This is a genomic window from Alteromonas antoniana (assembly GCF_019249295.1).
GTDB lineage: Bacteria > Pseudomonadota > Gammaproteobacteria > Enterobacterales > Alteromonadaceae > Alteromonas > Alteromonas antoniana.
Window position 1 is genome coordinate 1 of record NZ_JAESDH010000021.1, and the last position, 56,587, is coordinate 56,587.

55 protein-coding genes and 5 tRNA genes (1 of these 60 cut by a window edge) are annotated in these 56,587 nt (G+C 50.6%); 26 read left to right on the forward strand and 34 right to left on the reverse strand.

The window, feature by feature from the left end; genetic code table 11:
• Position 1: 1 nt before the first annotated feature.
• A tRNA-Val gene (locus JKP77_RS16395) sits at positions 2-77 on the reverse strand.
• 56 nt (positions 78-133) lie between these two features.
• On the opposite strand from JKP77_RS16395, the gene JKP77_RS16400 reads away from it, so the two are divergent.
• The gene (locus JKP77_RS16400) at positions 134-355 is read left to right on the forward strand and encodes a hypothetical protein (protein WP_218312247.1); all 222 of its coding nucleotides are present in this window, start codon (positions 134-136) and stop codon (positions 353-355) included.
• On the opposite strand, the gene JKP77_RS16405 is transcribed toward JKP77_RS16400, so the two are convergent.
• Positions 334-409: transfer RNA gene (locus JKP77_RS16405), tRNA-Val, on the reverse strand. The two genes, JKP77_RS16400 and JKP77_RS16405, sit on opposite strands and share 22 nt — an antisense overlap.
• 268 nt (positions 410-677) lie before the next feature.
• Between JKP77_RS16405 and gltX the strand changes: the two genes are divergently transcribed.
• From gltX to JKP77_RS16425, 4 genes are all read left to right on the forward strand, one after another.
• Positions 678-2,087, forward strand: a complete 1,410-nt coding sequence (gene gltX / locus JKP77_RS16410) for a glutamate--tRNA ligase (RefSeq protein ID WP_218312248.1) — start codon at positions 678-680, stop codon at positions 2,085-2,087.
• Between the two features lie 85 nt (positions 2,088-2,172).
• Positions 2,173-2,248 (forward strand) — tRNA-Ala (locus JKP77_RS16415).
• 168 nt (positions 2,249-2,416) lie between these two features.
• Positions 2,417-2,492, forward strand: a tRNA-Glu gene (locus JKP77_RS16420).
• A 156-nt stretch (positions 2,493-2,648) separates the two neighbouring features.
• A tRNA-Glu gene (locus JKP77_RS16425) sits at positions 2,649-2,724 on the forward strand.
• Positions 2,725-2,879: 155 nt separating this feature from the next.
• On the opposite strand, the gene JKP77_RS16430 is transcribed toward JKP77_RS16425, so the two are convergent.
• Positions 2,880-3,647, reverse strand: coding sequence for a polysaccharide deacetylase family protein (locus JKP77_RS16430; protein ID WP_218312249.1), 768 nt, complete (start codon positions 3,645-3,647; stop codon positions 2,880-2,882).
• A 183-nt stretch (positions 3,648-3,830) separates the two neighbouring features.
• Here JKP77_RS16430 and JKP77_RS16435 point away from each other — a divergent pair, with 183 nt between their 5' ends.
• From JKP77_RS16435 to JKP77_RS16460, 6 genes are all read left to right on the forward strand, one after another.
• On the forward strand, positions 3,831-4,742 hold the full coding sequence (locus JKP77_RS16435) for a M14 family metallopeptidase (protein WP_218312250.1): 912 nt from the start codon (positions 3,831-3,833) through the stop codon (positions 4,740-4,742).
• Positions 4,743-4,839: 97 nt separating this feature from the next.
• Complete coding sequence (locus JKP77_RS16440) at positions 4,840-5,046, forward strand: hypothetical protein (protein WP_218312251.1); 207 nt, start codon at positions 4,840-4,842, stop codon at positions 5,044-5,046.
• The gene (locus JKP77_RS16445; protein WP_218312252.1) at positions 5,033-5,248 is read left to right on the forward strand and encodes a DUF1289 domain-containing protein; all 216 of its coding nucleotides are present in this window, start codon (positions 5,033-5,035) and stop codon (positions 5,246-5,248) included. Before JKP77_RS16440 ends, JKP77_RS16445 begins: the two co-directional genes overlap by 14 nt.
• A gap of 72 nt (positions 5,249-5,320) precedes the next feature.
• Positions 5,321-6,274: a tRNA dihydrouridine(16) synthase DusC gene (dusC, locus tag JKP77_RS16450; RefSeq protein WP_246601243.1), complete on the forward strand. Its 954-nt coding sequence runs from the start codon at positions 5,321-5,323 to the stop codon at positions 6,272-6,274.
• A 121-nt stretch (positions 6,275-6,395) separates the two neighbouring features.
• The gene (locus tag JKP77_RS16455) at positions 6,396-7,814 is read left to right on the forward strand and encodes an amidohydrolase (RefSeq protein ID WP_218312253.1); all 1,419 of its coding nucleotides are present in this window, start codon (positions 6,396-6,398) and stop codon (positions 7,812-7,814) included.
• Entirely contained in the window at positions 7,811-9,088 is a 1,278-nt protein-coding gene (locus JKP77_RS16460; protein ID WP_218312254.1) for an amidohydrolase family protein, read from the forward strand. The genes JKP77_RS16455 and JKP77_RS16460 overlap by 4 nt, the downstream gene beginning before the upstream one ends.
• Positions 9,089-9,411: 323 nt before the next feature.
• On the opposite strand, the gene JKP77_RS16465 is transcribed toward JKP77_RS16460, so the two are convergent.
• Positions 9,412-9,615 carry a hypothetical protein gene (locus tag JKP77_RS16465; protein ID WP_218312255.1) on the reverse strand — a complete coding sequence of 68 codons (204 nt, stop codon included), beginning with the start codon at positions 9,613-9,615 and terminating at the stop codon, positions 9,412-9,414.
• A 40-nt stretch (positions 9,616-9,655) separates the two neighbouring features.
• Positions 9,656-10,342, reverse strand: a complete 687-nt coding sequence (locus tag JKP77_RS16470) for an arylesterase (RefSeq protein WP_218312256.1) — start codon at positions 10,340-10,342, stop codon at positions 9,656-9,658.
• Between the two features lie 18 nt (positions 10,343-10,360).
• On the opposite strand from JKP77_RS16470, the gene JKP77_RS16475 reads away from it, so the two are divergent.
• Positions 10,361-11,059, forward strand: a complete 699-nt coding sequence (locus JKP77_RS16475; protein ID WP_218312335.1) for an ABC transporter ATP-binding protein — start codon at positions 10,361-10,363, stop codon at positions 11,057-11,059.
• Complete coding sequence (locus JKP77_RS16480) at positions 11,059-13,584, forward strand: ABC transporter permease (protein ID WP_218312257.1); 2,526 nt, start codon at positions 11,059-11,061, stop codon at positions 13,582-13,584. The genes JKP77_RS16475 and JKP77_RS16480 overlap by 1 nt, the downstream gene beginning before the upstream one ends.
• Before the next feature lie 219 nt (positions 13,585-13,803).
• Here the strand turns inward: JKP77_RS16480 and JKP77_RS16485 are convergent, their stop codons facing one another.
• The 3 genes from JKP77_RS16485 to JKP77_RS16495 all read right to left on the reverse strand — a co-directional run bounded on the left by JKP77_RS16485 (position 13,804) and on the right by JKP77_RS16495 (position 17,545).
• Positions 13,804-14,727, reverse strand: a complete 924-nt coding sequence (locus tag JKP77_RS16485; protein WP_218312258.1) for an AraC family transcriptional regulator — start codon at positions 14,725-14,727, stop codon at positions 13,804-13,806.
• 342 nt (positions 14,728-15,069) lie between these two features.
• Positions 15,070-16,122, reverse strand: a complete 1,053-nt coding sequence (locus JKP77_RS16490) for an NAD(P)-dependent alcohol dehydrogenase (RefSeq protein ID WP_218312259.1) — start codon at positions 16,120-16,122, stop codon at positions 15,070-15,072.
• Positions 16,123-16,780: 658 nt separating this feature from the next.
• Positions 16,781-17,545 (reverse strand): hypothetical protein, encoded by a 765-nt coding sequence (locus JKP77_RS16495; RefSeq protein ID WP_218312260.1) that lies wholly within the window; start codon positions 17,543-17,545, stop codon positions 16,781-16,783.
• 157 nt (positions 17,546-17,702) lie between these two features.
• Here JKP77_RS16495 and JKP77_RS16500 point away from each other — a divergent pair, with 157 nt between their 5' ends.
• Positions 17,703-18,845 (forward strand): sensor histidine kinase, encoded by a 1,143-nt coding sequence (locus JKP77_RS16500; RefSeq protein WP_218312261.1) that lies wholly within the window; start codon positions 17,703-17,705, stop codon positions 18,843-18,845.
• Between the two features lie 267 nt (positions 18,846-19,112).
• The gene (locus tag JKP77_RS16505) at positions 19,113-19,757 is read left to right on the forward strand and encodes a response regulator (RefSeq protein ID WP_218312262.1); all 645 of its coding nucleotides are present in this window, start codon (positions 19,113-19,115) and stop codon (positions 19,755-19,757) included.
• A gap of 240 nt (positions 19,758-19,997) precedes the next feature.
• Here JKP77_RS16505 and JKP77_RS16510 read toward each other — a convergent pair whose 3' ends face one another.
• Positions 19,998-20,894, reverse strand: coding sequence for a TIGR01777 family oxidoreductase (locus JKP77_RS16510; protein WP_218312263.1), 897 nt, complete (start codon positions 20,892-20,894; stop codon positions 19,998-20,000).
• A gap of 13 nt (positions 20,895-20,907) precedes the next feature.
• Positions 20,908-21,270 carry a dihydroneopterin triphosphate 2'-epimerase gene (gene folX, locus JKP77_RS16515; protein ID WP_218312264.1) on the reverse strand — a complete coding sequence of 121 codons (363 nt, stop codon included), beginning with the start codon at positions 21,268-21,270 and terminating at the stop codon, positions 20,908-20,910.
• Between the two features lie 81 nt (positions 21,271-21,351).
• Between folX and JKP77_RS16520 the strand changes: the two genes are divergently transcribed.
• Positions 21,352-22,398 carry an AI-2E family transporter gene (locus JKP77_RS16520; RefSeq protein ID WP_218312336.1) on the forward strand — a complete coding sequence of 349 codons (1,047 nt, stop codon included), beginning with the start codon at positions 21,352-21,354 and terminating at the stop codon, positions 22,396-22,398.
• 83 nt (positions 22,399-22,481) lie between these two features.
• Here JKP77_RS16520 and JKP77_RS16525 read toward each other — a convergent pair whose 3' ends face one another.
• The 3 genes from JKP77_RS16525 to JKP77_RS16535 are packed head-to-tail and all read right to left on the reverse strand — an operon-like array spanning position 22,482 to position 24,762.
• On the reverse strand, positions 22,482-23,807 hold the full coding sequence (locus JKP77_RS16525; RefSeq protein WP_218312265.1) for an ATP-binding protein: 1,326 nt from the start codon (positions 23,805-23,807) through the stop codon (positions 22,482-22,484).
• A complete protein-coding gene (locus JKP77_RS16530; protein WP_218312266.1) occupies positions 23,804-24,478 on the reverse strand; it encodes a response regulator transcription factor in 675 nt (224 codons plus the stop codon). Before JKP77_RS16530 ends, JKP77_RS16525 begins: the two co-directional genes overlap by 4 nt.
• Positions 24,478-24,762, reverse strand: coding sequence for a PepSY domain-containing protein (locus JKP77_RS16535; RefSeq protein ID WP_420840074.1), 285 nt, complete (start codon positions 24,760-24,762; stop codon positions 24,478-24,480). Before JKP77_RS16535 ends, JKP77_RS16530 begins: the two co-directional genes overlap by 1 nt.
• A 444-nt stretch (positions 24,763-25,206) precedes the next feature.
• Here JKP77_RS16535 and JKP77_RS16540 point away from each other — a divergent pair, with 444 nt between their 5' ends.
• Entirely contained in the window at positions 25,207-25,671 is a 465-nt protein-coding gene (locus JKP77_RS16540) for a pyridoxamine 5'-phosphate oxidase family protein (RefSeq protein WP_218312267.1), read from the forward strand.
• 206 nt (positions 25,672-25,877) lie between these two features.
• Here the strand turns inward: JKP77_RS16540 and JKP77_RS16545 are convergent, their stop codons facing one another.
• From JKP77_RS16545 to JKP77_RS16575, 7 genes are read right to left on the reverse strand one after another with little or no spacing between them, the layout of a single operon-like run.
• A complete protein-coding gene (locus JKP77_RS16545) occupies positions 25,878-26,177 on the reverse strand; it encodes a YciI family protein (RefSeq protein WP_218312268.1) in 300 nt (99 codons plus the stop codon).
• Between the two features lie 3 nt (positions 26,178-26,180).
• Positions 26,181-26,990: a tryptophan synthase subunit alpha gene (gene trpA / locus JKP77_RS16550; protein ID WP_218312269.1), complete on the reverse strand. Its 810-nt coding sequence runs from the start codon at positions 26,988-26,990 to the stop codon at positions 26,181-26,183.
• Positions 26,983-28,170 carry a tryptophan synthase subunit beta gene (gene trpB, locus JKP77_RS16555; RefSeq protein WP_218312270.1) on the reverse strand — a complete coding sequence of 396 codons (1,188 nt, stop codon included), beginning with the start codon at positions 28,168-28,170 and terminating at the stop codon, positions 26,983-26,985. Before trpB ends, trpA begins: the two co-directional genes overlap by 8 nt.
• A gap of 20 nt (positions 28,171-28,190) precedes the next feature.
• Positions 28,191-29,588: a bifunctional indole-3-glycerol-phosphate synthase TrpC/phosphoribosylanthranilate isomerase TrpF gene (gene trpCF / locus JKP77_RS16560; protein ID WP_218312271.1), complete on the reverse strand. Its 1,398-nt coding sequence runs from the start codon at positions 29,586-29,588 to the stop codon at positions 28,191-28,193.
• Positions 29,581-30,615, reverse strand: a complete 1,035-nt coding sequence (trpD, locus tag JKP77_RS16565; protein ID WP_218312272.1) for an anthranilate phosphoribosyltransferase — start codon at positions 30,613-30,615, stop codon at positions 29,581-29,583. The genes trpCF and trpD overlap by 8 nt, the downstream gene beginning before the upstream one ends.
• Positions 30,608-31,222 carry an aminodeoxychorismate/anthranilate synthase component II gene (locus JKP77_RS16570; protein ID WP_218312273.1) on the reverse strand — a complete coding sequence of 205 codons (615 nt, stop codon included), beginning with the start codon at positions 31,220-31,222 and terminating at the stop codon, positions 30,608-30,610. The genes trpD and JKP77_RS16570 overlap by 8 nt, the downstream gene beginning before the upstream one ends.
• Before the next feature lie 2 nt (positions 31,223-31,224).
• The gene (locus JKP77_RS16575) at positions 31,225-32,817 is read right to left on the reverse strand and encodes an anthranilate synthase component 1 (RefSeq protein WP_218312274.1); all 1,593 of its coding nucleotides are present in this window, start codon (positions 32,815-32,817) and stop codon (positions 31,225-31,227) included.
• A 290-nt stretch (positions 32,818-33,107) separates the two neighbouring features.
• On the opposite strand from JKP77_RS16575, the gene JKP77_RS16580 reads away from it, so the two are divergent.
• The 6 genes from JKP77_RS16580 (at position 33,108) to dkgB (ending at position 38,198) form a co-directional block, all read left to right on the forward strand.
• Complete coding sequence (locus JKP77_RS16580; RefSeq protein ID WP_218312275.1) at positions 33,108-33,971, forward strand: PHP domain-containing protein; 864 nt, start codon at positions 33,108-33,110, stop codon at positions 33,969-33,971.
• On the forward strand, positions 33,968-34,588 hold the full coding sequence (locus JKP77_RS16585; RefSeq protein WP_218312276.1) for an L-threonylcarbamoyladenylate synthase: 621 nt from the start codon (positions 33,968-33,970) through the stop codon (positions 34,586-34,588). Before JKP77_RS16580 ends, JKP77_RS16585 begins: the two co-directional genes overlap by 4 nt.
• Positions 34,585-35,454 carry a segregation and condensation protein A gene (locus JKP77_RS16590; RefSeq protein WP_218312277.1) on the forward strand — a complete coding sequence of 290 codons (870 nt, stop codon included), beginning with the start codon at positions 34,585-34,587 and terminating at the stop codon, positions 35,452-35,454. The genes JKP77_RS16585 and JKP77_RS16590 overlap by 4 nt, the downstream gene beginning before the upstream one ends.
• A complete protein-coding gene (gene scpB, locus JKP77_RS16595) occupies positions 35,426-36,073 on the forward strand; it encodes an SMC-Scp complex subunit ScpB (RefSeq protein ID WP_218312278.1) in 648 nt (215 codons plus the stop codon). Before JKP77_RS16590 ends, scpB begins: the two co-directional genes overlap by 29 nt.
• Positions 36,066-36,932 carry a 23S rRNA pseudouridine(2605) synthase RluB gene (rluB, locus tag JKP77_RS16600; protein WP_218312279.1) on the forward strand — a complete coding sequence of 289 codons (867 nt, stop codon included), beginning with the start codon at positions 36,066-36,068 and terminating at the stop codon, positions 36,930-36,932. Before scpB ends, rluB begins: the two co-directional genes overlap by 8 nt.
• Positions 36,933-37,394: 462 nt before the next feature.
• Positions 37,395-38,198 (forward strand): 2,5-didehydrogluconate reductase DkgB, encoded by an 804-nt coding sequence (gene dkgB, locus JKP77_RS16605; RefSeq protein ID WP_218312280.1) that lies wholly within the window; start codon positions 37,395-37,397, stop codon positions 38,196-38,198.
• Positions 38,199-38,307: 109 nt separating this feature from the next.
• Here the strand turns inward: dkgB and JKP77_RS16610 are convergent, their stop codons facing one another.
• The 3 genes from JKP77_RS16610 to JKP77_RS16620 all read right to left on the reverse strand — a co-directional run bounded on the left by JKP77_RS16610 (position 38,308) and on the right by JKP77_RS16620 (position 42,189).
• Positions 38,308-38,841, reverse strand: a complete 534-nt coding sequence (locus tag JKP77_RS16610; protein WP_338024883.1) for a DUF1569 domain-containing protein — start codon at positions 38,839-38,841, stop codon at positions 38,308-38,310.
• On the reverse strand, positions 38,838-39,695 hold the full coding sequence (locus tag JKP77_RS16615; RefSeq protein WP_218312281.1) for a S1 family peptidase: 858 nt from the start codon (positions 39,693-39,695) through the stop codon (positions 38,838-38,840). Before JKP77_RS16615 ends, JKP77_RS16610 begins: the two co-directional genes overlap by 4 nt.
• A gap of 415 nt (positions 39,696-40,110) precedes the next feature.
• A complete protein-coding gene (locus tag JKP77_RS16620; RefSeq protein ID WP_218312282.1) occupies positions 40,111-42,189 on the reverse strand; it encodes a YncE family protein in 2,079 nt (692 codons plus the stop codon).
• 184 nt (positions 42,190-42,373) lie between these two features.
• Here JKP77_RS16620 and JKP77_RS16625 point away from each other — a divergent pair, with 184 nt between their 5' ends.
• Positions 42,374-43,663 (forward strand): DUF445 domain-containing protein, encoded by a 1,290-nt coding sequence (locus JKP77_RS16625; RefSeq protein WP_218312283.1) that lies wholly within the window; start codon positions 42,374-42,376, stop codon positions 43,661-43,663.
• Positions 43,664-43,788: 125 nt separating this feature from the next.
• Here the strand turns inward: JKP77_RS16625 and tmpT are convergent, their stop codons facing one another.
• The 6 genes from tmpT to recN all read right to left on the reverse strand — a co-directional run bounded on the left by tmpT (position 43,789) and on the right by recN (position 48,967).
• Positions 43,789-44,427 carry a thiopurine S-methyltransferase gene (gene tmpT, locus JKP77_RS16630; protein ID WP_218312284.1) on the reverse strand — a complete coding sequence of 213 codons (639 nt, stop codon included), beginning with the start codon at positions 44,425-44,427 and terminating at the stop codon, positions 43,789-43,791.
• A gap of 77 nt (positions 44,428-44,504) precedes the next feature.
• Positions 44,505-44,696, reverse strand: a complete 192-nt coding sequence (locus JKP77_RS16635; RefSeq protein ID WP_218312285.1) for a hypothetical protein — start codon at positions 44,694-44,696, stop codon at positions 44,505-44,507.
• A gap of 220 nt (positions 44,697-44,916) precedes the next feature.
• Positions 44,917-45,633: an aminoglycoside 6-adenylyltransferase gene (locus JKP77_RS16640; RefSeq protein ID WP_218312286.1), complete on the reverse strand. Its 717-nt coding sequence runs from the start codon at positions 45,631-45,633 to the stop codon at positions 44,917-44,919.
• Positions 45,634-45,937: 304 nt separating this feature from the next.
• Positions 45,938-46,606 (reverse strand): DUF4097 family beta strand repeat-containing protein, encoded by a 669-nt coding sequence (locus JKP77_RS16645; RefSeq protein WP_218312287.1) that lies wholly within the window; start codon positions 46,604-46,606, stop codon positions 45,938-45,940.
• Between the two features lie 177 nt (positions 46,607-46,783).
• Complete coding sequence (locus JKP77_RS16650) at positions 46,784-47,140, reverse strand: outer membrane protein assembly factor BamE (RefSeq protein ID WP_218312288.1); 357 nt, start codon at positions 47,138-47,140, stop codon at positions 46,784-46,786.
• A gap of 144 nt (positions 47,141-47,284) precedes the next feature.
• The gene (gene recN / locus JKP77_RS16655) at positions 47,285-48,967 is read right to left on the reverse strand and encodes a DNA repair protein RecN (RefSeq protein ID WP_218312289.1); all 1,683 of its coding nucleotides are present in this window, start codon (positions 48,965-48,967) and stop codon (positions 47,285-47,287) included.
• Between the two features lie 456 nt (positions 48,968-49,423).
• Here recN and JKP77_RS16660 point away from each other — a divergent pair, with 456 nt between their 5' ends.
• A complete protein-coding gene (locus tag JKP77_RS16660) occupies positions 49,424-50,611 on the forward strand; it encodes an AI-2E family transporter (RefSeq protein ID WP_218312290.1) in 1,188 nt (395 codons plus the stop codon).
• A 251-nt stretch (positions 50,612-50,862) separates the two neighbouring features.
• Here the strand turns inward: JKP77_RS16660 and nadK are convergent, their stop codons facing one another.
• The 5 genes from nadK to JKP77_RS16685 form a co-directional block, all read right to left on the reverse strand.
• A complete protein-coding gene (gene nadK / locus JKP77_RS16665; RefSeq protein ID WP_218312291.1) occupies positions 50,863-51,738 on the reverse strand; it encodes an NAD(+) kinase in 876 nt (291 codons plus the stop codon).
• 68 nt (positions 51,739-51,806) lie between these two features.
• Complete coding sequence (locus tag JKP77_RS16670) at positions 51,807-52,574, reverse strand: 3-hydroxybutyrate dehydrogenase (protein WP_218312292.1); 768 nt, start codon at positions 52,572-52,574, stop codon at positions 51,807-51,809.
• Positions 52,574-53,644, reverse strand: a complete 1,071-nt coding sequence (locus tag JKP77_RS16675; protein WP_218312293.1) for an extracellular catalytic domain type 2 short-chain-length polyhydroxyalkanoate depolymerase — start codon at positions 53,642-53,644, stop codon at positions 52,574-52,576. Before JKP77_RS16675 ends, JKP77_RS16670 begins: the two co-directional genes overlap by 1 nt.
• Before the next feature lie 26 nt (positions 53,645-53,670).
• Positions 53,671-54,882 carry an E22 family MetX-like putative esterase gene (locus tag JKP77_RS16680; RefSeq protein WP_218312294.1) on the reverse strand — a complete coding sequence of 404 codons (1,212 nt, stop codon included), beginning with the start codon at positions 54,880-54,882 and terminating at the stop codon, positions 53,671-53,673.
• A gap of 11 nt (positions 54,883-54,893) precedes the next feature.
• Complete coding sequence (locus JKP77_RS16685) at positions 54,894-56,189, reverse strand: GntP family permease (protein WP_218312295.1); 1,296 nt, start codon at positions 56,187-56,189, stop codon at positions 54,894-54,896.
• A 188-nt stretch (positions 56,190-56,377) separates the two neighbouring features.
• On the opposite strand from JKP77_RS16685, the gene JKP77_RS16690 reads away from it, so the two are divergent.
• Positions 56,378-56,587: the 5' portion of a TonB-dependent receptor gene (locus tag JKP77_RS16690; RefSeq protein WP_218312296.1), read on the forward strand. 2,091 nt of this gene lie beyond the right edge of the window; only the first 210 of its 2,301 coding nucleotides appear in the window; its start codon is at positions 56,378-56,380; its stop codon lies beyond the right edge, outside the window.

Here is a 56,587-nt window from a genome sequence, read left to right on the forward strand (position 1 = left end):
GTGGTGGACGCTACTGGGCTTGAACCAGTGACCCTCGCCTTGTAAGGGCGATGCTCTCCCAACTGAGCTAAGCGTCCATATATTCATGCTACACAAGATTTAGCTATCTTTTTAAAAGTGGTGGACGTCTGCTGTGGCTCGCAACGAAGTTGTTGAACCAGTGACCCTCGCCACCTCACTCAAAAAAGAGTTGTGGACGTCTGCTGTGGCTCGCAACGAAGTTATTGAACCAGTGACCCTCGCCACCTCACTCAAAAAAGAGTTGTGGACGTCTGCTGTGGCTCGTAACGAAGTTATTGAACCAGTGACCCTCGCCACCTCACTCAAAAAGAGTGGTGGACGCTACTGGGCTTGAACCAGTGACCCTCGCCTTGTAAGGGCGATGCTCTCCCAACTGAGCTAAGCGTCCATCTTGTGTTACTTGCTAGCTGTGCTTTGCAAGTGGGGCGGTATTATAGAGTCGCCGCCGTCACTGTCAACTACAAAATTTGAGAAAATGTGTCGTTTGCATGAAAAGCAGCCACCGGCCTGCTTTTTGTTCATTTACCCGACTTGCCACACTATATTGTGCGAGATTGTACGAGTCGCACGCTGGAAAGATGAACGCGCTTTTTTGCCGGGCGATACACTGGTAGAATGCGCGCAATTTTTCGAATCATTAATAACAGAGAGTTATCATGTCGGTTGTTACCAGATTTGCGCCAAGCCCTACCGGTTATCTACACGTAGGTGGAGCACGTACCGCACTTTATTCATGGCTGCTTGCAAAACGTCAGGGCGGTCAGTTTGTTCTTCGCATCGAAGATACAGATATAGAACGTTCTACCGAGGAAGCCAAGCAGGCTATCTTGGACGGTATGCAATGGTTGGGACTTAACTGGGATACCGGCCCGATTTATCAAACCGATCGGTTCGACAGATATAAAGAGCTGATTCAGCAACTTCTGGATAATGGTCAGGCCTACAAGTGCTTCATGTCGTCAGAAGAGCTGGATGCCATCCGTGAAGAACAAAAAGCGAAGGGAGAAAAACCTCGTTACCCAGGAACCTGGCGTGACAGAACCGATCACCCTGAAGGTCAGCCTTTTGTTATCCGGTTTAAAAACCCACAGGAAGGCAAGGTGGTGTTTGAGGATCACGTTCGCGGAAAAATTGAAATCAGCAATAGCGAAATGGACGACTTGGTAATTCAACGTACAGACGGTACGCCGACGTACAATTTCTGTGTGGTCGTAGATGACTGGGATATGGGCATTACGCATGTGGTGCGTGGTGAAGACCATATTAATAATACCCCACGTCAAATTAACATCTTAAAAGCCCTTGGCGCGCCTATCCCGGAATATGCGCATGTGTCGATGATTCTGGGTGATGACGGCAAGAAGTTGTCCAAACGTCATGGCGCAGTCAGCGTGATGCAGTACCGTGATGACGGCTTCCTGCCACAGGCACTGATTAATTATCTGGTTCGTTTAGGTTGGTCTCATGGCGATCAGGAAATCTTCTCGGTTGACGAAATGATTTCCTTGTTCAGCGTAGATGCTATTGGACAGTCAGCATCAGCGTTTAATACCGAAAAGCTCATCTGGTTGAATCAGCACTATATTAAGACGCTGCCTGCCAGTGAAGTTGCACTACATGCTAAATGGCATTTTGAACACCAGGACGTGTCGCTGACATCAGGGCCGGATCTTGAGTCTGTTATCGCGATTCAGGCTGACAGAGTGAAAACGTTAAAAGAGCTGGCTGAAATTAGCACCTACTTTTATCAGGATTTTGAAGAGTTCGACGAGAAAGCCGCGAAAAAGCATCTTCGACCCGTGGCGAAAGCGCCACTTGAGAACGTAAAAGAGAAGTTGATGGGGCTGGAAACCTGGGAGCCAGAATCTATTCAGGCAGCTATTAATGCAACAGCTGAAGAACTTGAAATAGGAATGGGGAAAGTAGGCATGCCGCTGCGTGTAGCGGCAACGGGAAGCGGTAACTCACCCTCACTGGATGTGACCCTGAATTTACTGTCAAAAGACAAAGTCGGCGAGAGAATAGACAAAGCGCTTACTTTTATAGCAAACAGAGAAAATTCATAAAAAAACCGTTGACATGAAAACGCCCCCTGCCTAGAATGCGCCCCGCTGTCACGGAACAGTCACATTAAATGTGAAACGTGACCACGGGGCCATAGCTCAGCTGGGAGAGCGCTTGCATGGCATGCAAGAGGTCGGCGGTTCGATCCCGCCTGGCTCCACCAAGATTTCTTCTCATAGTTTTGGCTGTGAGATAGGCCCGAAGCAAAGGCATCTTATCGTTGCTTGCTTCAGGACTTGAAAAATCAGTAAGAAACAGGTTGCTCACGTTGAGGAGCTCAGTTCGCCTTACTGAAAACTTCGAAAGCGTAGCTTTCGAAGGAAAATTTTCAGTCCCCTTCGTCTAGAGGCCTAGGACACCGCCCTTTCACGGCGGTAACAGGGGTTCGAATCCCCTAGGGGACGCCATACATATCGCGTCACAGTCGGTTAATACTGTGAAATAGGCTGGAGGTTGAAATACCTTCGGACAGAAGTTTCTGGCAGGATAAGGTCGCTCGGTTCGCCGGCTCACCTCGCCTTACAGAAATTTAGCGAAGCAACGCTTCGCTAATCAAAATTTCTGTCCCCTTCGTCTAGAGGCCTAGGACACCGCCCTTTCACGGCGGTAACAGGGGTTCGAATCCCCTAGGGGACGCCAAAAACAAAGACCAGCTTTTGCTGGTCTTTTTTTTGCCCCGCCGGGATGAGAAGCCCTTTATTCAGACCTCATAACTTACTTTTACACTGCGCTTACTCATGACGGGGTCGACTGTCTGGCGGGGAGCCAGACAGAACGTGCTTTAGCACGGCCCGTTAGTAGGACGCTACCGCATCGCTGGTGTTAAGCGCTTCAACAATATTCTTATATGTGTCGACAACGTAATCCTCACGGTTAGCAGCAAGAAATTCCAGTAGTGCGACATGTGCTTTGTTACTGACTGCAAGGTAGTCTCCACCGACGCCATGAAATATAACGTTTATGATTCTCACGTCATCCGGCTGTTGTGTTATCAGCGAAATTAACGCTTCTGCGCTTACTTCTGAGGGGGCGACTATCACCTCCTCTTCAGAAGATAGTGTGCGTCCTTTGATAGCAAGCACGTGGTCGCGAATAAGAGGCAAATAGTCTTCCCCGGCTGCCAGAATATCGCCGCAGGGGATGGTGTAGGTCCGGTTTTTCTGACCATCTAGCCCGGTTAGCGCTGCATTAGTCTGCATGATCTGCTGTTTCATTGCCTCTGCGGAAATCGAATCAAGATCATTGTCTTTGTCTACCCAGCTTCGTCCGGGCAGGCTACTCCGGCATGGGTGCGTATAGCTGTGATTTCCGAGCTCATGGCCGTTGGCGGCAACAGTTGCCCATTCTTTCTCGTAGTTCAGGTAGCCAGGGTTAGTGGGAACCAGATAAAACGACGCGTTGAATCCAAAACTGTCTAACGCTGGAACCGCATGGGTAAGCTGGCTGGGCAGGGCGTCATCATAGGACAGACTGACGTAGGTAACATCTGATGCGAGAGCCGCTGGCGGCATCAAACAGGCAGTGAATAAGCCAATTGCTAATGTGATGTTGTGAGGCGCCATAACGATAGCCATAGGTGAAACAGGAATTTACCATAGCACGGACTTTTCACTCCGGCTTTCATTTTTGTCACCCGACGTGTCAGCTCTGCTGTACGCCTTATTGCGCGGGCGGGTTGATTACCCATGTTTCTATACATGGTAGACTTACGCCTTTACCTATAATCATTTTTTAGGAGGGCACAAATGTCAGAATATGCGATTGGAACGCCGGGAACGCCCTGGGGCGAAGAGGAAAAAGCGCAGTGGAAAGCCCAGCAGAGTATAGTCCGCAGCTACAAAGAGGAAGTGCTTGCAAAGCTGCTCAATGTCCCTTCTGGTTATTCACTGCAGCAATATGGCGCACTGCCCTATAACGAATCACGCTATCCTTTGAATGCGGTTGTTCCGGATACGATGCTGGACAATGTGCCCAATGTACTGGTTACCGGAGGCGTACATGGCTACGAAACCAGTGGGGTCCAGGGTGCACTGAAATTTATCAATGAGACGTTATCAGCGTACGAAGATAAGGCCAATGTGATTGTTGTGCCGTGCGTGAGTCCATGGGGGTATGAAACGATCAATCGCTGGAATCCTATGGCTATGGATCCGAACCGTTCGTTTCATGAAGATTCAGAAGCTCCGGAGTCTGCACTGCTGATGGCATTCGTCGCATCACTGGGGGTGACATTCGACATGCATATCGATCTTCACGAAACCACAGACACCGACAATTCCGAATTCCGTCCTGCGCTAGCTGCCAGAGACGGTGTTACTCATGACAACTGGAACATTCCTGATGGGTTTTATCTGGTCGCGGATACGCCTAAACCCGCCATGGCATTTCAGAAAGCGATTATTGATAAAGTGAAAGAAATAACACATATCGCGCCACCCGATGAAAATGGGAAAATAATTGGTGCGGATGTGCAAAGTGAAGGCGTGATTTGCTATGACAAGTCGTCTCTTCATCTTTGCGGTGGCATGACCGGTGCCGCTTATGTGTCGACTACGGAAGTGTATCCTGACAGTGAAAATGCAACGCCAGAGAACTGTAATGATGCTCAGGTCGCTGCGGTCACTGCGGCAATTGATTATGTGTGTGCACATTTCTAAACACCGTTAGTCGCAAAAAAATGACCCGTGGCGGTTTAGACGTTTGAAAGTATAGACGTCTAAATGTATATTGGAGCCTTCTTAAAAGGAGGCCCCTATGTTTGACGTGAATGCGTTAATCTATAATGGAAACGCGCAACAATTTGTGACCTATCGCTGCGCGTCAGAAAGCGAGTTTTTTCAGTGGTTGGCTTCAACTTACGGCGTGTACGTCTGTTTATGGTGGGAAATGAAAACGGTAATGTCTTCTCCAATTTTGGCCGACGCCTCGCTGCATTCATCAGGGCAACATGAGCGCAGCTAATGACTCTCCGTGCATCAGGCAGTGCTGCCTGAATCAGGATGATGTCTGCATGGGTTGTTTCCGAACGCTGGATAACATTCTCAAATGGACCGCGTATTCTGCAGCAATGCGCCAGCAGGTATTAGCAGAATGTGCCGCGAGAAAAGCCGGCCAGCCGCGTGTTATCCTCAATCGCAGTGGTACAGATCACGACCTGAAATAGTTGGTGCGAGGCGTCGATTTTGCTAAACTTGCGCGCCTTTTTCGGCACACCTGACTTCGGATATACACTCTCATGAGCAATATAATGCTGGCACCTATGGAAGGTGTCGTTGATCACCTGATGCGCGACATGCTTACTCGCGTAGGCGGGTTTGATCGTTGCGTTACTGAGTTTGTGCGGGTGGTTGAGCAGAAGCTGCCAAAGAAAACCTTTTACCGCTTGTGCCCTGAGCTTCACAATGGTGGTAATACGCCGGCCGGGGTTCCCGTGCGTGTGCAGTTATTGGGGCAACACCCACAGTGGCTTGCAGAAAATGCGGTCACGGCTGTGGAATTGGGTTCACCGGGAATTGATCTTAATTTTGGTTGCCCGGCAAAAACGGTAAATAAAAGTAAGGGCGGCGCGGTATTGCTGAAAGAAACCGACACCCTTTATGCGATTGTCAAAGCCGTGCGAGAGGCCGTTCCGGACGATATTCCGGTCAGTGCCAAAATTCGTCTTGGGTTTGAGGATAAAACCAAAGCGGTGGAAAATGCCTGCGCCATTGCTGATGCCGGCGCTTCTGAACTGGTTGTGCATGCGCGTACTAAAACCGAAGGCTATCGGCCTCCTGCTTACTGGGAATACATTGCCAAAATCCGCGAGCATACCGTGATTCCGGTGATCGCCAATGGTGAGATCTGGAGTGAAGACGATGCACAGCGCTGCAAGACACAATCAGCCTGCCAGGATTTGATGATTGGCCGTGGTGCACTGGCGCTGCCAAATCTGGCCCGCTGTATTCGTTACGGCGAGCCGCCGATGCCGTGGTCAGAGGTAGCAGACTTGCTGATACAGTATTCCGGCTATGAAATATACGGCGATAAAGGCCGCTATTATCCGAATCGCATCAAACAATGGTGTGGCTATCTGCGTAAGCAGTACCCGGAGGCCGCACTGCTGTTTAACGATATACGACGACTGACCGGCGCACAGGAAATTGTCGACGTGCTAGCCCGCCAATCCTCGCAGAACCATGTTGCTTAACCTCACATAAACTTGTGAGGTGAAGAGTTTTTCGCTACGTTGGATGAAGAAAAGATACAAAGACTTTTCGCCTGACCGATATCCTCGGTTTTATAATTATAACTAACGTAACGGTAAATCCATGAAACACTCAACTTCGCGTTTATCGCTGGCGTTGGCGTGTCTGTTCTCTGTCGCTTTAACTGGTTGTGGTACCAGTAAGGAAGAAAAGCAGGAACAGGATGCTAAGGTCTCAATCGATCCCAACCCTTATCCAAGCACTTACACCCCCATACCGGGTGAATCAACGTTTATCACCAACGTCACGGTACTTGACGGGGTTGGTAACGAAATCAAAAACGGCATGGTCCATTTCGCTGACGGCAAAATCGTGGCTGTCGGTGAAAGCCTGGACGTGCCTGAAGGTGCCACTGTTATAGATGGCGCCGGTAAGTGGGTAACGCCCGGAATCATAGATAACCACAGCCACTTAGGTGTGTATCCTTCGCCATCCACGCATTCACACAGCGATGGCAACGAAATTACCAATCCGGTTACCGCTGAAGTCTGGGCGGAGCATTCGGTCTGGCCTCAGGATCCGGGCTTTGGACGTGCTCTGGCAGGCGGTGTCACCACGCTACAAGTGCTGCCGGGCTCTGCCAACTTGTTTGGTGGCCGCTCTGTTGTGCTGAAAAACGTACCAGACCGTACCATGCAAGACATGAAGATGCCAGATGCCCCTTATGGTCTGAAAATGGCCTGTGGTGAAAACCCGAAGCGGGTTTATGGTGAAAAGGGCGGTCCGTCTACCCGCATGGGTAACGTTGCAGGCTATCGTCAGGCATGGTCTGATGCTCAGGATTATATGCGTAAATGGGAACGCTACGAGAAAGAGTACGAAGCCGGAGATAATCCGAAAGCACCTAAGCGCGATCTTCAGATGGAGACGCTGGCAGGCGTATTGAGCGGCGATATTCGCGTTCACATGCACTGTTACCGCGCGGACGAAATGACCGTGATGATGGACGTGATGAAAGAGTTCGATTATCAGATAGGGACTTTCCATCACGCAGTTGAGTCTTACAAGATTGCTGACAAGCTAAAAGAAAATAACGTGTGTTCGGCTATGTGGGCAGACTGGTGGGGCTTTAAAATGGAAGCTTATGACGGTATACGCGAAAACATTCCGGCCGTTCACAATGCCGGGGCCTGTGCTATCGTGCATTCCGACAGTGACTTAGGGATCCAACGCCTCAATCAGGAAGCCGCAAAAGCCTGGTCAGACGGGAAGCGCGCAGGAATTGATATTTCTATGGCCGACGCCTGGCAGTGGCTGTCAGCCAATCCGGCGAAGTCGCTGGGCGTGTTTGATAAAACCGGTTCGCTGGAAGCTGGCAAGCAAGCCGATCTGGTTTTATGGAACGGCAATCCTTTCTCTACCTACACCAAAGCGGAACGGGTCTACATAGACGGTGGACTGGCTTATTCGCTGGAAGACAAATCCAGCTGGCCGGTCAGTGATTTTGAGTTAGGTCAGGTAGGTGAAGGAGACGCGAAATGAAAAAGTTAGCATGTCTTATTGCAGCCAGCCTGCTGTCGTCTTCAGCACTGGCAGAAAAAGTGGCTATTGTAGGCGGAAAAGTGTTTACGATGGCAGAGCAGGGGACTTTGGAGGAAGGCACGGTACTGATGACAGACGGTAAAGTTGACCGTGTTATCAAGGGTGCCAGTGCCCCTGAAGGATATACTGTTGTTGATGCGAAAGGGAAAGTAGTCACGCCCGGATTGGTAGGCTCTATGACTTCACTGGGTCTGGTGGAAGTTTCCTCTTCTGCCGGCGTGGTCGACGCGTCCACAGAAGCATCCCCCATCACCCGTACCGGTGCGGCATTAGATGTGTCGTATGCTGTGAATCCGGACTCTTCCCTGATGGGCATTACCCGCATTGAGGGCATGACCTCAGCGGCGACATCAATTACCTATACTGACAATCTGTTTCACGGACAGGGTGCGGTGATCACGCTCGATGGTGATGCGCCGTTATTAAAGCCACGTGCGTTTATGGTGGTTAATGTGGGTGCTGACGGTGCGCACGAAGCCGGCGGGACTCGCGCTGCATTATGGGTAATGCTGGAGAATGTTCTTGAAGAAGCCGCGTCGGTTTCTGGCAAGGTTTCACCATCGCAGGAATGGCACGGCCTGAATACGCCTGCGGATGTGAACGCATTAAAGGCAGTGTTAAATGGTGATATGCCATTATTGATGGAAGCTGATCGCGCGTCTGACATCCGCCAGATAATCGCGTTTAAAAAGCGTCACAGCAATATTGATGTGGTTCTGATGCACGGTGTTGAAGCCTGGCGCGTAGCCGACGAGCTGGCGGCGGCAGATATTCCGGTTATTCTTGACCCGGAATATAACCTGCCTGGCGGCTTTGATCAGATGGGCGCAACCCTGGCAAACGCAGCTCGTCTGGAAGCGGCAGGTGTGACCGTGGCGGTTGGCATGGACACCCACAATATCCGGCTTGCTACCCAGCATGCCGGTAATGCGGTTGCAAACGGCCTTAGCTACGAGGGCGGTTTAGCCAGTCTGACCCGTGCCCCTGCAGCTATCCTGGGAGTGGATGACATGCTTGGTTCACTGGCCTCAGGGAAGCGTGCCGACGTGGTGATCTGGAGTGGGGATCCACTGGAAGTTACGCAGGTCGCTGAACAGGTCTTCGTGAACGGTGAAGCTATCGAGATGGAGTCGCGTCAGACCCGACTTCGTGATCGCTATCTGGCTGTGCAGGAAGATGAGGGTAAGACACCTACCCACTTTGTGCGCCCGTAAGCGATTGACTCTGATTTAAAACGCCACGCATTCTGCGTGGCGTTTTTATTTTCAGCGCTTTGCTAAGCAATCCTGAGCCATCCAAAGCTATTCCACACCATCCGACGCTACCTCATGACATGCCGGACGCCATCGTCAAAAAATGGCTGTTATACAAGCCGCAACGGCGAGTTAATAGAAGGTAAGCGCAGGCTAAAGAGCGCAGGGAGCAACCCGGTACCGTTAGCGATGACGTTGCCAGGCGCAAGACGTTGGTTTTACTTACTCTCATAAATAAGAAAGCCGGCTGATTGCCGGCTTTCTATTCACTCTGTTTTATTGGGTTACGCATAGGTATCTACGCGTCCACCCACACGTGCGTTTGGATCCGGTGCCTGCGTGGAAGAAGATACCGAAGATGTCGCCGAGTTTTCAGACGGCGAACTCAGCGTTGCTGATTGTTGTGTGGCGCGCGGTTCAGAGCGTGTCTCTGCCACGGCCTGCTGCGTTGCCGCCGCCGGCAACGGATTACTGCCAGATACGTCCATAATGCTCCTCCAGAAAACGGTCTGTTAAGTGTAGGAAAGCTTACTCAGAAATCAACGGTTCTGTTGAAATAATCAGCGGTCGCAGACGTTCATTCATGAGTTCAGCAATTTGAGGCTGCGCCTCGGCGTTCGGGTGAATGCCATCGCGCTGCATCAGTTCCGCTTTCAGCGCAATCTTTTCCAGGAAAAAGGGTAATAGCGGAACATCATGTTGTTCAGCAACATTTTCAAAAGCGTCAGTGAACATTTGCGTGTAACGTTTGCCGTAATTGGTGGGAATTTGCATATCCTGTAGTAATACCGTTGCACCCGCATTTTCAGCCATGGTTATCATCTTCGACAGATTCGCTTTCATCTTGCCCACAGGGTGTCCTTGTAAGCCGTCATTACCACCCAGTTCAATCAATACATGACTGGGGTTGTGTTGCTCGAGTAGCCGCGGAAGACGCGCCAGCGCGCCATCAGTCGTCTCTCCGCTTATCGCAGCATTTATCACGTCAATCGGAACGTTGTCGCTGCGCCACGTATTTTGTAACAAACTGACCCAGCCCTGATGTTGCTTTAACCCATAAGCAGCGCTTAGGCTGTCACCTACAATCAATAAACGGTATGTTACTAATTCTTCATCTGAAGACGTTGCTGCGGGCTGATCTGAATAGGATGCCCAAGGTATTAATAGGAAAATAAAAGCAGCAAGGATGTAGCGATGACGTTGGAAAACAAACACGAGAGTATCGACTCCTTTATGATTACAACTAAACAAATAACCAAAACCGTAACTACGAGTGAAGGCCAGTTGCAGATCCTTCAGCCAATTTCTTTTGAAGTCAAGGACGGTGAGTCTATTGCTATTGTGGGTGCGTCGGGCTCCGGAAAGTCGACGCTGTTAAGTTTACTGGCCGGCCTGGATCAGGTCACCGATGGTGAAATCTATCTGGACAACGAGCCGCTGCATTCCATGGACGAAGAAGACCGCGCACAGCTTCGGGGTGCTAAGGTCGGTTTTATATTTCAAAGCTTTATGCTGGTGCAAAGCCTGACAGCGTTGGAAAATATCATGTTACCTGCAGAAATTGCCGGAATGAAAGATGCCAAAAAGCGTGCGCTTAAAATTATTGATGATGTGGGGCTGGCCCATCGTGCGCATCACTATCCGAATCAGTTATCAGGCGGTGAGCAGCAGCGTGTGGCCATTGCCCGGGCGTTCATCGGCGAGCCTAAAATCCTGTTTGCTGATGAGCCAACCGGAAATCTGGATGAAGCCAACAGCCATAAAATTGAAGATTTATTATTTGCGCTAAACAAGAACGTGGGAACGACACTGGTACTGGTAACGCACGACAATGAGTTAGCGAAAAAATGTCAGCGTCAGTTAGTGATGCAGGGTGGCGCGCTGTCAGAGCCAGCCGCTGACGCCTCATCACTGGAACGGGAGGCGGGTTGATGTCGACCGTATTCAGTCTGGCATGGCGTCTTTTCCGGCATGAGGCGAGACGTGGTGAGCTCACCATTATCCTGCTCGCCATTGTTCTCTCGGTGGGGGCGGTGTTATCGCTGTCGCTGTTCAGTGAACGGCTCCAAGGAGCGCTTCAGGAACGATCTGCCAGTTTCCTTGCTGCTGATTCTCAGTTCCGGTCACGAAATCCGGTAGACGAGAGCTGGATAAACGAAGCGCAAAATTACAATTTGCAGACAGCGACGCGGGTAAGTACCCGTTCGATGGCGTTTGGTGAAGAGCAGATGTCGCTGGTAGATTTGCGCGCCGTAGATGCCAGCTACCCATTGAAAGGTGAAATTACCATTGCCGATGCGCCTTTCGGCAATGAGTCCGTGACAGAGGCACTGCCACAGCCCGGAGAAGCCTGGCTGGATTCCAGGCTGTTTCAGACACTCAACGTCGAGGTGGGCGATAGTGTGTACATCGGCGATGCTACCTTAACCATTTCCGGTGTGTTGTCCGAAATTCCTGATGCCGGATTCAGTATTTTTAACACCGATCCCATCGTACTGATGCGAATGGAAGACCTGGCATCCACCAACGTCACTGGCCCCGGCAGCCGGGTGAACTATGTCAGTTATTTCACTGGAAATGAATCGGATCTAGCCGCTTATTACGACTGGCTTCGCCCGAAAATGGACGATGAAATTCACAGCTGGCGTGCTATATCGGACGATGATTCGCCGGTAGGGCGGTCTGTCGCCAGTGCTGAGCGCTATTTTCTGCTAGCCAGTTTGCTCGCGATTATTCTTGCGGCAGTGTCTATCGCCGTCGCTGCACAACGTTATTCTCAGCGTCATTTTGACCCTGTCGCTATTATGAAAACGCTGGGGGCGTCAGGCCCCATGATCCGCAAAATTTATGTTCTGCAGATCCTGTTTATCGCGGTTCTGGGCATTGTACTGGGTATCATCATGGGGCTGATTATACAGCAGGTGGTGGTATGGGCGCTGGCTGATCAGGTTGACGTCACGCTGTCAGTCTGGCACTGGCGGCCTGTGATTATCGCGGTGTTTACCGGCGCTATTTGTGCGTTGCTGTTTTCGTTATATCCGTTACTGCGCCTGTTTTCAGTTCCGCCACTGCGGGTACTGCGCCGTGATATCGATTCCAATATGAGCAGCCGCACCCTGCAATTTGGCGCAGCCGGAAGTGCGATATTCCTGTTGATGTGGGCGTACAGTCAGGATTTAAAAATCAGCGCCATTTTGTTTGCGTCCGGTATTGCTCTGGTAGCGGGCCTTCTGGTAATGACCTATGGCCTGATCCTTTTGGGTAGAAAGCTCGGAAGCGGCAGTATGGGAGCATGGCAACTGGCGTGGGCACGTATTCGTCGTCGCGCGATGGATAACAGTGTGCAGCTAATTAGTTTCTCGGTTACGATTATGTTGCTTCTCGTCGTATTGGTCATGCGAAACGATATGGTGGCACAGTGGCGGGCGCAGCTTCCCGAAGGTACGCCAAACTACTTCCTGATTAATATTACTCAGGCGCAGAAAGACGCGCTGTCTTCACATTTCGAAGATAACAATGTGGAGGTCGATGAGTTTTATCCCGTGGTTCGTGGACGCTTCGTAGCGGTAAACGAGGAACGTGTTAATACGGAAGTGACCAAAGAGGATGAGGACGCCCCTCGCGAAGGACGGGACGGGCTGGGCCGTGAAGCCAATCTGACCTGGAGTAATACGCTACAAAATGAAAACCGAATTGTGGCAGGACAATGGCATGGTGATACCACGGTAAGCTTGCCTGAAGGGGTTTTCCCGGTGTCCGTAGAGTCGGAAGTCGCGGATCGGCTGGAGATTGAGCTGGGCGATATCCTGACTTTCAATATTGGCAGCGAGGTGGTGAATACGCAGGTAACCAGTTTACGGGAAGTCAACTGGCAAACCATGCAGCCAAACTTTTTCTTCGTCATTGACCCGGCGGCAATGCAGGCCTTTATGCCCACTTACATCACTAGTTTTTACCTGGACACCGAGCGTAAGTCTGAGTTGACCATGTTATTGCAACCGTTTTCGTCGGTCACATTGTTTGACGTCGACGCGCGGATCAATCAATTGCGAGACATTGTGGACCAGGTATCGCTGGCTGTGGAATTCATTTTGATTCTGGTGCTGGCAGCAGGCTCTCTGGTGTTAATCGCACAGGTACAGGCAAGCATGGACGAGCGGCAGGAAGAGTTAGCCATTCTTCGAACGCTTGGGGCGAAAGGCAGCCTGATACGGATGAGTGTGGTGCTGGAGTTTCTCATTATTGGTGTGGTAGCGGGCTTTATGGCGGCGCTCGCTAATGAATTCAGTTTATTCATGTTACAAACCCAGGTTTTCCAGATGGAGGCCAGTCTGCACGTTGAATACTGGATCATTGCACCTGTGGTGGGAGCAGCGGTCGTCGGGCTTCTTGGCGCTATCGGATGCTGGCGTTTATTGTCGCTGAATACCACCGCGCTGTTGAGAAAAATGGTGTGAGTTTGCATGCGAACAACGCAACAGCCAGCCGGATAAGTTAATCCCTTGTTCTGGCTTTTCCAACCTGAACCACCTATCCAGATAGGTGGTTTTTTTATCCTCATGCGACGCGTTGTGTTCCACATCAGTAATAGGTGCAACGGGTATGCATACGGGCGGGTATCTGGCTGTTTAACCTGAATACGTGGTTGTTATTCCTGCAAATGCGTTGCCGTTGCTTCAGGCTGAGTCTTTGGAAGGCGGCACCCCGAACTCTCTTGTGTACTCACGACTAAACTGTGAGGCGCTGGCGTAGCCCACCTGAAATGCCACACTGGTAACATCGAGAAGATTACCGCGCAGTAATTCTCTGGCTTCCTGTAATCGCAGGATTTTCTGAAATTGTAGCGGACTACGCTGCGTCACTTCTTTGAAGTGAGTGTGAAAAGATGAGGTGCTCATGCCGGCACGCTTCGCCAGTTCGTCTACTTTTATCGTCTCGGCAAAATGTGCTTTTATCCAGCTTATCGCGTTAGCGATTTTTTCAATCTTTGAGTCCGCAATGCCAATTTGTGCAACAGCGGGGCCTACCGGACTACGTAACAGGCGTAGCAGAATTTCATCAATAACATGAGGTACCAGCAGGTCGATATCTTCCTGCTGTTCGATAATCTCCATCATACGCCGGGCAGCATTGACCAGTCTGGCGTTGGATTCACCAACGTAAATCGCACGGGTTTTCTCGCATCTTGGCACCCCATTGGGAAAGACTTTTAATACAAGACGGTTAAGGGCCTTCGGGTTTATCGGGATCACCAGACAATAATACGGCTTTTCAACAGAAGCTCTCGTCACCCTCACATGAATAGGAACTTCTGCCGCATACACCACCATTCTTTTCTGATCGTACTCGAAACTGTCCTGCGCCAGCGTTACGTGCTTAGCGCCTTGCGGCACGATACAGATGCTAGGTTGTGACAGTGTGTACATTTGTTCGGTAAACATAACCGAGGAGCGCACGACATGAAGAGGGCACTCAGCCAGATCAAACCCGCCGTCGTGCGGTGCATACTTCGCCAGTAACCGCGTGAGTTCTCGCAAATCATTCTCTGCAGGCGAGATATCACGTTCATTTGGGCCACGAAAGTCAACTACATTGGTCATTGCGGGAGACACCTCATTAGGTCGGTAAAGGTTACGGATATCAGGCGGTAGATTTTAAAGTTTACCGTATTTTTGCTTTTAACAGGTGGTGATATTGCGGTATGAGAGGGCACGTGAGGCGTGATGAACGGGTGAAACATGTAATCCGGATTGCGTCACAGGTTCCCGGTAGTGTGAAAACGTGTAATGAGGTCATCGGCTGATACAAAGCATGTCATGTGTGGCATAACCTGCCTGAAGTCGCAACGAGTTCACAATAAGGTTACCGTGACGCCTCATGAAGACGCCTGTCGCCACTAAACACAGCGACAGGCGTACACGTCTTTACAATCGACGTAAGCTTTACTCATCAACGCTCAGTGTTGACATATCCATCACGAAGCGGTGTGCAACATCACCTTCAGCCAGATGGGCAAATGCGTCATTGACTTCATCAGGGCGGATCATTTTGCACTCAGGGTGAATATCATGTTCGGCACAAAAATCCAGCACTTCCTGTGTTTCCTTAATGCCGCCAATCAGGGAACCTGCAACACTGCGGCGTCCCAATACCAGTGGTGCAGTGACCGGCTCTTCAAGAGGACCTATCTGACCAACAATGACCAGCGAGCCATTTACGTCTAACAGCGGTGTATAAATATTAATGTCATGTTTTACCGGCACGGTATCCAGAATGACATCAAATGAGCCTGCCGCTTCTTTCATCGCCTCTTCGTCAGTGGATACCAGGACTCCCTTGGCACCGAGATTTTTAGCTTCCTGAGATTTTTTGTCAGAGCGACTCAGTACCGTCACTTCTGCACCCATAGCTACTGCGAGTTTCACGCCCATGTGGCCCAGACCGCCAAGCCCAATCACGCCAACGCGGCTGCCTTGTTTGACATTCCAGTGTCGAAGCGGTGAAAACGTGGTGATCCCTGCACACAGAATGGGAGCAACACGTGGAAGATCAAGCTTTTCAGGTACATTCAGGACAAACTCTTCGCGAACAATAATGTGCTTAGAGTAGCCGCCCTGGGTGGTTTCCCCACTATTGCGATCCGGCGCGCCATAAGTCGGTGTCATGCCGTTGCGACAGAATTGCTCTTCGTGGTTGTGACACTGGTCACATTCCTGACAACTGTCGACCATACAACCTACGGCAACATGTTGCCCGACTTTGTAATTTTTTACGTCCGGACCCACATCCATCACCCTGCCCACAATTTCGTGGCCAGGTACCAGTGGGTAAGGCTGTTCGCCCCAGTCACCGTTAACAGTATGAAGGTCTGAGTGGCATACACCACTGTATAGAATTTCGATGGCAACATCGTTGTCACGCAATTCCCGGCGTTCAAAGTGATAAGGAACCATGTGTGCGTCTGACGAATGCGCAGCGTATCCTACCGTCTTCATAAATTATCCTCGTTTACTGTTTTGGGCGATTAACGCCCTGTTAGCTATGGTATTTAGAATAAAGCAGCCTGAACTTATTGCATGCCCGATCCTTTTTTGTTCTTGCCTTTTTCTACGAAATTGAATTGAAAGTGAAAGCGGGTGGGTGATTTTTTCAAATGTTATGCGCGTAATGAGAATACTTTGCTGACGTGAGATAGGATAAAGAGAGAACCTTTCTCTCTCTTTAAAGCTGGTGTGGAAAGCATGTTGAGTAAATGATGTCGACATCTGTTGCCTTCTGATTTGCTGACAAAGTCAGAATGTCGCTACGACTTTTTGCATAGCTCGTATTTGCCTGATTCTCTATAAAATTGCGCTTTTTTGCCATGCTTAAATCCTCTCTCGTGAAGATGGTTTTCGCATGCGCAAGCCGATAAAAGAAAAACCCATAGTGATAGTACGGCAATCTGAAGAAATAGTTTGATTGGGGGGCAGGAGCGCGCGATATCAGCAACTTAAATTCAGGCTGACTTTATCTTCTTAAGTCTTACTGCAATGCTGCCGCTGATCCCGAAAAGCAGGCTGCTCTGCCTGAAGGTGACTCTCTTGCCTTTATTTGCCGAAGGGGAGGCTGTGGCACTAACGACGTGCCACAGCTTAAGGGAATCTGAATGCATTAATGCATAGCAGTGGTAGTGCTGCTTGGTGTTGTGTATCGCTTTATGCTTTTTGAAATCAGAAATGTACCAATGATTGCCGGCGCTATCCAGAAAACGAGTTGCCATTGCCCGAAGTCGGAAAACAAGCTGCGACCGCCGAACGCAAAAAACGCGGTATAAACACCAATGCCGGAGCCGCAGATATTACCAATATGAGCAGCCATCCAGTCGTTGCGGGTAACAGACGTGCGCAGGCAGTAACGAATGGTATCGACAGACGATAACAGGCCAATAGCGGAAAATGCTAAAAACAGCATGTGTGTATCTTTAATGCCCATGTAAAGCACCCAGACAGAACTGATAAACAGCATACCAGGGAAAGCAAGGTATCTGATGCTGCGCATTTTCGTGATGTTGTTTTTGACACGCAGAACTGCCATTGCGTGATTGACGTTGGTCAGCACTAAAAAGCATAAAAAGAGCAAAAAAGACCAGAACTGACGGATAGCAGATGTCACCGCCTCTTCATTACTATCAGGAAGGTACAGAGAAGCTTTAAAATACATGGGATCACTTAATACCAGGACGGCAAGCAGCAAGCCGTTACCGGCAACAAAATACATGCAGTTCGCATAATAACGCCCGCTGCGTTTATGTGCCGGGCTGCCTTTGGCAAAGCGCAGTGGCACCCAAAACAAGATAAGCGCAATACTGCCTACGCCTATGTGCAGCCACACCATCAATTGGTAAAACGATAAAACGGGATCGGGTAAAAGGGTCATGGAATTATCCTCAGCACGAAATGTGGATGCCATTGTGACGATTCTCTATTAGCGCGGTAAGTGCACAAAGTCATGACAGAAAACATGACTTTTGACCTATTGCGTAACATACTGTTTTCTTTCAGGATGAGCTTCACTTTGAGGAACAGAGGCGTCTATGCATCACGCCAGTAAAACATGGGCAGAAAGGATTGGAACCGAAGCCATTTCAGCCATCTTCACCTGGCTTCTTGTCGCCGGTAGTGCCCTGACACTGTCCTTCGGTTTTGCGTCGGTCAGCCTCTTTCAGTGGAACCTGGCCCTGATTTTTTATCTGGTCTTTATTGCAGGTTTTCTGGCTGCAGTCCGGGATGCGCCTTACAGGCACGACAGCGCAGTGAGAGCGATACTGTTATTCATTCAGCTTGCTGCCGTTATCGGCGTTTATGTGTGCCTGCCATTTTCTTATAACGGCATTCTCATGACCATCTGGTCGGGCCAAATCATCTACTTCATGGCGTTCAGAAAGGCGATCATGCTATCGGTATTCTGGTCGGCGCCCCTTTGGATCACGCAGGATTTTATCTGGCATCAGCAGGGCGCATGGCTGACAGCCATCCTGTTCTGGACCTTTAACTTATTTGCATTGGTGATGGTCAACAGCCGATTAAAAGAAGAGCAGGCGAACGCCAAGGCGCAGGCGCTGAACCGGGAGTTGATGGCAACGCAGGTGCTTCTTGAGTCTGCTGCAAAAGATGCTGAACGTACCCGTATCGCCCGCAATATTCATGACCTGTTAGGGCATCACCTGACAGCCCTGACCATCCATTTACAGGTGGTTGAGCGACAGCTTGAGGGGGACTTAAAAGAAAAAGTCAGTAACTGCCATCAGATAGCAAAATTGTTGCTTAGCGATGTGCGTGAAGCGGTTTCTGAAATTCGTGATCAGGAAGGAATAGACATCAAAAGTGCGCTGGAAACCCTTACGGCAAACGTTCCCGAAACCGAGGTAACGCTGGAGCTTTCGGCAGTCCCGGAGCTAACGGTCGAACAGGCCGATGCAGTGGTAAGAGCGGTTCAGGAAACGCTGACAAATATCATGCGACACAGCAATGCCAAGGCCCTGGCAATTGTGTTATCTGCAGATGAAAGCGATATTACGTTGACTATGTCAGATAACGGAAGAGACGTCAGCACCCCGGTGCCCGGAAACGGCCTTACGGGAATGCAGGAGAGGATCCTGACGCTTGGCGGTACTATGGCAATCAATGCCACAGCGACGGGGTTACACACTCATATTACGTTGCCCAGAGCCTGCTAATCAGTGGCGTGTGAATATTGTGGCATCCGCGCGTGCAGGTAAGGCACGAGGAATAGGGGTCATTCAGTAGTTATGTGACCAGTAACGCAGCGCACACTACGTTTAGAAAGCACTCGCAGGGGCAGGTTTTTTTGCAATTTATGCTGTGCGACTACTTACATGTAGTGTCTACACATCATGGAAGCTGACTTACCTTACCTGACTGCATCGCAAACAATTTAATGAAAAATGTGAATATCAAAGGTCAAGGGGCCGTAAGGAATCTGAATGATTAAGGTTATGCTTGCAGACGATCAGGCGCTGGTTCGACAGGGCATTGAAAGTCTGTTGTCGCTGTCAGAAAAGGTGACTGTGGTTGGACAGGCGGCCAATGGTGCTGAGGTGCTTGAACGTATCAATACGCTGCAACCGGATGTCCTGCTTCTGGATATTCGTATGCCGGTGATGGATGGCATCAGCACTCTCAAAGCCTTAGCGGAATCGGGATGTCAGATACCGGTACTGATGCTCACCACCTTTGATGATCACGATAGCGTGATGGACACACTCAAGGCCGGTGCGAAGGGGTATCTGCTTAAAGATGTGTCGCTGGAAACACTGGTTGCTGCTATTGAAGAGCTGGCAGGCGGCGGCAGCCTGATCCAGCCTGCACTGACCGAAACGCTGATGAAAGGACTTTCCCGGCAGGCCCCGGTTGATACTTCTGATGCGCTGGTCGAGCCCATTTCTGACAAAGAAAAAGAAGTGTTACGACTGATGGCTGCCGGATTATCGAATCAGGAAATTGCCAGTGCTATGTTTAAGTCGGTCGGGACGGTAAAAAATCAGGTCTCCGCCATTCTGGCAAAACTGGCTGTGCGGGATCGCACCCGCGCTGTATTGAAAGCTATTGAACTGGGCTTATTAGAGTAGCGAGTTTATAACACGTCACTGAGCTACTGTGTTTGTGCGGTCTGGGTTTAGCCATGAACGTATCCCACTTGTACCACTAACCTGCAGACGTTTATGAGGCCAGCGTGTAGAAGCGGAGTATGGGCAGCATATGACTTAATTATCGTCATATAGGCAGCCTGAAGCCGGTAAGCGAGACGTCGTAAATCATCGCAAAGCTGGCCGCATCCACAGAGATTGTGGGTGCGGTCCGGTACTGCATTAGTTATCGTATATCTCTTTCAATGCCACATCTAACGTGGGATAGGTAAACCGGAATCCGGCTTTGGTCAGTTTATCCGGTAATACTCGCTGTCCGGTTAAGATCATGTCCGCGGCTTCCCCCAGCACCAGTTTCATTACAAACGCCGGCACAAAGAACAGGTTAGGGCGATGCAGGGTGTGGGCCAGAGTGGATGAAAACGCGGCGTTAGTCTGTGGCTCAGGGGCGGTAAGATTGTATGCGCCACTGGCATTCGGATCGTTTAATAGAAACAGTATCGCCTGTACCATGTCGTCAATGTGGATCCACGACAAATACTGCTCGCCATCACTGATCTTTCCGCCAACACCAAATTTGAACGGTAGCGCCATTTTGGGCAGCGCACCGCCTTCTTCTGTCAGTACCACACCAGTGCGAAGCAGACACACGCGGGTTTCCTCTTTTGTCACTCCGCCTGCCAGATTCTCCCACTTGGCGCACACCTGATGAGTAAACTCATCGTGCACCTGATGGGACGCTTCGGTGACGATCTTATCGCCCTGTCTGCCGTAATAGCCGATGGCAGATCCCGATAAAAATACCGACGGTGGGGCGTCGCAGGCGTTGATTCTGCTCACAAGCTGAGCGGTAATGTCCCAGCGGCTCTGACAAATGCGTTGTTTTTGCAGCGGCGTCCAGCGTTTATCGGCAATGGGCTCACCAGCCAGGTTTATCACGCCGTCAAACACTGAGAAGTCCGGAATTTCAGACAACGCAGACACCAGCTTTACGCGGTCAGGAAGTACTTTGGCCGCTGACTCTTTATCCCGGGTCAGAACCGTGATGTCAGCATCGGGCAGCGATTTGATCACATTGCGACCAACCAGCCCAGTACCTCCGGTGAGCAGTAAATTCATACCAACTCCGTTGTTATTTATTGCATGAAAGTGTGAGCGATACCGAATCAGAGAAACGCAGCGCGTGTGGCTTATCTACCTCTACCTCAGCATAGCTGACAGAACTGTGATCGGCTGCAATTGCCAGTACGTCGGCGGTTAGTTTTTCAAGCAGCGAAAAGCGGTTGTCTTCTACCAGACGAATAATGGCTTTGGTAATGGTTTTATAGTTCAGGGCATCTTCCATGTCATCAGAATTGGTGGCAGGTTCAGCGTCGTAATGAATTTTGACGTTAACGACAACATCCTGTTTGTTGCGAATTTCGTCCTCATTAATACCAATATAGGTGCGAAGGCGCAGGTTTTTTATTCGAATCGTGGCCTGATTTAACGTCATGATCTCTCTCGTGTTTGTAGTTGTTAGTGTCACGGGGTAAAGTGGCAATCGTCACAGTCAGGAATGTAGCATAAAACTATGATGGAACTGCGCTCCCCAACAGCCAAAATATTAATTGTTCTTGCCAGCCTTGTTGTCGTGTTGGCGGGGATCAAAGCCGCCAGCGCGATTATGGTGCCTTTTTTCTTATCTGTCTTTATCGCGATTGCGTGCTGCCCGATAATCAACTGGTGCACGCGTAAAGGCATCCCGAAAATATTCTCTGTTACTCTGGTAATACTGTTAATCGTGGTATTTGGTTTTCTTCTTGCTGGGCTGGTGGGCCAGTCGATGACCGAGTTTCGTGAAAATCTGCCGCAATACAGACAGCAGCTGGATACCGAATTCACCTGGGTGGTGAATCAACTCTCAAATTACAACATTCATATTAACCGCGAGCTGGTAACCTCACACTTTGACCCGGGTGTGGCAATGTCTGTGGCCACTAACTTCATCAGCGGCATGGGCGGCGTACTGTCTAACATGTTTTTAATTTTGCTAACGGTGATTTTTATGCTTTTCGAGGCTGACAGCATTCCTCGCCGTTTGCATATTGCGCTGGCCGACCCAGGCATGAAACTTCAGCACATTGACCGCTTTATTCGCTCGGTAAACAGCTATCTGGCAATTAAAACGGTAGTCAGTCTGGCCACCGGCTTAATTATCGGAGTATGGCTGTGGGTCATGGATATTGACCATTTCATGTTGTGGGCGGTGCTTGCGTTTATGCTGAACTACATCCCCAACATTGGTTCGATAATCTCTGCTGTGCCGGCCGTGCTCATCGCGTTTGTGCAGTACGGCGCCGCGTCGGCCGGCCTTGCCGCACTTGGCTTTCTGCTGGTGAATACCATTATGGGGAACATGGTTGAGCCGCGGCTGATGGGGCGTGGCATGGGCTTATCTACGCTGGTGGTATTTTTATCTTTGATTTTCTGGGGCTGGTTGCTGGGTACCGTTGGCATGTTGTTGTCAGTGCCGCTGACGATGGTAGTAAAAATTGCGCTGGAATCCCGCGAAGAGAGCAAGTGGCTTGCGGTTCTGTTATCGAGTGCCGGTGACGAGAAGCCGCCAGGTAAAGTCGCATAAACTGGATTTGCTTTTCCCGGCAGCGAAGATGCACGGTTACGCCAGGGCAGTCATCTGCTTCTAAGCTACGGAAAACAGGTCGTTTATTGCGGAAACCTAACCTGAATACGGGCGCCACCTTGCGGGGCGTCCTGAATGGATAGCTGGCCTTCATAAATGGCAACCAGATCGGTCACGACGGCCATGCCTATGCCTTGCCCTTCGGTGTAGGCATCAAGCCTTTCACCACGAAGAAGCAGGCGGTCTTTTTGTTCCTGCGGTATGCCGGGGCCATCATCATCAATCAATATTGTCAGCCACTGGCCTTCAACACTCACGGTCACCCATACCCCGGTTTTGGCGGCTTTACTGGCGTTATCAATAAGGTTGCCAAACAGCTCCATCAGGTCGGTATTGTCGCCGACAAATTTGCAGTTTTCATCGGCTTCCAATGTGTAAGATAGCTGCTTATCGTGATGCACTTTTTCCATCGCCGAAAACAGTTTCTGCACTACCGGGGCGATCGGAACGGCAGACTGCCATCCCGTTTTACCTGCCGACGCGCGTTTCAGCTGACGCTGGATAAGCTGGTCAATCTGGCCTAACGCTTCCTTTGCCTGCTCGGGTAAAGGGCTTGAACCAGTAGCAACCGCCAGAGGCGTTTTCAGACTATGCGCAAGATCGCCCAGACTGTTTTTATAGCGGGCACGCTGTTCGGCTTCTGCCTGCAGCAGGTGATTAATTGACTGTTTCAGGCCATCAAATTCTTTCGGGTAGTTGGCACTAAGCTGTTTTTGTTCGCCGCGGGCGGTAAGGTGTATTTCGTCAATCAGCTTTCTCACCGGAGCCAGCACCAGGCTTATCCCCAGAATGATCAAAATCAGTAAGCCGACAGAAAGCAGCAACATCCACTGCCACACCGTATCGACGAAAGCCCGGCGTTCGGCATTAAACTCCTGCTTGTCATTGAAAATATAAAAACGTACTGGTTCGAAGTCGGTAGAGGAGGCGAACTCAGCAGTAAAGGCGTAAGCGAAATAGCGGTTATCGTCGTCGAACTTGGCGCGATAATCTTCCGTAAAGCGCTCTTTTCCAACTTCCGGGGCTGGTGGCGGTGTGGTGATCGTAAAATTAAGTGCAGAAGCGGATTGCCAGACCACTTTGCCGCGAAAGGCGATCATTCCTACGTACCCGGAATCCGGTAAATTCAGCTGTTCTTCGTACAGCAGCTCGGGCATATAGGGAATATCACCATCAAGCTCGAAAGCGGACACCAGTGCCAGGCTCATCAGCTTCATTTCGTCCAGCTTCGCCTGCGTCAGGCTGGTGGTGTAGGCCTTGTCCAGCGTCAACACGGTGGCAGGTATAAAAAGGCCCAGTGCAATCACCGCAACCAGGATATTACGTAGTCGAAGGGAGAGACCCTTCATAGATCGCGGTTTATCCTGTAGCCCCGGCCACGCAACGTTTCGATTGGCTTCATGTTGCCTTCAGGATCTATTTTCTTGCGCAGTCTGCCGACGAATACTTCGATCACGTTGCTGTCCAGATCGAAATCCTGATCATAAATGTGTTCAGTCAGTTCGGTCTTGGAAATCACCTTTTGCGGATTCAGCATCAGGTACTCCATCACTTTGTATTCGTATGCAGTTAGATCCAGCGCTTTATCGTGAACACGAATTTCCTCGCTGACGGTATCGAGCGCGAGCGGACCAAACTGAACCACCGGGTTGGCTTGTCCTGACGCACGGCGTATCAGCGCCTTAACACGCGCCAGCAATTCTTCGTTGTGAAATGGCTTTGTCAGGTAGTCATCTGCACCGGCGTCCAGTCCTTCTACTTTTTCCTGCCAGCGGTCGCGGGCAGTCAGAATAAGCACCGGACAGCGAACATCTGACTGTCTGGCCCGGCGAATGACATCGAAACCATCAAGTTTGGGTAAACCAATATCAACAATGGCTAAGTCGTAAGCGTGCTCTGTCAGCAAAAACAGCGCGTGCTCACCATTGTCAGCCAAATCTACGCTATAACCGTTTTGCTGCATAAGAGTATCGAGTTGGGTAAGAAGACGACTATCGTCCTCGGCAATTAAAATACGCATTACCGATCTGAATTCCTTTGATCTGAAGATTTAACCTGTCCCGAACGTTTATCGACATCTACAGATACCACGCGTCCGGACTTCTTAAGCACTTTCACCCGATAGGCAGTGCGCGTCTGGTCAACCCGCAGGACGCGACCATTCACTTGCTTGCGCGCTTTTTCCGCAGCCTGGGCTTTGCTTTCAACGGCATTGTCATTACGATCCTGACGGGCAACGGCATCACTCGCCGGGCCTAAGCCCAGCGTAATCACCATCAGGATTGTTAACCACCATCGCTTCATACTTTGACAATACCTTTCACTGCTCACATAACCACAGCCATCACAAGCTGATGCCGGTGCGTTACTGTGTGTAATTATATGACATAAGAGTAATCCGGTCGTCTGAACCTTTGCTGAATCAGACCTTACTACACGGTTTTGTATCTTCCCATACTACCGAAGCTTTTCGTACATGCCCATGATAATTCTCAAAGAAACAACGGCTTCTGTAATTCTGTCATGTGCAGTGTACGGATTACTCTTCACCGCCTGTGTGACGTCGAAAATAGCCATCTCTCTTTTTAGTTGAAGCCCGCGGCTAGCGCGAACTGAAAGGAAAACCAGATGTGATGGCATAGCTGCTGCACGACTGGTAGCAAGCAGCCTGTATGGCTGTGCCGGAGATCAAATTTACGATGCCAGCCGTAAAGACTGGCAGTCACTTACAAAAGGGAGATACATTTTATGTCTTCAGATATCAGAACGACAATGTGGAAAGCCATGGCAGACAGCCCGAACGTACTGGTGAGTCTGACTGCCAACGACGAGCATGCCGAACCTATGCATGCACAGCTGGATAAAGACGCTGACAGCGAATTCTGGTTTTATACCACCAAAGATAACCGGATTGCGCAGGGGGGCAAAGCCATGGTTCACTTTGCGGCCAAAGGGCATGATGTGTTCGCCTGCATACGTGGCACGCTGGTGGAAGAGACCCGCGAAGAGATTATTGATAAATACTGGTCAAAACAAGTGGCGGCCTGGTATGACGAGGGTCGTGAAGATCCAGCCATGATGATGCTGCGTTTTGAACTGGACGATGCTGAAATCTGGGATGTGGATGCCAGCTTCAAAGGCATGTTTAAGTTAATGACCGGAAAGACAGTCGATCCGGAAGAAATGGGCGATCACGATAAAGTTAATTTGTAAAAGTAAGTTCTGGCAGCGCATGACAGCAAATACTTGCTCAATGTGAAAGTGATACGTCAGCACGCCGGGAAACAACAAAGCCGCCAGAGATGGCGGCTTTTTACTGTCTGTGAACCAATGTTGGAAGGGGAGCTGAGCGATAACTGAGGCGTTTCAGGGACGGCTGCTTTTTGCTTCCGACAACGTTCCGGCTCAATTACCCCCTGTCAGGGCAGCACCTTTTTATACGGTTTCACCACAACTTCCTGATACACGCCCGCCGCAATGTATGGGTCAGCATCAGCCCACGATTGCGCCTGTTCCAGCGAGTCAAACTCCGCCACTACCAGCGAGCCGGTAAAGCCAGCCGGACCAGGATCCGGGCTGTCGATGGCAGGGAATGGCCCTGCTATCAACAAGCGACCTTCGCTTTTGAGCGCTTCCAGGCGTGCCAGGTGATCCGGACGGGCAGCCAGGCGCTTTTCCAGCGAGTCAGGGACGTCGGTCGCGCAAATCATATAGTACATGGGTTAATCCTTCGCAGTTGCCGCTTTCATGCTGCGCACAAAGCTGTCCAGCGCGCGTAACATGGCCGGCTCGTCTTCAAGATTTTCGGCAATGATATTAACCGTCGCCGACCCTGAAATTGCGCCGGCTGCACCTGCGGTAATGGCGGTTTTTACCTGTTCAGGTGTAGAGATCCCAAAGCCCAACAGCGGAGGGGCACACTGATATTCACGAAGCTTATTAATCAGGTCATCGGCAGGCACTTGCGCTGCAGTTTCTGCACCTGTCACGCCAGCACGACCAAGCAGATATGTATAACCTTCTGAATGCTCTCCAATACGCTTTAACGTGGTGTCAGAAGCATTGGGTGGCGCAATCAGGATTTGACTCATGCCCACAGCTTTTGCTGCAGCAATATACGGATCCGCTTCACGCAGTGGTACATCGGCTACCAATACAGAATCGACGCCGGCATCGGCGGCTTTCTGATAGAAATTTTCGATACCGCGCGAGTACACCAGATTGCTATAAAGCAGCAGACCGATGGGAATATCACGGTATTTTTCTCTGACGCGTGAGAGCATCTCAAGACAGGCGCCCGGCGTGACTTTGCTGCCCAACGCGCGCAGCGCGGCTGCCTGAATAGTGGGGCCGTCAGCAACCGGATCAGAATACGGGATCCCCAGTTCCAGCGCATCGGCTCCTGATTCAATCAGCTGACAGATGATTCTTTCGGAAGTCTCAATATCCGGATCGCCAATCATGACAAAGGGCACAAACCCGCCTGCATTTTCTTCCTGCAGGCGATCAAACATAGCGGCGTATCTATCCATCGACATTTTCTCCCAGGATCTTGGTTACGTGTGCCAGGTCTTTATCTCCCCGGCCTGACAGGTTCACCACAATAATGGTTTCTTCCTCGGCTTCATCAGCCATATTCAATGCATGCGCCAGCGCATGGGAGGACTCCAGTGCAGGAATAATTCCTTCTTTGCGGGCCAGTAACTGAAACGCATTCAGCGCTTCTTCGTCGGTACATGCCACATATTCGGCGCGGCCAATATCTGCAAGATGGGCGTGTTGCGGACCTACGGCAGGATAGTCCAGACCGGCGGACACAGAATAACTTTCTTCAATCTGGCCTTCTTCGTCCTGCATGATGTACGTCAGAGCGCCGTGCAAAATGCCTTTGGTACCGGTACAGATGGTAGCGCCATGTTCTTTGGTGTGAACGCCTTTACCGGCAGGCTCGACACCAACTAAACGCACTGAGGGCTCATCAATAAAGTCTGCAAACATGCCAATGGCATTGGAGCCACCACCGACGCAGGCCACTACCGCATCTGGCAGACGGCCTTCTTTCTCCATGATCTGTTCGCGGGTTTCTTCACCAATCATTCGGTGATATTCGCGCACAATAGTGGGGAAGGGGTGCGGACCTGCAGCAGTTCCCAGTAAATAGTGGGCAGTATCATAATTCGCTGACCAGTCTCGCAACGCTTCATTTACGGCATCTTTCAGTGTACCTGAGCCGGCGGTCACCGGGATCACCTCTGCACCCATCAGGCGCATACGGAAAACGTTAGGCGCCTGGCGCTCCACGTCCTTCGCGCCCATATAAATGCGCGCTTTTAATCCCAGCAGCGCACAGGCCAGCGCCGTCGCAACGCCATGCTGTCCTGCTCCCGTTTCTGCAATCACTTCGGTTTTGCCCATACGCTTGGTGAGCAGGGCCTGTCCCAGCACCTGATTGGTTTTGTGGGCGCCGCCATGAAGCAAGTCTTCACGCTTCAGGTACAGTTTTACTTTGGGGTTGCTTACCAGATTACGCGTTAATGTCATCGCTGTGGGACGACCGGCGTAGTCTTTCAGCAGCGCCATAAACTCGTCTTTAAAGTCGGGATCTTTCTGCGCCTTCATAAACTCCTGTTCGAGTTGTTCAAGCGCGGGGATCAGCAACTCAGGCACATACATGCCACCGTAGTCACCAAATTTGGGGTTAAGCTGTTCCATGTGTTGTCCTGTTCGTTAAATTAATACTGTCTGCTGGCGTCAAAAAGCGCCGTGATTTTGTCTTTCGATTTGATACCCGGCGCGGTTTCTACGCCCGAGTTAACATCGACGATACCGGCCCCGGTGCTAAGAGCGTCGGCAACAGAGTCAGGCCCTATACCGCCTGCCAGTACCAGCCTGGATTTATCCTCAATGTTGCTAAGCAGGGACCAGTCAAACTGTTGTCCCGTGCCGCCGGTTTGGGCGCCCACTTTACAGTCCAGCAGCACACGATTCACGTTACCGTCTTTTAATACTTCACTTACCGCATCCGGCAGCGTATCTGTTACACCCACAGCCTGCCACAATTCACAGTGTGCAGGCAGTGCGTCACGCAGCGTCTGCCGGTAACTGGCATCTTCATCGCCATGCAGTTGCACCGCGCTTAAGTGCAGCGACGCGGCGGTTTCTGCAACTACACGGTTATCTTCGTTGACGAAAACGCCGACATACTGTCCCGGTGTGTGTGTGACGATATCTTTTGCCTGCGCAGTGGTTACGCAGCGGGGTGACTTCTGGGCAAAAATCAAACCGCCGAAAGCGGCACCGGCATCAAACGCCGCCGTTGCATCGTCAGGGGAGGTCAGTCCGCAGACTTTTACGGTACCCAGCACTAATTGTCGAACCGCGCGTGGTAAATCCTGTTGCGCCATCAGTGCGCTGCCAACCAGAAAGCCGTTACACAGCGGGGCCAGACGGCGCACATCCTGATGCGTGTAAATTCCTGATTCAGAAATCACGACAAAATCGTGTGTGGCTTTCTCCAGCATCGGTACAAGGCGTTCTGTGGCGGCGAGATCCGTAGACAAGTCCCGCAGATTACGGTTGTTGATGCCGATAATCCGGGATTTGAGCGCTATTGCACGTTCCATCTCTTCTTCATTGCTGACTTCAGTGAGTACATCAAGCTGTAACTCGTCCGCGAGAGTATGCAACTGTCTGTAGGTGTCGTCATCCAGTACGCTGAGCATCAGTAAAATGGCATCGGCGTTATAGTAGCGTGCCAGATACACCTGATAGTCATTGACGAAGAAATCTTTGTTTAATACGGGCTGCGAGACCCGTTCGGTCACATAAGCCAGATAGTCATAGCTGCCCTGAAAGTACTTCTCGTCCGTCAGCACAGAAATGCCAGCGGCGAATGGCGTAAACGCCTGCAGAATTTCATCAAGATCGAAATGCTCGCGGATAAGGCCTTTGGAAGGCGACGCTTTTTTGCATTCAAATATATATCCGGCATTCGGTGCACTCAGAGCCTCGAACAGGTTCTTGCGCGAGGGCGTCAGATTTTGCTTAACCTGCTCCAGCGGCAGGGCTGCCATGCGATCTTTCAGTTCTTCGCGTTTGTCGGCAACAATTTTTTCAAGCACGTTAGGCATTATTATCAGGCTCCTGTTGACTGATTCTGGCGACCTTAGTCAGCACTTCCAGTGGCAGCGCATTCTCCATAGCGTCCATTGCCATTTCCGCGCCTTCCTTAAAACTGTCGACGGTATCGGTTAATTTCAAGAGTGCGGCACAGTTCATGGCAATGGCGGCGCGGTGGGCTTCTTTGCCCTGGCCGCCTAATGCTGCTTCCACCATCTTTCGATTTTCATCCGGCTCGCCGCCTTCTATCTCTGACAACGGATAAGTCGGTAGTCCAAAATCCTTTGTGGTTACGGTGCGCTTGCGAATATCGCCATGCTCCAGATCCAAAATGACAGACTCACCATGCAGCGCGAGCTCGTCCAGGCCATCGCCATGAACAATCATGGCGCGATGCTGGCCAAGTAACATCAGCGTTCTGGCGTAGGGCTCCAATAGCTCCGGAGAGTACACGCCAAACAACCCGTGAGTCGGGCTGGCCGGGTTTGCAAGAGGGCCCAGAATATTAAACAGCGTGCGGGTTTTCATTGCCGCACGTACAGGGGCGGCGAAGCGCATGCCAGCATGATACACAGGTGCAAACAGGAAGCAAAAGTTCGCGTCATCCAGACACGCTCTTGCCGTCTGAGGGGTAATTTCCAGCTTAACACCGAACTGACGAAACAAGTCCGCAGAGCCTGATTTACTCGACACGCTGCGATTACCGTGTTTGGCCACTTTAACACCACAGGCTGCCGCCACCACGCCTGCAGCGCTGGAAATATTAATCGTATTGTGGCCATCGCCGCCAGTGCCAACAATATCGGCAAACGGATAATCCGGCGTTGGAAAGGGCAGCGCATTTGACACCATGGCACTGGCTGCACCGGCAATCTCGTTGGGTGATTCGCCGTTCAGTTTCAGTGCGGTAAGAATGGACGCCAGTACCGGTTCCGGCTGTTCGCCATGCATGATGCTGTTGAACAGAGAAAATGCCTGAGACTGGCTTAGGTGTTCTTTAGCAAACAGTTTTTCAAGTAAAGGGGTCGCATCAAACACGATGAGTTTCCTTTTCGGTCAGATAGTGAATACTTTGTAACAGCAACTGGCTGCCATCGGCAGTGAGAATAGATTCAGGGTGAAACTGGAAACCCAGCATCCGGTCGTCGGGATGATGCACCGCCATGACAATATCTTCAAACTGTGCACAGGGCACGAGACAGTCGGGCAGCGTCAGGGCTACCAGTGAGTGATAGCGCGCTACCGGCAACGGCTGAGGCATGTTTTCGAACATGGCCTTGCCATTATGCGATACCGGTGAAGATTTACCGTGCATCACGGCTTCAGCGCGTCCGATTTCCCCACCGTAGTGGGCAACAATAGCCTGATGTCCCAAACAAATTCCCAGTACCGGATAGATACCGGCCACACGTTTAAGCAGCTCCGGCATACAGCCTGCCTCGTGGGGTGCACCCGGTCCGGGTGATAGCATCAGCAGCACCGGGCCATGCTCTGCCTGGGCTGCCATTTTGTCTATCAATACATCTGCATTCACAGTATTCCGATACACAATGATATGCAGGTTCATGGCGCGAAGTTCATCCACCAGGTTGTAAGTGAAGGAGTCTACGTTATCCAGCAAAAATACAGTAACAGGCTTATTCATGTTCACAGCTCCCCTGTTGGTTGAGACTGGGCAACTGCGTTGATCACTGCCTGCGCCTTGGTGCGGGTTTCGTCCGCTTCGGATTGTGGGTCTGAATCGTAAACCACGCCAGCACCGGCCTGAATATAGGCGCGACCGTTTTTAACAAATGCAGAGCGGATCACGATGCAGGTATCCATATCACCCTGACCATTGATATAGCCCACTGCGCCGCCATAGCTGCCCCGTCGTTTGCCTTCAACGTCGCGGATGAGCGATGCCGCGCTGACTTTCGGAGCGCCAACCAGTGTGCCCATGTTCATGCAGGCCTGATAGGCATGCAGGGCATCTAAATCATCACGCAACTGACCTACCACGCGGGACACCAGGTGCATGACGTGTGAATACCGGTCAACTTTCAGCAAGTCTTTTACGAACCGGCTGCCCGGACGACTGACTTTGGCAACGTCATTGCGCGCTAAATCAACCAGCATAATGTGCTCGGCTTTTTCTTTGGTGTCTTCACGCAGGTTCAGTTCAATACGTGAATCTAAGTCCGGATTAATACTGCCATCAGCGCGCTTTCCGCGCGGACGGGTACCGGCGATAGGGTAAATTTCTACCTGATTGGTATCTCGCTCGTACTTTAGGGCCGATTCCGGCGATGCCCCGAAAATGCTGAATGCTTCATCCTGCATAAAGAACATGTATGGGCTGGGATTTTGTTGTTTTAACTGGGCGTAAGCGGCAAGGGGAGACGGACAGGGAAGAGAGAAAGTGCGGGAGGGAACGACCTGAAAAATATCCCCACTTAAAATGTGGGACTTCAGGTTTACCACATCCTCTTTGAACGTCTCATCGCATTTATCTACCTGCACGTCCACCGTGTCGGGTGATGTTTTGCTTGTGGCGGCAGGTCTGGATTCCACCTCGTGCAGTGCATGTTGCAATGCTTCCAATCGCTGCGCCACACGGAAATACTGTTGGGCAACGTCGGGACCGGAGAATACGCTGCCAATTAACTGGGTTTCACGGGTCTGATGATCTACGGTTAATAAGGTTTCAGCCAGATAAAAAACAAAGTCCGGGCAATCGTTGTCACCTTCGGCCACATCAGGAAGCTGTTCAAATGTCGCCAGCAGGTCGTAAGCAAACACGCCCCCCAGAAACACCGCATGCGGGTTCTGGCGGATTGGCGTGATGTGATTGACTATCGTGCGCAGCGCATCAAACACACTGGCGGCCTTTAAGCGGGCATCTTCATCCAGCGTACTGTCTGGCGTCTGGCAGCTGAGAACCGCAGTATCGTCGCGTAGTTCACAGTGGATCCCCGTGGGGCAATGTGCGTCGAATATAGGGAGTACAGAACGTCCATTGCCCGTAAGCGCTGTCACAGTAACCGTCTGATCGCGGCATTCAAATCGTAGCGCGGCATCTACCATCAACAGGCTTTGCAGATTGTCCTTAGAATCGATTTCCGCTGATTCCAACAGCAGTGCATGCCGGGTGTCAGCACAAAGATGGGCAAAGGCTGCCAGGGGATCATCTATGTAATGCCCGACCTGCTCTATGGTTTCTACTTTGCCCGGACTTACGCCCAGTTCGGCTAAACTCATAATCGCATTTCTCCCGCTGCGAATGTCAAAAAGTAAAAAAAAAGGCCCGTTAAAAACGGGCCTTTTCTTGTGTTATTCACGCACCATCGCGCACACCGCCCGTCATGTGAGGGAGTGCCACCACCAGATTGCAACATGTGCAGTTTGTAATTGGGGGATTGTACGCATGGTCTTAAAATTCTCTTCGTTGGCTAAAACTTCGATAGGCATCGAGTTAGTTAGTCCGTATACTTCGCCATATAGAAGAAAACAAATTCACTTTGCTGTCAACCGATAATTTGCGAAATACTTTGAAAATTGATTTACACAGTCACACCCGCTATTCAGATGGACACCTGACGCCACAGGAATTACTGGCGCGTGCGCACAATATGCAGATTGATGTGCTGGCGATTACGGACCACGATACTGTGGCCGGTCTGGAAGAGGCGCATGCCTGGCAGGCGCAACAAAAACGCCCGTTAACTATTATTGATGGGGTAGAAATCTCTACCCGATGGCACGGCTTCGATATTCATATTGTTGGATTAAATGTTAACCGACAGGACGAGACGTTTCGGCAACGTCTGAACGAACAGGCGAAAGTTCGTGATGAACGTGCAGAGAAAATTGCCGAAAAGCTGGAAAAGTGTGGTTTTGAAGGCGTGCTGGAAAAGGCCAGGGCACAGGCCGGCGTCGGACAGGTAACCCGGGCCCATTTTGCCCGTGTACTGGTGGAACAATATGGTGTGGCGTCGATGGACACGGTGTTTAAAAAGTATCTTGGTAAAGGTAAACGGGCCATGGTGAAAGCCCAGTGGCCGACCATTGAAGAAGCCGTGCAGTGGATCCAGAATGCAGGTGGTCAGGCGGTGCTGGCCCACCCGGCGCACTATGACATGACCACAAAGTGGCTGCGCAGACTGGTTGCTGAATTTGCCGGTGTCGGTGGAGATGCGATAGAAACGGCGTTTCCCGGTATCGCGAAGGATAAACAGACTATTATAAACGAATTAGCGAAAGAGTACGAATTGCTTGCCTCTGCCGGTTCGGACTTTCATTTTCCGTCACGCTGGACAGAGCTGGGACGAAATTTAGGGATCGCTTCCCACTTGACGCCGGTATGGCACAATTGGACTCAGCTTGGCAGTGCACCACAACAGGAATATCCATGAGTCAGTTTTTTTATATTCACCCTGATAATCCGCAGCCACGACTGTTAAAGCAGGCTTGCGAGCTCATCAGACAGGGTGAGGTGGTGGTTTATCCCACCGATTCAGGCTACGCCATTGGTTGTCAGATGGACGATAAAAAAGCGCTGGATCAGTTATGCCGCATCCGCCAGATAGACAAAGAGCACAATTTCACGCTGATGTGTCGTGATATGTCAGAACTGTCTGTGTATGCCAAGGTAGATAACGTTGCCTTCAGGCAGATCAAAAACAATACGCCAGGGCCTTATACTTTCGTGCTGAAGGCCACCCGTGAAGTGCCCCGTCGTCTGCAAAATCCAAAGCGCAAAACGATCGGCATTCGTGTTCCTGACAATATTATCGCACTAAAGCTACTGGAAACGCTGGATGAGCCGCTTATGTCGACCTCGCTGATTTTGCCGGGCAATGCCATGGCGGAGTCCGATCCTGACGTCATTCGCGACCGTCTTGAAAAGCAGGTGGGACTGATTATTCACGGCGGCTATCTTGGCGAACAACCCACAACGGTAGTGGACTTGTCCGAAGGTGGCGCCACCATTGTCCGGGAAGGTTCCGGAGACCCTTCTGTGTTCCTATGAGCGAGACTGACAGCGCAACTGAACCCTCTGCGGTAACGGCCGGCAGTAATGAGCCTGTGCAACAGCCGCTGCCGCTGGCATTTATTAACGGCGAGGCGGTAATTGAAAAGCCGCAGGATTTGTATATTCCGCCGGATGCGCTGGAAGTGATCCTGGAAAGCTTTGAAGGGCCGCTGGACTTGTTGCTCTATCTTATCCGCAAACAGAAGTTTGATATCACCACGCTTCCCATCGCCGACGTCACCCGTCAATACATGGAATATGTGGAGGTGATGCGAGAGCTGCGCCTCGAACTGGCTGCCGAATACCTGCTGATGGCGGCCATTCTGGCAGAAATAAAATCGCGACTGTTGTTGCCCCGGCGCAGTGACGATGACGATGACGAAGAGGATCCGCGTGCCGAGCTGATCCGCCGTCTGAAAGAATATGAGCTGGTGAAGCAGGCCGCCGAAGATTTGGATAGTCAGCCGCGGCTGGAGCGCGATATTTTCACCGTTCACGTCGATACCACTGAGTCTGTCGCGCCGGTACGGGTAGAGCCTGATGTGTCACTTCAGGAGCTGGTACTGGCATTCAGTCAGGCCATGAAACGCGCAGAAGCGTTCGAGCATCACACCATTGAACGGGAGGCGCTGAGTACGCGGGAGCGGATGTCCATGATCCTGTCGATGGTATCGGCTGCACAATATACACCACTGGAATCCTTGTTTACCCCGGAGGAGGGGAAGGCCGGTGTGATAGTTACGTTTCTGGCAATTCTGGAGCTGGTGAAAGAGAGCCTGCTATTATGTGTACAGGCGGGACCTTATGCGCGAATTCATGTAAAATTGGGCAGTCATGAAGAAGATCAACAAGACTCAGCTTAAGCAACTGGTAGAAGCCGCGTTATTTGTGGCCGACAAGCCTCTTAGCCGGCAACAATTGCGTGAAACTGTACTGTCAGAATTCACGGTGTCAGAGCGCGCATTGTCCGAAGTGTTGAAAGCGCTGGTACTGGACTATCAGCCGCGCGGGATACAGCTAGTGGAAGTGGCCAGCGGCTATCGCTTTCAGTCGCTGGACAGCCTGAGCCCGTGGCTGAGTTTGTTATGGCAGGAAACAGCGCCGCGGTATTCCCGCGCGATGCTGGAAACGCTGGCGCTAATCGCTTATCGCCAGCCAATCACCCGGGGTGAAATTGAGCAGGTACGCGGTGTAGCCGTAAGCAGCAATATTATTAAAACGCTGACCGAGCGAGACTGGATAAAAGTGGTCGGACACAAAGAAGTTCCCGGACGCCCAGCGTTATACGCAACAACGCGGGGTTTTTTGGATTACTTTTCACTGACATCATTGAGTGAGTTGCCCAGCGCTGACGCCTTTGCACAAATGGCAGAGGAAACCGATCAGGCAGCAACCGCATCAATACAAAAAGAGGCACCATCTGAATTGACAGATCGTGCGAATGAAATCAACGAAGCAAAGAGTGTAACGTTAAATGACTGAAAAGTTACAGAAGGTGTTGGCCAATCAGGGACTAGGCTCACGCCGTGAAATGGAACGTTGGATTGAACAGGGCAGGGTGTCAGTAAACGGCTCAGTGGCAACACTGGGAGATCGCGTTGACGCCAGTGCGCAAATCCGTGTTGATGGCCACTTGCTGTCACGTCAGACCGAAAAGCCGGTCTGTCGCGTGCTGATGTATAACAAACCCGAGGGTGAGCTGTGCAGCCGTCACGATCCGGAAGGGCGGGATACGGTGTTTGACCGCCTTCCTGCAATTCGCCTTGGTCGCTGGATTGCGGTGGGCCGCTTAGATATAAATACTTCAGGCTTATTGTTGTTTACTAATGATGGTGAGCTGGCCAACCGCCTGATGCACCCTAAGTGCGAGGTAGAGCGGGAATATTCGGTGCGCGTGTTCGGTGAAGTCTCTAACCAGATGATCAATACGCTGAAAAAAGGCGTGAAACTGGAAGACGGCGAAGCGCATTTTACTTCTGTCACGCCGAAGCCGGGTGATGATGAGAGCATGAACCGCTGGTACAACGTCACCTTATCAGAAGGTCGCAACCGTGAGGTTCGCCGCTTGTGGGAATCACAGGAGATGCAGGTGAGTCGTCTTATCCGTGTACGTTACGGGCCTATTGAGCTGCAAAAGCGATTACCACAGGGTGCCTGGGTTGAACTTCAGTTAGAAGATGTCAACGCCCTGCGCTCGCTGGTTCAGCTTGATGGTGAAACGCAATCGCTGGTGGATGCCCGTCAGAACAAGCTGGATCATGCTCGCTTAAGCCGAATGCGCCGCTCGGTGAAAAAGCACCGGGTTCGCAAAGAACAAAAGCCGCAGTCTCGTCGCAGATAGTTAGCAAAACGCCCGACCACGGGCGTTTTTCATTTTCGCGGTTTCAGCAAATGGTTAGTACACCGAAAGGGCGGTGTTTTACCGTCTAAATACTTTGTCTTGCTGGCATGTCTTTCCTGCTACGTGTCGCTTAGCTTGTGCTTTCAAACTTTCAAACTTTCAACCTTACAACATCTCAAACTCGCGAACTCTCAACCTCTCAATAGTTGCATCTCGCAATCTGCCTGACGCCTGTTTCCTCCCTGTCAGCCATGACTCACACTCACAGCGCGAGCGCTTAGAGGCTATGCCTGGTGCAAGCTAGCTGCGTCATAGTACGGCTGTTAAACCAGGGGCGGTGTTCTGACTACAGAATTGAGCTAAAGGTGTATAAAAACTGACTAACCACGCTGCTATGCCGATCTTATCTGCTTTTTATGGCGTAACCAGTTGTCCATGCAAACAGATAACAAGGAGATCACCATGAAGGACATGCCTCAGCTGGGTATGGGTACATTCAGACTTGAAGATGATGTGGCCAGACAATCGGTAGTTGATGCGTTGGATATTGGTTTCAAGCATATTGATACTGCGCAGTTTTATGGCAACGAGGAGCAGGTCGGCGACGCGCTGCAAACTGCGGGTGTCGAGCGAAGCGATGTGTTTGTTACCACCAAGGTCTGGTGGGAGTCGCTGGGCGAAGATCATTTCATTCCCAGTGTGCATGAAAGCTTATCGAAACTGAAACTCGAGCATCTTGATTTACTCTTAATCCACTGGCCGTACCCCGGCGATGATATTCCGATGGAGAGTTATTTAAAGAGCCTGAAACAGGCGAAAGACGAAGGGCTGACGCGCCATATCGGAGTAAGTAACTTTACTATTCCACAAATGCGAAAAGCCGTTGAGATCCTGGGTGAGGGAGAAATCCTGACCAATCAGATAGAGCTTCATCCGTTTATGCAAAACCGGCAGGTTGTGCAGGAATGCCGCGATCTGGGTATTGGCGTTACTGCCTATATGCCGTTTGCCGTTGGTAAAGTGATGGACAATGATGTACTGAAAAGTATTGCGTCTGCCCATAATGCGACACCGGCTCAGGTGGTACTGGCATGGATGGATAAAAAGAATATCCAGACCATTCCGTCTTCGACAAACAAAGACCATCTGAAAGGCAACTTTGATTACACCAAAGTTGAGTTAACCGACGACGATATTGAACAGATTGACAACCTGGACAATGGCGATCGCATTGTTGATCCGGACTTTGCGCCGCAGTGGGATTAACTTCTATGGCGCCGCATGCCTCGCGGCGCCGCTTATCTTTATAGTTCGTTAGTCGGCGTGAAACTGGTGAACGGATATCGCAAGTGATTCGAAACGCTGCGTCACGCTATCAGCTGCGGACTATCGCCGCTTCCAGATGATTGTAGAAATGCATTACGTGGGCTTTTTCATACTCAGATTTTGTCAGCGCTCCGTACGCAAAATGCTCCTGCAATTCGCCAGCATACTGTTGGAAGTTGATAAACGCCGATGCTAATCGCGAAATCGCCGGCTCGATACGTGTCGTGACTTCTATTTCCGGCGCGCCCGGAATTGCCTCATTGAGTCCGTGGTGCATCCGACCTTTCGCTGAAAATGCAGCAAATGCTACTGTGCCTGCGGTTTGTTTGAACGCATCAGAGTGGTGCTCAGGGTAACCTGTCAGAGAGTATTCAATGCTCTGTGCACAGTGAACCAAAACCTGGGGCAGGTTCCATTCTCCTTCAATGCCAATGACGTTGTCGGCAAGGTTATCCAGTGCAGCCAGAGCGGCATCAGTAGTAAGCTCCCTGGGGTTGCCGGGAATGAAGTGCCACCCGAGAGTACCAAGCCCGACAAGTGCCAGCCCGGTGCCGCCTGTGATGAGAAAATGTCGCCGGTTCACTGCTTAGTCTCGCTGCTGTCTTTAGGCAAGGCGATTTGCGAACACACAGTACTTAATGTAGAACGCGTTAAGCCCGCCGGTAGTGTATGCAGCTTCGTGTCAGCAACGTCTTGCCGATCGTTGTCGTTAGCATTCATAACGCTGTTTATCCAACCGATATGTGTGGACACCCGTGTATACACCTCTCTGATACCATAAAGCCCGATTGCTTCGCCCTGGAAGCGCGAGCTGAGCCCTACCAGCACAGCGGAATTATCCTGAATATAAAATGCCGGGCCACCGCTATCGCCGCCGCCGGATACACCTTCCAGTGGCAACGCATTTTTTCCCTCATCAAATAAAAAATAAAGCAGGTTTTCTGTTACGTCACTTACCCGGTTCTGCGCTTTGCGAAGTACACCACCATTCTCAAAATTATCGATGATTTGGCCGGTTTTTCCGTTTCCCGTGCCGCCAACACCTACAAACCACAATGTCATGTCCTGCTCGTCAGCTTTCTCATAGAGAGACGCGACCGGAATACCTTCGACAGACGAGGCGAGCTGAACAAGGGCAATGTCATGGTGCTTGCCGGGGGTATAGTCCGGGTGGATCCACTTTTGTTTCACGTTAACCTTGTGACGATTAACCTGAACGGTAGCGCCAGGAGTTATGCAAAATGTCGCGTGGGCCGCGGTGAGGATCCATTGCGGTGCGATAAGGGAGCCATGGGCACCATCCACATAGAATGTCGCCAGTGCGGGGTAGTCACTTAACGTAGCCCGGTACTGTGTATCGTCCACATCGTGGCGAATAACAATGGCTTCAGCAGAGCTTGCCAGCAGGCCTGCTGCGACGAGAAACCATTTTTTCATAGTGTGCCCCGGGTGACAGTAAACAATTCACTCTATGCTAGCGTATCCGGGATGAAAGTACAGCGGCATGGCCAGAGTCAGAAAGCTGAAGGTTCAAAGTCAGCATACTGCGGTAAAATCGTAGCCAGATAACTAACGGCTTGACGTCAACTCAGCGCCTTAGAATACGGAGCAGAGCGTCGGCGGTCTCTGTTCGGTTGTTTACCTTTAAGCGCAAAGGAAAAGACAAGAGGGACGGGAGAATTTACCGCAACAGGAATGACGCTATTTCAGAGGCGTTGTAGCGAAGCTTTGGTATTGATTAGCGTAGCCGGGGCTGAAAAAAACACAGTCAGCCCGCAGGCTGACCGTGAGGAGGATGCGATTACACTGACTTATTTCGTATCCTCTGTTGTTGCATGAACGCGGCTCAGCGTTACCAGAAATATGCCGGTAATACCGAAACGGATTCCGGGGCGGTGTAGCTGAAACTGTAGTCAGGCATGACATCACCGCTGTCCTGATTCAGGATATTGTCAAAGCGTAATATCATGTTGTTCGACTTTTCTGCTACGTACACGTTACCGTTGCTTATCATCAAATCCACAGGATTCCCCAGCATAGTTGCAGGCCCTGCGATATTCACTGTCATATCGGTCAGTCCGTCTGCCATGCCAGCGCCTGGTACGACATACAGTTTGCCGTCATCGGCAACTGCGGCACTGCCGACGTCAGATATCACCAGCGAGTCACTCTGCGCATCGTAATCAATACCATGGATGTTAGTCGGTGCAGTGACTGCAGTGCCTGACATGGCGGGAACAATGAGGCGATCTTCGCCGGCAATAGCGGTTTGTCCTGCCATCAGCTTTCTGGTGACTTCATCAAACACCGCAACAGTGCCGTTGGTCAACGCGACAAAAGCACGGTCAGACGCGGCGTCATAGTCTACATCCCATGGGCGGGCGCCGTTGTCCATTGTTAACGAGAGTAACGGCGCGACGTTGCCAGATGAACAGCGTGAGAATACCTGAACGGCTGGCGTCTCGGCATTAAATTCAGCCACGAAAACGAGCCCGTGCGCCGTCGACACATCCAGCCCTTTTGGCGTCACAAGGCCGGTGTTCTCTCCGCTTATCATTCTGTCCTGAGAGGCGCTGTACATGCCGTCTTCCCGGGTTGTACCGGCACGGTTAAGCACCATAATGCCGCCCATTCCCGAGTCCGGATCATCAAACGTCGCATATCCGTTTCCTGCCGTGTCATAGGTAACACTTTCGATACTCATGCCGGCATCAAACGTACGCAACTGACTGTTCAGCACTGCCGTAACCTGAGCGATTTCGCCAGTCGTTGCGCCCGCCGTTGCGGGATTACTGCTGACACTCACGCCTTGTATCGTTGTTGTGGTCAGTGCATTGTCAGAGACATCCCACTGCACGTCATGCTCCATTACCTCAGCCAGCGACTCAGTCTTTATACTGGGCACAGACAATGCAGGCGCGATGTCGCCGCTGTCACCACTGAAGATATTGGTGAAAGTCAGAATAGCGTCATTCGATTTTTCAGCAACACGGAGTGTCGTTCCGGTTAGGATGATATCAACCGGATTACCCAGCATCGTGGCAGGGCCGCCAATCATGCGAACCGGCTCTACCATGCCGTCAGCCACAGAAGCACTATCGACAACGAAGAGTTGTCCGTCATCCGCAACAGCAGCATCTCCTACATCAGATAAAACCAGTCTGTCACCTGCGGCATCGTATACAATGCCGTGCATATTGACCGAAATCTGATTGCCGTCGCTGTCTGAGGGGACAATGACACGCATTACAGCCGGTGCGTAATCCGATGCCATCACATCATCATACACCGCCACGGTGCCGTCGGTGAGAGCTACAAACAGGCGGTCCGCTTGTTCATCAAAAGCCAGATCCCAGGGCTTCGCTGAGGTCATGATCTCTGCTACCGGCGCGACATCACCACTCGCCTGACTACCAAAAACACTCACCCGCATACCGTTAAAATCGGCGATAAATGTCATACCGGAATGCGGAGCCTGAGCGATACCTTTAGGGTTAGTCAGGCCGGTTTGCATGCCACCAATCATACTGTCGCGTGAAGCGTCGTACATGCCACTGGTGCGTTGGGTGAAATTACACAGGGTACGGATAACACCCTGTTCACTGTCGCCAGCCTGAACCAGGTCGCCCTGATGCGTTAACGCTACGCCTTCGTTCGCGCCGGTGGTCGCGCGCGCAAGCATAGCAATATTTTGGTCAACCAGGTCCACCGTGCCGCGGTTGTCGTTGCCATTATTAGCAATCAGAAACTGACCTGCGGCAAAGCCCGGCGAACCGTCCATGCCGTCCATGCCATCCGTACCGTCCATTCCGTCATTGCCTGCCGGTCCGGTATCGCCATCATCGCCATTACAGCCAGATAGTAAAAGCATCACTGAAGCCGCGATTACCGTCAAAGTCGCGGGGTGTTTTCGAGTAGATAGTGTCTTCATAATTATCTCCGTTTAGTCATATTGAAGAGGACGCTTCTTACTACCCGCGCCAGCTATCACCAAACCAAACGACTGAGTTTGCAAACTGGATGCAGAAAAAGTGATATTTTTAAATTGCGATATCGGTAGAAAAGGGAGGGGGAAGTCCATACATTAGAAAGAAGGACGTCGCATCGGAGTGGAAATGGACAAACAGGCCCAATTAAAAACAGCGAAGCGACAGGCGCTATTATGGCTTTGCGGTGCAGCGGTAATTTTTGTGCTGGTGACAACGGTGCAGGTTTTGTATCCCGCTTATCAGAACAGCTTTTTTGCAGGCCTGATAAAAATGGCCGCCGAGGCGGCGCTGATTGGTGGTCTGGCTGACTGGTTTGCTGTCACGGCGCTGTTTAAGCCGATCCCGGCGCGATACCCCATCCCACATACAAACATTGTTGCCCGCAATAAAAAGGCGATAGCCGAGAACCTGTCGGACTTTGTAAAAGAAAAGTTTTTTAACCCCGTAGCGATTGAGTCACTGATAGCGTCGAGTCATCCGGCAAAAGGCGCGGGCAGATGGCTTAAGCAACAACAGCATGCGGATAAACTTGCCCGGTATCTGTGCGACACGCTGGCGGGTTTTCTGCACGTGTTCGATGATGCGCCGGTGAAGCAATTCGTGATGAACGCCATTCGTAAAGGCATAAATAAAGTCGATCTGGGTCCCCTTGCATCGGGGACGCTTACTGTCCTGACTCGTGATGGCAGACATCAGCTTATTTTGGACAAACTGCTGCACAAGCTGGCTGTCATGTCGCAAACACCCGAAACCCAGGATGTGATAGCGGCAAAGCTTTATCAGTGGCTTAAAACAGAACACCGCCGACTGGAGAAGATCCTTCCCAGCCAGTGGCTAAGTGAGCAGGGAGCCAACGCAGCGGTAAAAGCGCTGGCGGATATTCTGGCTGATATTGATGAAGACGCTTCACATCCTCTCAGACTGGCGTTTGACAGGCAGGTAGCTATCTTTGCAGAGCAACTGGAAAATGATCCGGTGTACCTGCAAAAGCTGGACGATTTCAGACAACAACTGCTTGAGAATGACACACTTCAGCACTATCTGCATGCCGTGTGGAGCGATGTTAAAACCTGGCTGGACAAGGACTTAGCCGACGGGCAGGGTAGAAGTCATAAGGCTATTGCCTCTGCTTTATGTGAGATTGGCAACGCGGTCGACGAGGATCCGGCGCTTGCAGCGTCTATTGATAAGCATATTGCTGAAGCCGGTCGCTATATGGCACCCGAGTTGTCAGATTTTCTCACCAGCCACATCCGCAAAACGATTGAAGGCTGGGATGAAAAAGACATGGCGCAACAAATTGAGCTCAACATAGGCAAAGATCTGCAGAAAGTGCGAATTAACGGCACCATTGTCGGCGGATTAATAGGGGGGGTGCTTTATTTCATCGAACAGGGCATAGGGTTATTAGGATGATGGAAAACCTATCCCTGAATATTCAAGAAGAACGCCTGTTGTAAAAGGCTGATATCGCAGCCTGGCACAGGCATCGTCATCTTTGCCAATTGTGGCGGTAGCGGAGCAACCTACGTGCTCACAAATTATCTGGGAGTAAGATAATACACCTCATTATTTGCCGGTGCTTTCCCTTTCAGACCCCCGTCAATTTCTTCACTCTCCTGTCTGGCAATAACATAGTCACCATCATAGAGCGACCGTACGGTGCTTTCAGATACGGCGAACGGCGGGCCAGGGATGACGCTCTGGTCGTAATCGACGCAGATAAGCAACTGTCTGGCCTTGCCGGTTAGCGCCATAAGCTGTTTTGTATAGCGTATCCGCATCGTATCGGGCAGAGCAATAAGGGCTGCGCGGTCATAGACGCCGCTAATATCGCCAACCTGTTTTGCAGTAAGTGCAAAAATATCGCCAACGAACACAGTGAGACCGGGAATATGATAACGCTTGTGTTCACCATCCTGCGTTACATCGGGTTGCTCTCCCAACTCGTCAAATAATTGCGTAATTGCCAGCTCGCTGAGTTCAGCAGCGACGACATCATAGCCTTGTGAAATCAGGTAGTAGATGTCACGCGTTTTTCCGCACAGCGGCACAAAAACTCTGGGTGAATCAGTGGAAGACAGGAAGTCATGATGTTTCATCAGGTAAGGATTTCCCTGCGCCTCATGAAACGCAATTTCGTTGTTATGCCATTTACTGATCCAAAAGTCGTGCTCCATAGCGTAGCTGTGCTCCTGATTTAACGAACGATGCCAAACGAAGAGGCAAATAGGCTCTGTCGTCGCGTTTTGTAGGCTTACTTTACTACAGGCGAGCGCTGATTTTCTCGTGCAATTGCGTCTTTTATCGCAATTTCAGTGAATTGCATGGCAGCGTCCTGCGCCTGGCTACGACATGTCAGCATGCTGATATCAATATGGTTGTTACGCAGTTGCAGATACAACGCAGCAAGCGTCCCTAATACCAATCCGCATAGGAGTTTACCCACTCAGCTAGACTGTCAGGCTTTCTGGCTAGGCTTGGTTGCACAGGTTTGGTGGTTCCAAATCAAGCAAGCATAACAACGCCCGAAAGTCTGACAGCATTGCCCGAAGGGAGTGGCCAAAACGACTTACATCTGTGTTGCGTCCTCTGGACATAGAATGACTATGCCTCAGAGAACGCGTCGTGATCTAAGTCGTTTTGACTCACTCTGAGAGGGTAAACTCCTATGCGGATTGGTATAAGCCATCACCGAGTGATTTTGCGTCAGAGCAATGCAGTGATGTTGATAGTGTCGCGGCCACATCCGGTACCTGAGTTTCCAGCCGACGCAGCCCGTTTGCTTCAAATCCCGAATTCACTTTTGCCAGTGGCCCGATTACGGTTTCGCCCACAAAGCCAATAAGTGCATGACATTCCAGATGCTCCCCCCTCACCAGCTTAGTCGCGCCGTAATGGAGCCAGACCCAGAATCTGTCCTCAAACCACTGTAATGATGGAAGCGGGTAGTGAGCGTCATTCTGATAGTACTGCGAAAGCAGGTTCTCCTTTCGCTCCCACAGCACAACAGGCGTGTCTACTCGTTGAGATACGTCTGGCAGCGATACAAATTTCATGTCCACGTGAAGTAACTGAGGAACCGCAAACAGGCAGATTAACAATCTCGGTTCGCCAACATGTTCTCCGGTTAAGTTGGTCAACAGGGTACCGATTTGCTCAGCAAAATGCGTTCTCTCCTGCATCACAGCGTCAAAGTGATCAGGATGAATGGCCAGTATGAAGTCGAGATCGCTGTAGTCATCAAGATTATCTTCTGCGCCTGAGCCGGAAAGAGACACACCCATGAACCGGGGATCGGCGGCAGCGCGGGCAATGACTGCATTAATGACTTTGCGCTGCTGTTGATTTGCACTGGATGGCAGATTTTGAGTTGTTACGCTCATAATACTTCCTGTTTCAGTTATAAAAGGGGGAGTTTGCGTACTCCGTTGCTTTCGTAACAATGTCGGAATATACAGATGCTGAAGCTGTATTTCATTGCAAACCGCGACGGGTGCTCAATGCGGTTGTCATCAGATAAACATAAACGACGGGATAGTGTAATAAAAGCGGGGTTTATAAGTTTTACTTGCCGGTTTGGAATAAACGCATCAGTAAATTACCCGATCGTTTATCAAAGACGATGTCCTTAACGAAAAAGCCCTCCGTCGGAGGGCTTTACGTAAAGTAACAGGCGACTGCAAAAGCTTACTCGTCGCTGTACTGACGCTTTACTTTGCTAAGCAGGGCATCGTTCTCGATATCCAGTTTCACTTCGCGGTGAAGTATGATCATGCCTTCCACATTAGATGACGCGTCTATACGAAGTGTGGGAACACTGCTTTCCCAGTTCCAGTCGCCGTGTGTATCTTCGTACACGATATCACCGCCAACCAGCGTATTCTCTTTCAGTGTGATATCACCATTAACGGTTTCCACATTTCCTCGTACGACAGACTCTTTCAGTGAGATGTCGCCGTTTACGGTTTCTATGTCGTCGCCTATTTCAGCGAACCTGCCAAGCAGAACGTCACCGTTTACCGTTTCGATATCTTCTGCTACGCGCAGATTCTCGCCGGCTTCGATATCGCCGTTTACCACTTCTGCTGAACGAATGTTCACATTATCGCCCAGCTCGATACCACCGTTTACCGTCTCCAGATCTTCAGCTGTGACATTGTTGCCGATATCAATACCGCCATTCACTGTAGACACATCGCTAATCACGCGCCCGTCACGAATATCAAATCCACCCAGAACGCTGCTGAGGTTGGCGCCGTCATGATCAGCGTTGTCGCCGCCAACATGAATAACGCAGCCAGAAAGTGTCATGCCCGATGCGATAATAGCGCTAAGTAGAAGTGTTTTTTTAAACATGAGTGTGAACCTGTTTTTATTTATCGTTACCAGCCTTATAGCAGACGTTGTGCCAATAAATAAAGTACTTTTAAATCAAAGGTTTAATGGTTTTTCAGAAAAGAGTGGAAGCGTGGGAGTTAGCCCATTACACAACATTTTCGTGTAATGGACTATTATCGTCTGATATCTGTACGCTTACTGATCCAGCGGCGTATTGAAATCTTCCGAGAGTTCGAAATCACCTTCGACGTTGGCCACTTTATTGTCTTCAAACGTGATGATCATTTGCTTTTGAAAGTCTTCACCGCGCTTAGCCATGCCGCGTTTCATGTCGTACACGTAGTACCAGGTGTCATTATCGAATGAATCTTGTACCACCGGGCGGCCCAAAACATAAATAACTTGTTCTTTGGTCATGCCAATACGCAACTTTTCTACATCGCGCTCATCAAGAAAGTTACCCTGAGGGACATCGATGCGATAAATCCAGTTTGAACAGCCAACAGCGGTGAATGTGAACCCGAAAAGGAGAACTAATTGATACAACTTCATGCGTGAGTTAATTCCAGTCATTGCTTTTTTATTGGTTGCGTTACCCGTTTTGTTCGGGCTTTCGTTGTTCTGGAAAGCCCAATAACGCAGTTTTTGCAGCGCGAAGGCATGCTACCTCGACAAGTATGACCAATCAACCGCTTATTAGTTCGATTCTGCGCTTTTCAGCAATTCCCTGGCATTAGCTAACGCCGTTTCCGTTACTTTATCACCTGCCAGCAAGCGAGCCAGTTCATCTACGCGATCCTGCTGGGTCAGTGCCAGCATGCGCGTTTCCGTGCTCTCTCCATCAGTCAGTTTGGTAACAAACAGCTGATTATGTGCCTGCGCTGCGACTTGCGGAAGGTGTGTTACACACATTACCTGACCGCGTTTACCCAGTTGTCGCAATAAATTCCCCACAATGGAAGCTGTCGGGCCACTGATACCCGTATCAACTTCGTCGAATATCATGGTAGGAACAGCATGTTGATCACTGGCGATGACCTGAATTGCCAGCCCAATCCGGGATAATTCACCACCCGATACCACTTTATCCAGTCGATCTTTGGGTTGACCGGGGTTGGTCGATACGGTCATTTCGATGGCATCCAGGCCTATTCCGGCAGGTTTGCGCGATTCATCGTATTCTATTTCAATCGCCATCTCTGCATGAGGCATATTCATCTTACGAATCTGCCCCTCTATTGCACTCGCCAACGCTAAGGCAGCCTGTTTACGTGACTCAGATAAGGCTTTTGCTGCCTGCAGATAACTGACCCGGGCATTCTCCACGCCGGCAATCAGATCATCAAGACGGCTTTCCTGCTCGCCAAGTTCGGCAAACTCTGCAGCCAGAGCCTGATGATGAGCGTACAATTCTTCAGGCGAAATCATGTGCTTACGAGACAGTTCCATGGCTTTACTGAACCGCGCTTCTACCTGCTGTAAGCGTAAGGGATCGATTTCTAAATCGTCGCAATAGCTGCGAAGTTCGCCAGAGGCTTCTTCTACCTGAATTGCCGCGTCATTCAGCATCGCTATAATCGGTGTCAGTGTCGCGTCATGCGCCTCTAACTCGCCCAGGCGCTCAATGCTATTCTGTATTACCGATAGCGCGTTTCCTTCATCACTTTCAAATAAATGGTAAAAACTGGTTTGCGCCTGTTCCAGCAAGTTCTGACCATTACTCAGACGTTTATGTTCTGTTTCGAGCTCAGCAAACTCACCTTCTTCCAGCGCAAACTCGTTCAGTTCTTCAACCTGATAGCGTAAAAGCTGAATGCGGTCTTCACGCGCCTGAGCCTGTTGCTGCAACGTAGTAAGCTCAGATTGCAAAGCGCGCCAGTTGCGATATGTGCTCGCTACATCATTCAGTAAGGGTTTATGACCGGCAAAGCTGTCGAGTAGTTGTCGCTGGTAGTCTTCTTTGAGAAGTTGCAGGTGGGTGTTTTGCCCATGGATGGCTACCAGATACTGCCCGAAACTTTTCAACTGTTGCAATGACACCGGCGTACCATTAATAAAGGCTTTAGAGCGCCCTTCTTTAGAGATAACACGACGGATGAAACAGCTGTTGTCATCCTCGTCATCCAACTCGTTTTCTTCCAGCCAGTGTTTGGCCGCGGCATTATTATCCAGTGAAAAGTGGGCGACGATTTCTGCTTTTGCGGCGTCTTTGCGTACAGCCCCCGCATCCGCGCGCTCACCCATACACAGGCTGAGGGCGTCGATGGCAATGGACTTACCGGCCCCGGTTTCACCCGTAATCGCCGTAAGCCCATCTTCTAAATTTACCGCAAGCTGTTTTACTACAGCAAAGTTTTTAATAGAAAGATGCGCTAACATAAACTCACTCGATGTTTATACAGTACGTGTAAATATATACAGTATTCAGCTGATGTAAAGAGCGCTGGAGAGTATTTTAATACGAAGATGGCTGGCAAAAAATGTAACACACTGAAACGTAAGATAATATCTTTTTGGCGGAAGCCATAGATATTTGTGAGACGTGTTTTTGTTCAGCTCAATGCCACCGGAAAAGCCTAATCGCAGGAAAAGCGAATGTACATGCTTTTTTCAAGGTGAAGGTCGTCTGGTCCCATATCAAAAAGTACCCATAGAGCGAGGGTTTTATCTTACTTCAAATCGTTTTGTGTCATAGTAGCGTTCATACAGAGCATCTGATAAACGGCAATGGAACGATACTTGCTGACACTTACTGAATAACCCCAGGTGTGATCTCACGGGGAAGGCATGCACAAACGCTGTGCCAGCTGGAAAGTATAAGGAAAAGAAGAAGAAATGCAGACAAATAACGATAATCAGGGAGCGTCTTCTGAATCGATAGGAAAGGTCAGGGAAGCCCGACAGACGCGCCTGCTGAAAATTCTGCTGTTCATGTCTGTTATCTACACACTGTATCTGGCAAAAACCCTGTTTGTACCGCTGGCCTTTTCCGCGTTTATTGCGCTGTTATTGAGCCCGTTGGTAGCCATTGCGCGTAAATTTTATATTCCGCGCGGCGTGTCAGCGGTGGTGCTTATTGGGGTGCTGGTAACACCATTTACCTTACTGGGGATCCAGCTGGTTCAGCCCGCCGAGCGCTGGATGGAGCGTTTGCCCACGTTGTCTGCAGAAGTCACAGAGCATATCGACGAGATCAGCGAGAAGTTTGAAAACAAGCAGACTCAAGCCAAAGAAATTGTGAACAAAAAAACAGAAGAAGAGAAAGGCTTTTCGCTGTTTGGCTGGTTCGACGATGAGGAGGAGCAAGAGCCTGCACCTGAGCCGCCTGCGAAGTCTGACAACGAACAAAGTATGGTCTCCGGAAAAATAAAGCAGGGGAGTCTGGAGGTGTTACTTGAAACACTGGCAGCAGCACCGTTTCTCATTGCGCAGTTGTTGGGCAGTATCATTCTTATTCTTTTTCTGCTGGTATTCGGGCCCTCCCTGTTTCAGATATTTGTACAGGATTTCCCGGTAGTAAACGACAAGAAGCGAGCTATTTTGCTGGTGAGCCAGATTCAACGCCGCTTGTCTAACTACATTCTGACTATCAGTATGGTCAACGGGTTATTAGGCGCGGTCACCGCGACGGTTTTCTTTGTTCTGGGTATTGATGATGCCTTGCTGTGGGGAGCGCTGGTTGGCTTACTGAATTTCGTACCTTACCTTGGAGGAATGGTTAGTACTACCATTCTGGTGGTAGCAGGCGCTGTCCAGTTTGGTCTGGTATCGATGGCCTTTTTCCCGGCAGCGGTCTTTCTGGCCATCAACATTATCGAATCTCAGTTTGTAACGCCTGCGGTGCTGGGAAAACAGTTTCGCTTAAACCCCCTGATTATCATCGTCTGGCTGGGGATCATGGGTTGGTTGTGGGGCGTAGCGGGCGCGCTGCTTGCCGTGCCAATTCTGGTGTGTGCCAAAATTATTCTGGAACACCTTGGCATTAAGACGCACTGGGTGAAGTTTCTGGAATCGTCAGGCTAAACCGGTGGCATCGTCAGGAAAATAAGTCTGCCATCGGCGAAAATGATCGCTCAGATTAGATAGCTCACCGACTATCCCCGACAAAGCCTGGTGGGTGATTTACTGAGATGTCGGGCAAAAACGTTGCTGGGAGTGGCCACTTGCTACTGGGCATTGCCTGTTGCGTTAGGTTTGCCAGGCCGCTCAGCATCTTTCCAAAGTAAGAAACGAAGCTCCCTCTCGCATCGGGATTAATAGCCGAAGGCAGCGAACTAATACAGCTTGCTACCCCAGCCCAGCTTGTTTCTGAGTACCGTAAAATAGTTATAGCCTTTAGGGTGAACCAGGCTTAGCTTGTCGGCACTTTTGTTCACTCTGATCTCGTCACCTGGCAGTACTGGCAACACAATGTGACTGTCGCAGCTTACCTGTAAGGAATCGCTGTTCACCTTAGACACTTTCATCGAGACCGAGCTGTCGGCATCCACCACAATAGGGCGGCTACTCAGAGTATGTGGGAACATAGGCACCAAGGTCAGTGCGTCCAGTTTAGGCATGATGATAGGGCCGCCACCGGAGAGTGAGTAAGCCGTGGATCCGGTAGGTGTGGCGACAATTAATCCATCTGAGCGCTGACTGAAGACAAAGTGGCCGTCGATGTAAATTTCAAATTCCATCATGTGCGCGACTTTGCCGTGGTGAAGCACCACTTCGTTAACGGCAGAGTTATTGCTTTTTAGTTTTTCATGACGAAACACGCCCACTTCCAGCAAAAAGCGCTCTTCAACAATACACTGACCGTCGAAAATTAAATCCAGTTGCTCGACAATATCGTCAGGATTGATGTCGGTAAGAAACCCCAGGTTACCCCGGTTAACACCCACCACATGAATATCAAAGCGGGCCAGAACGCGAGCCGCGCCCAGCATACTGCCGTCGCCACCAACCACTACGGCTAAATCGGCTTTTTTTCCAATACTAACGAGGTCACAGGCGGTGTGAGGGAAACCTTCGATATCAGTAGAAATTGACTCTTCCACCAATAATTCGCAGCCGCGTTTCAGCAGGTAGTCTGCAAGCAGGTTCAGGCTGTCGTGGGTGCCAGTGTGTTGTGGCTTACCTATCAAACCAACGGTTGCGTAGGGCATAAAATGCGAATGTCCTTTCCACAGTAATGGTCAGGACATTAGCACAGTTTTTCTTAATATTAAAAGCGTTAGCGGGCTGTCCAGCCACCATCCAGGATCATTGTCTGACCGGTGATGTTGCGTGCATTTGGACTAATCAGAAATTTCGCGGTATCGGCAAGCTCTTCCACACTGATGAAACTCTTCTTCGGCATGGGCTCAAGCATGATTTTGTTGACCACATCCTCTTCTGACATGTTGTTTTCCTTTGCCTGAGCAGCAATTTGCTTTTCTACCAAAGGTGTTTTGACATACGCAGGGCACAAGGTGTTTATGGTGACGTTACAGTCGCCGGTTTCCAGCGCGATGGTTTTGGCAAAGCCAAGCAACCCATGTTTTGCAGCCACATACGCTGACTTGTAAGGCGAGGCAATTACCGAGTGAATCGACCCCACGTTCACAATTCGACCAAAGTCACGTTCACGCATGCCGGGCAAAAACGCCTGGGTAAGCAGGGCAGGGCCAACCAGCATGATGTTGATTAATTGCTGCCACTTCTCAGGCGGAAAGTCCTCAATTTTGGAGACATGCTGGATCCCTGCGTTATTTACCAGTACATCCACCGGTGTGTCTTTTAACTCGCTGGCGAGCTCACCCACCCGCGCGGCATCGCATACATTGACTTCAATGGCCTGAGCACTGCCGCCCTGATCGTTGATCTGGTCTGCGGCAGATTGCGCGGCATCCAGGTTGATGTCCGCAACAATAATGTGATGACCTTCTGCGGCCAGCGATTCAGCAATGCCAAGTCCAATGCCGCTGGCACCGCCAGTGATAAAAATGTTTAACGGTTTCATTATTCGGTTCCTTTACCGGATAGTCCTTCGATCATAGATTTAACCGCCTGGATCTGTTGCCCGTCGCGGGTGGCGTAGTCTTCTGAAGTGTAGCCCCACCAGTCCCAGCAACCCTGCGGGTTCAGCGGCATAAACATCGATTTTTTGGTTTGCGGATAGATAACCACCATGCTGTTGTCATCAGCCCAGCGGTTTAGTCCTGTGCCGGTGACATAGGCATCGTTCACCGCGTCCGCGTACTGATTACAGCCGTGGAAGCTCACGTGTACCTGACACGCGTTGCCGTTGGTATTTTCACCAGCGCTGGCATTGGCACCATCACTTCCGGCTTCACAGCTTTTCGGCACATAAACAAAACCCAGTTCACCTAAGGTTTTTGCGTTGTCGCCGGCAAGTTCAGTCTGATTGAACGAATACACGGTTCCACTGAGCGTATCATCGGGCACTGTCAGTGAGTCGTATATGAAGTTCAGCATTTCACCGGCAGCATCGTATTCACAGGCACCGATAAACGGGCTTTCAGAGGTGGTACAGCTTCCGCCGTTGTCCAGGGTAGGAAAGACATGGGCAAAAGGCTTATTGTTGACATAGGTCACCTGAGCCTCAGGCACCAGTGTAGTGTACTGGGTGTGCAGTAAATCGCTCACGTCACTTATTACGCGGGTATCAGCGGTACCGTGTAGTAGCCACACTTTGCTGTCTTTTAGGTTATCCAGCGACGCAATTTTGCCTTTTTGCGCCCAGTCTTTCGCTTTGGCATTCAGCGTATCTAAGTTAACCGGAGTTTCCATTTTATTAACGCACTGACTAAGCGCCGTGGTGATATCATTCTGTCCGCAATAATAGGGACCGGCCGCAATAATACCTGCGCCTTTTACCCAGTCGCTGTAAGCCATGTGAAATTGATTTGCCATATAGCCGCCTGAAGAAAGGCCTGACACTGTAATGGTGTCAGTATCCAAGTTTAATGGCGGTACCGGCTGAGTGCTGGCACTTACAACAGTACTCGCGGATAGGGCCAGGGCTATACCTGCGGCTGCTTTCGTTACGCAGCGGGTGATCGCGTTCATGATTCGGTTCCTTTTATTCTCTGCTTTCAATTCTCAAGAAAAGCGCGCAGGGCGTCTGCCTGCTCCTTAATATCAACCACACCCTCAAGGTGTCCAAATGACCCTTTGAGAGTATCAAACGTACTGTCTGTGCCTCGCGCTATGAGCATGTCGTGGGTGTCGCGGGCAAGGTAAGGCATAAGTAGCAAGTCGGATTCAGCGGGCAGGAAAAAGGTTTTGGCTTTCACATTGGCCAGCCCGGTTTTTAAATCCTCATTGTGACCGGCAACATATAACTGACAGGCGCGAACCAGATACAGCAGGTGGTTGGCATCCATTTTCTGGGCGCGGCTCGCTGCGCGATCGAATAACCACTTTACAATACTGTGGGATGCGCGAATATCGTTCAGCGGTGCATCCTCAAGTGCGCTGTAGCCAAGACTTTCTCCCTGCGTCGCAAAGTACTCAGGATGTAATGCTTGTTGCGTGATGAGCGCCAGCGACGCGGCCAGTCCCTCGTTGGGGGCGGTGTCGCGGGTATAGTTGCCATCGTTCCAGTTTTTGTCCAGGCGGATAGGCATTGCCCATTGTTCAAGGGCCGCTGTGGTCCAGGCGTCGCTCTGGCCAGCACCAATTACTGATACCATTCGTGGTACCCAGTCTGGGTAGGCGGCTGCCCAGTCAAGCGCCTGCATTGACCCCATTGACGGGCCTACCACAGCGTGTAGCCTCTCGATGCCCAAACTCTCCAGCACGGCTTTCTGCACATTCACAAAGTCACGGATGGTAACTACCGGAAAATCCAGCCCGTAGGGCTTGCCAGTATCCGGATTAATAGTAGCAGGGCCGGTTGTGATTACGTTTTCATCATAGGCATTCAGGTTAGCCAGCGAGTCCACGCTCACCACAAAAAAGCGGTTGGTGTCGATAGCTTTGCCCGGGCCGATGATGGCGTCCCAGTAGCCCAGAGCAGCATCGTCTATTGCGTATTTGCCGGCAGCATGAGAGGAGCCTGAAAAATAGTGGGTAATAAGAATGACATTGTCTTTGGCGTCATTCAGTTCCCCGTAGCTTTCCCAGCCTACGTTAACGTTTTTAATGGTTTTGCCACCGAACGTAGTAAATGTAGGCAGCGTGAAGCGCTGTTTTTCAACCAGCAGTGTATCGTCTGTGGCAGATGACTGCGCGGTAGCGCAGCCACTTAACAGCCATAGCAGACAAGTCAGAGCCCAAATAAAAGCGGCAGGGCGACGAGACATACATTCTCTCCTTAGAAAATACTAAACAGGGCGATGGCCATCGCCAGACCAATCAGCGGCACCACAACCGTAAGTGCTGCCACCGAACCGTACGCGGCTTTATGCGTCTCGTGACAGATAGCACGAATAGTGGTGACAACATAGCCGTTGTGCGGCAGAGAGTCCAATGCGCCGGAGGAAATAGCAACAATACGGTGAAGCTCTTCCGGCTCGACGCCACGGTCCAGATAATGCGGGCCAACCAATGGCAGTACAATAGCCTGACCGCCAGATGCCGAACCGGTAAGACCGGCAATCACACTGACCGCAATCGCCGCGCCGATAAGCTCATTGCCGGGGATGTGCGTCATGATCTCTACCGTTTGCTGAAACGCCTCAGTGTTTTTTGCTATCGCACCAAAACCCACCACAGCCGCGGTGTTACCAATGGCGACCAGTGCGCCCGTAGTGCCCAGATTCACGGCCTTGGGTAAGTCGTGAAAGTGCGAGAAGTTAATTGCCATCAGTGACAGTACGCCACCGGTTAACGCGACTATCAGTGCCATGTGACCAAGCGCATCATGTAACAGGAACGACAACACCAGCACTACCAGCAGAGGAATAAGACCGGTGATGGGGTGAGGGTAGTCTCGCTCCGGAATTTCCGGATCGGTTTCACGGGCTTCAAAATGCTCACCATTGGCAACAGCTTTGCCAATCATGCGCTTAAGCCACCAATAGCCGAAGCAGGCCATGAATACTGCAACTACCAGACTGACTTCCCACGCCGCAAACGGTGACGTACCTAAGTACTTAATGGGGATCCAGTTCTGAATTTCCGGTGAACCGGCAGATGTCATGGTGAAGGTTACCGAGCCAAAGGCCATGGTTGCCGGAATAAAGCGACGGGGCAGGTTGGCATCTTTAAACAGACTCAGCGCCATCGGATACACCGAGAACGCCACAACGAACAAACTTACGCCGCCGTAGGTGAGAATGGCACAGGCTAAAACAACAGCCAGTACGGCTTGTTTAAAGCCGAGTTTGTCAATAATCCAGCGCGCCACTGAGTCAGCAGCGCCCGTGTCTTCCATGAATTTACCGAACAATGCGCCAAGTAAAAACATAAAGAACCAGGACGCAATAAAGCCGGTGAACCCGCTCATGTAAGTTTCGACAAAGTTTGTGTCACCCACGAACATGGGAATATGATTAGTCAGCGCCACGATTAATGCGCAAAGTGGTGCGGCAATGAATAAATTCATTCCCCTTATGGTCAGCACAATAAGTAAAAACAATCCGCCGACCAGGCCGATCAAACTTAACATAATGGTTTTTCCTTACAAAAAATCTGTGACCGCAGATCTTCAGGAACGCTGCAAATTGTGGATGCATAAAGAGAAATTGCCCATAGTACGATGGTACTACATACGGATTCAGGGAACTGACATACATTACATACCGACCGCACCCTTCAGTTATCGACATTAAATATTTAGAAGAATAGGGACACGTTATGTCATACACACAGAAGAAAACACATCGCTTCAATCGCTCGCTTTGTGCCGCTGCTGTTGCCACAGCTTGCCTGGCAGCACCGGTTGCAATGGCTCAGGAAAATACCGATGAAGAAGCCAAAGGCAAACTGGAGCGCATTGAGGTAACAGCACGTAAAACGGTTGAATCACTGCAGGAAACGCCGGTAGCAATTACCTCTATTGGCGCA

What these genes read in the sequence shown, in the direction of transcription:
- gltX (WP_218312248.1), top strand. Translation starts at nt 678, where the DNA reads ATGTCGGTTGTTACCAGATTTGCGCCAAGCCCTACCGGTTATCTACAC.
- JKP77_RS16430 (WP_218312249.1), bottom strand. Translation starts at nt 3,647, where the DNA reads ATGGCGCCTCACAACATCACATTAGCAATTGGCTTATTCACTGCCTGT.
- JKP77_RS16435 (WP_218312250.1), top strand. Translation starts at nt 3,831, where the DNA reads ATGTCAGAATATGCGATTGGAACGCCGGGAACGCCCTGGGGCGAAGAG.
- JKP77_RS16440 (WP_218312251.1), top strand. Translation starts at nt 4,840, where the DNA reads ATGTTTGACGTGAATGCGTTAATCTATAATGGAAACGCGCAACAATTT.
- JKP77_RS16445 (WP_218312252.1), top strand. Translation starts at nt 5,033, where the DNA reads ATGAGCGCAGCTAATGACTCTCCGTGCATCAGGCAGTGCTGCCTGAAT.
- dusC (WP_246601243.1), top strand. Translation starts at nt 5,321, where the DNA reads ATGAGCAATATAATGCTGGCACCTATGGAAGGTGTCGTTGATCACCTG.
- JKP77_RS16455 (WP_218312253.1), top strand. Translation starts at nt 6,396, where the DNA reads ATGAAACACTCAACTTCGCGTTTATCGCTGGCGTTGGCGTGTCTGTTC.
- JKP77_RS16460 (WP_218312254.1), top strand. Translation starts at nt 7,811, where the DNA reads ATGAAAAAGTTAGCATGTCTTATTGCAGCCAGCCTGCTGTCGTCTTCA.
- JKP77_RS16465 (WP_218312255.1), bottom strand. Translation starts at nt 9,615, where the DNA reads ATGGACGTATCTGGCAGTAATCCGTTGCCGGCGGCGGCAACGCAGCAG.
- JKP77_RS16475 (WP_218312335.1), top strand. Translation starts at nt 10,361, where the DNA reads ATGATTACAACTAAACAAATAACCAAAACCGTAACTACGAGTGAAGGC.
- JKP77_RS16480 (WP_218312257.1), top strand. Translation starts at nt 11,059, where the DNA reads ATGTCGACCGTATTCAGTCTGGCATGGCGTCTTTTCCGGCATGAGGCG.
- JKP77_RS16485 (WP_218312258.1), bottom strand. Translation starts at nt 14,727, where the DNA reads ATGACCAATGTAGTTGACTTTCGTGGCCCAAATGAACGTGATATCTCG.
- JKP77_RS16490 (WP_218312259.1), bottom strand. Translation starts at nt 16,122, where the DNA reads ATGAAGACGGTAGGATACGCTGCGCATTCGTCAGACGCACACATGGTT.
- JKP77_RS16495 (WP_218312260.1), bottom strand. Translation starts at nt 17,545, where the DNA reads ATGACCCTTTTACCCGATCCCGTTTTATCGTTTTACCAATTGATGGTG.
- JKP77_RS16500 (WP_218312261.1), top strand. Translation starts at nt 17,703, where the DNA reads ATGCATCACGCCAGTAAAACATGGGCAGAAAGGATTGGAACCGAAGCC.
- JKP77_RS16505 (WP_218312262.1), top strand. Translation starts at nt 19,113, where the DNA reads ATGATTAAGGTTATGCTTGCAGACGATCAGGCGCTGGTTCGACAGGGC.
- JKP77_RS16510 (WP_218312263.1), bottom strand. Translation starts at nt 20,894, where the DNA reads ATGAATTTACTGCTCACCGGAGGTACTGGGCTGGTTGGTCGCAATGTG.
- folX (WP_218312264.1), bottom strand. Translation starts at nt 21,270, where the DNA reads ATGACGTTAAATCAGGCCACGATTCGAATAAAAAACCTGCGCCTTCGC.
- JKP77_RS16520 (WP_218312336.1), top strand. Translation starts at nt 21,352, where the DNA reads ATGGAACTGCGCTCCCCAACAGCCAAAATATTAATTGTTCTTGCCAGC.
- JKP77_RS16525 (WP_218312265.1), bottom strand. Translation starts at nt 23,807, where the DNA reads ATGAAGGGTCTCTCCCTTCGACTACGTAATATCCTGGTTGCGGTGATT.
- JKP77_RS16530 (WP_218312266.1), bottom strand. Translation starts at nt 24,478, where the DNA reads ATGCGTATTTTAATTGCCGAGGACGATAGTCGTCTTCTTACCCAACTC.
- JKP77_RS16535 (WP_420840074.1), bottom strand. Translation starts at nt 24,762, where the DNA reads ATGAAGCGATGGTGGTTAACAATCCTGATGGTGATTACGCTGGGCTTA.
- JKP77_RS16540 (WP_218312267.1), top strand. Translation starts at nt 25,207, where the DNA reads ATGTCTTCAGATATCAGAACGACAATGTGGAAAGCCATGGCAGACAGC.
- JKP77_RS16545 (WP_218312268.1), bottom strand. Translation starts at nt 26,177, where the DNA reads ATGTACTATATGATTTGCGCGACCGACGTCCCTGACTCGCTGGAAAAG.
- trpA (WP_218312269.1), bottom strand. Translation starts at nt 26,990, where the DNA reads ATGGATAGATACGCCGCTATGTTTGATCGCCTGCAGGAAGAAAATGCA.
- trpB (WP_218312270.1), bottom strand. Translation starts at nt 28,170, where the DNA reads ATGGAACAGCTTAACCCCAAATTTGGTGACTACGGTGGCATGTATGTG.
- trpCF (WP_218312271.1), bottom strand. Translation starts at nt 29,588, where the DNA reads ATGCCTAACGTGCTTGAAAAAATTGTTGCCGACAAACGCGAAGAACTG.
- JKP77_RS16570 (WP_218312273.1), bottom strand. Translation starts at nt 31,222, where the DNA reads ATGAATAAGCCTGTTACTGTATTTTTGCTGGATAACGTAGACTCCTTC.
- JKP77_RS16575 (WP_218312274.1), bottom strand. Translation starts at nt 32,817, where the DNA reads ATGAGTTTAGCCGAACTGGGCGTAAGTCCGGGCAAAGTAGAAACCATA.
- JKP77_RS16585 (WP_218312276.1), top strand. Translation starts at nt 33,968, where the DNA reads ATGAGTCAGTTTTTTTATATTCACCCTGATAATCCGCAGCCACGACTG.
- JKP77_RS16590 (WP_218312277.1), top strand. Translation starts at nt 34,585, where the DNA reads ATGAGCGAGACTGACAGCGCAACTGAACCCTCTGCGGTAACGGCCGGC.
- scpB (WP_218312278.1), top strand. Translation starts at nt 35,426, where the DNA reads ATGAAGAAGATCAACAAGACTCAGCTTAAGCAACTGGTAGAAGCCGCG.
- rluB (WP_218312279.1), top strand. Translation starts at nt 36,066, where the DNA reads ATGACTGAAAAGTTACAGAAGGTGTTGGCCAATCAGGGACTAGGCTCA.
- dkgB (WP_218312280.1), top strand. Translation starts at nt 37,395, where the DNA reads ATGAAGGACATGCCTCAGCTGGGTATGGGTACATTCAGACTTGAAGAT.
- JKP77_RS16615 (WP_218312281.1), bottom strand. Translation starts at nt 39,695, where the DNA reads ATGAAAAAATGGTTTCTCGTCGCAGCAGGCCTGCTGGCAAGCTCTGCT.
- JKP77_RS16620 (WP_218312282.1), bottom strand. Translation starts at nt 42,189, where the DNA reads ATGAAGACACTATCTACTCGAAAACACCCCGCGACTTTGACGGTAATC.
- JKP77_RS16625 (WP_218312283.1), top strand. Translation starts at nt 42,374, where the DNA reads ATGGACAAACAGGCCCAATTAAAAACAGCGAAGCGACAGGCGCTATTA.
- tmpT (WP_218312284.1), bottom strand. Translation starts at nt 44,427, where the DNA reads ATGGAGCACGACTTTTGGATCAGTAAATGGCATAACAACGAAATTGCG.
- JKP77_RS16640 (WP_218312286.1), bottom strand. Translation starts at nt 45,633, where the DNA reads ATGAGCGTAACAACTCAAAATCTGCCATCCAGTGCAAATCAACAGCAG.
- JKP77_RS16645 (WP_218312287.1), bottom strand. Translation starts at nt 46,606, where the DNA reads ATGTTTAAAAAAACACTTCTACTTAGCGCTATTATCGCATCGGGCATG.
- JKP77_RS16650 (WP_218312288.1), bottom strand. Translation starts at nt 47,140, where the DNA reads ATGAAGTTGTATCAATTAGTTCTCCTTTTCGGGTTCACATTCACCGCT.
- recN (WP_218312289.1), bottom strand. Translation starts at nt 48,967, where the DNA reads ATGTTAGCGCATCTTTCTATTAAAAACTTTGCTGTAGTAAAACAGCTT.
- JKP77_RS16660 (WP_218312290.1), top strand. Translation starts at nt 49,424, where the DNA reads ATGCAGACAAATAACGATAATCAGGGAGCGTCTTCTGAATCGATAGGA.
- nadK (WP_218312291.1), bottom strand. Translation starts at nt 51,738, where the DNA reads ATGCCCTACGCAACCGTTGGTTTGATAGGTAAGCCACAACACACTGGC.
- JKP77_RS16670 (WP_218312292.1), bottom strand. Translation starts at nt 52,574, where the DNA reads ATGAAACCGTTAAACATTTTTATCACTGGCGGTGCCAGCGGCATTGGA.
- JKP77_RS16675 (WP_218312293.1), bottom strand. Translation starts at nt 53,644, where the DNA reads ATGAACGCGATCACCCGCTGCGTAACGAAAGCAGCCGCAGGTATAGCC.
- JKP77_RS16680 (WP_218312294.1), bottom strand. Translation starts at nt 54,882, where the DNA reads ATGTCTCGTCGCCCTGCCGCTTTTATTTGGGCTCTGACTTGTCTGCTA.
- JKP77_RS16685 (WP_218312295.1), bottom strand. Translation starts at nt 56,189, where the DNA reads ATGTTAAGTTTGATCGGCCTGGTCGGCGGATTGTTTTTACTTATTGTG.